Annotated in this window: 54 protein-coding genes, 1 pseudogene and 1 riboswitch (2 of these 56 running past the window's edge); of the genes and pseudogenes, 10 read left to right on the top strand and 45 right to left on the bottom strand. The window is 51.4% G+C overall.

Going from position 1 to position 57,671, the window contains the following annotated elements; translation table 11 throughout:
• The 22 genes from ACZ5N7_RS17875 to ACZ5N7_RS17770 form a co-directional block, all read right to left on the bottom strand.
• A protein-coding gene (locus tag ACZ5N7_RS17875; RefSeq protein WP_464655973.1) for an AzlD domain-containing protein crosses the window boundary here: on the bottom strand, positions 1-180 show its 5' portion. 147 nt of this gene lie to the left of the window's left edge; the window shows 180 of its 327 coding nt (coding positions 1-180); its start codon is at positions 178-180; its stop codon lies off the left edge, out of view.
• Positions 171-908: an AzlC family ABC transporter permease gene (locus tag ACZ5N7_RS17870; RefSeq protein WP_464655972.1), complete on the bottom strand. Its 738-nt coding sequence runs from the start codon at positions 906-908 to the stop codon at positions 171-173. Before ACZ5N7_RS17870 ends, ACZ5N7_RS17875 begins: the two co-directional genes overlap by 10 nt.
• 226 nt (positions 909-1,134) lie before the next feature.
• Entirely contained in the window at positions 1,135-1,509 is a 375-nt protein-coding gene (locus tag ACZ5N7_RS17865; RefSeq protein ID WP_464655971.1) for a hypothetical protein, read from the bottom strand.
• Positions 1,510-1,595: 86 nt separating this feature from the next.
• Entirely contained in the window at positions 1,596-2,621 is a 1,026-nt protein-coding gene (locus tag ACZ5N7_RS17860) for a spore coat protein (RefSeq protein WP_464655970.1), read from the bottom strand.
• Between the two features lie 189 nt (positions 2,622-2,810).
• Positions 2,811-3,959 (bottom strand): glycerate kinase, encoded by a 1,149-nt coding sequence (locus tag ACZ5N7_RS17855; RefSeq protein ID WP_464655969.1) that lies wholly within the window; start codon positions 3,957-3,959, stop codon positions 2,811-2,813.
• Positions 3,960-4,043: 84 nt separating this feature from the next.
• On the bottom strand, positions 4,044-5,228 hold the full coding sequence (locus ACZ5N7_RS17850) for an MGDG synthase family glycosyltransferase (RefSeq protein ID WP_464655968.1): 1,185 nt from the start codon (positions 5,226-5,228) through the stop codon (positions 4,044-4,046).
• 21 nt (positions 5,229-5,249) lie between these two features.
• Positions 5,250-6,611, bottom strand: coding sequence for a polysaccharide deacetylase family protein (locus tag ACZ5N7_RS17845; RefSeq protein ID WP_464655967.1), 1,362 nt, complete (start codon positions 6,609-6,611; stop codon positions 5,250-5,252).
• A 22-nt stretch (positions 6,612-6,633) separates the two neighbouring features.
• Positions 6,634-7,815: an MFS transporter gene (locus ACZ5N7_RS17840; protein ID WP_464655966.1), complete on the bottom strand. Its 1,182-nt coding sequence runs from the start codon at positions 7,813-7,815 to the stop codon at positions 6,634-6,636.
• A 1,135-nt stretch (positions 7,816-8,950) separates the two neighbouring features.
• Positions 8,951-9,820 (bottom strand): PHP domain-containing protein, encoded by an 870-nt coding sequence (locus tag ACZ5N7_RS17835; RefSeq protein WP_464655965.1) that lies wholly within the window; start codon positions 9,818-9,820, stop codon positions 8,951-8,953.
• 2 nt (positions 9,821-9,822) lie between these two features.
• Positions 9,823-10,308, bottom strand: a complete 486-nt coding sequence (locus ACZ5N7_RS17830; RefSeq protein WP_464655964.1) for a GNAT family N-acetyltransferase — start codon at positions 10,306-10,308, stop codon at positions 9,823-9,825.
• Positions 10,305-11,600, bottom strand: a complete 1,296-nt coding sequence (locus tag ACZ5N7_RS17825; RefSeq protein WP_464655963.1) for an alpha-D-ribose 1-methylphosphonate 5-triphosphate diphosphatase — start codon at positions 11,598-11,600, stop codon at positions 10,305-10,307. Before ACZ5N7_RS17825 ends, ACZ5N7_RS17830 begins: the two co-directional genes overlap by 4 nt.
• A complete protein-coding gene (gene phnL / locus ACZ5N7_RS17820; protein ID WP_464655962.1) occupies positions 11,594-12,313 on the bottom strand; it encodes a phosphonate C-P lyase system protein PhnL in 720 nt (239 codons plus the stop codon). Before phnL ends, ACZ5N7_RS17825 begins: the two co-directional genes overlap by 7 nt.
• An 8-nt stretch (positions 12,314-12,321) precedes the next feature.
• The gene (locus tag ACZ5N7_RS17815) at positions 12,322-13,170 is read right to left on the bottom strand and encodes an ATP-binding cassette domain-containing protein (RefSeq protein WP_464655961.1); all 849 of its coding nucleotides are present in this window, start codon (positions 13,168-13,170) and stop codon (positions 12,322-12,324) included.
• Positions 13,163-14,035, bottom strand: a complete 873-nt coding sequence (locus ACZ5N7_RS17810) for an alpha-D-ribose 1-methylphosphonate 5-phosphate C-P-lyase PhnJ (RefSeq protein WP_464655960.1) — start codon at positions 14,033-14,035, stop codon at positions 13,163-13,165. Before ACZ5N7_RS17810 ends, ACZ5N7_RS17815 begins: the two co-directional genes overlap by 8 nt.
• A complete protein-coding gene (locus tag ACZ5N7_RS17805) occupies positions 14,028-15,338 on the bottom strand; it encodes a carbon-phosphorus lyase complex subunit PhnI (RefSeq protein ID WP_464655959.1) in 1,311 nt (436 codons plus the stop codon). Before ACZ5N7_RS17805 ends, ACZ5N7_RS17810 begins: the two co-directional genes overlap by 8 nt.
• Positions 15,339-16,022: a phosphonate C-P lyase system protein PhnH gene (gene phnH / locus ACZ5N7_RS17800; RefSeq protein ID WP_464655958.1), complete on the bottom strand. Its 684-nt coding sequence runs from the start codon at positions 16,020-16,022 to the stop codon at positions 15,339-15,341.
• Positions 16,019-16,474: a phosphonate C-P lyase system protein PhnG gene (gene phnG / locus ACZ5N7_RS17795; protein WP_464655957.1), complete on the bottom strand. Its 456-nt coding sequence runs from the start codon at positions 16,472-16,474 to the stop codon at positions 16,019-16,021. The genes phnH and phnG overlap by 4 nt, the downstream gene beginning before the upstream one ends.
• A 50-nt stretch (positions 16,475-16,524) precedes the next feature.
• Positions 16,525-17,259, bottom strand: coding sequence for a GntR family transcriptional regulator (locus tag ACZ5N7_RS17790; RefSeq protein WP_464655956.1), 735 nt, complete (start codon positions 17,257-17,259; stop codon positions 16,525-16,527).
• A gap of 176 nt (positions 17,260-17,435) precedes the next feature.
• The gene (locus tag ACZ5N7_RS17785; RefSeq protein ID WP_464655955.1) at positions 17,436-18,290 is read right to left on the bottom strand and encodes a PhnE/PtxC family ABC transporter permease; all 855 of its coding nucleotides are present in this window, start codon (positions 18,288-18,290) and stop codon (positions 17,436-17,438) included.
• Complete coding sequence (gene phnE, locus ACZ5N7_RS17780) at positions 18,290-19,090, bottom strand: phosphonate ABC transporter, permease protein PhnE (protein ID WP_464655954.1); 801 nt, start codon at positions 19,088-19,090, stop codon at positions 18,290-18,292. The genes ACZ5N7_RS17785 and phnE overlap by 1 nt, the downstream gene beginning before the upstream one ends.
• Entirely contained in the window at positions 19,083-19,877 is a 795-nt protein-coding gene (gene phnC, locus ACZ5N7_RS17775; RefSeq protein WP_464655953.1) for a phosphonate ABC transporter ATP-binding protein, read from the bottom strand. The genes phnE and phnC overlap by 8 nt, the downstream gene beginning before the upstream one ends.
• A 72-nt stretch (positions 19,878-19,949) precedes the next feature.
• Positions 19,950-20,921: a phosphate/phosphite/phosphonate ABC transporter substrate-binding protein gene (locus ACZ5N7_RS17770; RefSeq protein WP_464655952.1), complete on the bottom strand. Its 972-nt coding sequence runs from the start codon at positions 20,919-20,921 to the stop codon at positions 19,950-19,952.
• 291 nt (positions 20,922-21,212) lie between these two features.
• Between ACZ5N7_RS17770 and ACZ5N7_RS17765 the strand changes: the two genes are divergently transcribed.
• A complete protein-coding gene (locus ACZ5N7_RS17765; protein ID WP_464655951.1) occupies positions 21,213-21,368 on the top strand; it encodes a hypothetical protein in 156 nt (51 codons plus the stop codon).
• A 299-nt stretch (positions 21,369-21,667) separates the two neighbouring features.
• Here the strand turns inward: ACZ5N7_RS17765 and ACZ5N7_RS17760 are convergent, their stop codons facing one another.
• The 3 genes from ACZ5N7_RS17760 to ACZ5N7_RS17750 all read right to left on the bottom strand — a co-directional run bounded on the left by ACZ5N7_RS17760 (position 21,668) and on the right by ACZ5N7_RS17750 (position 24,104).
• Positions 21,668-22,888, bottom strand: coding sequence for an ArnT family glycosyltransferase (locus tag ACZ5N7_RS17760; RefSeq protein ID WP_464655950.1), 1,221 nt, complete (start codon positions 22,886-22,888; stop codon positions 21,668-21,670).
• Positions 22,889-23,023: 135 nt separating this feature from the next.
• Positions 23,024-23,401 (bottom strand): DUF2304 domain-containing protein, encoded by a 378-nt coding sequence (locus ACZ5N7_RS17755; protein ID WP_464655949.1) that lies wholly within the window; start codon positions 23,399-23,401, stop codon positions 23,024-23,026.
• Between the two features lie 4 nt (positions 23,402-23,405).
• Positions 23,406-24,104, bottom strand: a complete 699-nt coding sequence (locus tag ACZ5N7_RS17750; protein ID WP_464655948.1) for a glycosyltransferase family 2 protein — start codon at positions 24,102-24,104, stop codon at positions 23,406-23,408.
• Positions 24,105-24,345: 241 nt separating this feature from the next.
• On the opposite strand from ACZ5N7_RS17750, the gene ACZ5N7_RS17745 reads away from it, so the two are divergent.
• Positions 24,346-25,341: an aldose epimerase family protein gene (locus ACZ5N7_RS17745; protein WP_464655947.1), complete on the top strand. Its 996-nt coding sequence runs from the start codon at positions 24,346-24,348 to the stop codon at positions 25,339-25,341.
• Between the two features lie 192 nt (positions 25,342-25,533).
• On the opposite strand, the gene ACZ5N7_RS17740 is transcribed toward ACZ5N7_RS17745, so the two are convergent.
• A complete protein-coding gene (locus ACZ5N7_RS17740) occupies positions 25,534-26,979 on the bottom strand; it encodes an S-layer homology domain-containing protein (protein WP_464655946.1) in 1,446 nt (481 codons plus the stop codon).
• A 123-nt stretch (positions 26,980-27,102) separates the two neighbouring features.
• Between ACZ5N7_RS17740 and ACZ5N7_RS17735 the strand changes: the two genes are divergently transcribed.
• Positions 27,103-28,017 (top strand): phosphotransferase family protein, encoded by a 915-nt coding sequence (locus ACZ5N7_RS17735; RefSeq protein ID WP_464655945.1) that lies wholly within the window; start codon positions 27,103-27,105, stop codon positions 28,015-28,017.
• 129 nt (positions 28,018-28,146) lie between these two features.
• A riboswitch (cyclic di-AMP (ydaO/yuaA leader) is annotated at positions 28,147-28,306 on the top strand.
• A 5-nt stretch (positions 28,307-28,311) separates the two neighbouring features.
• Positions 28,312-29,100, top strand: a complete 789-nt coding sequence (locus ACZ5N7_RS17730) for a LysM peptidoglycan-binding domain-containing protein (protein ID WP_464655944.1) — start codon at positions 28,312-28,314, stop codon at positions 29,098-29,100.
• Between the two features lie 445 nt (positions 29,101-29,545).
• Here ACZ5N7_RS17730 and ACZ5N7_RS17725 read toward each other — a convergent pair whose 3' ends face one another.
• From ACZ5N7_RS17725 to ACZ5N7_RS17670, 12 genes and pseudogenes are all read right to left on the bottom strand, one after another.
• Positions 29,546-29,905: an MATE family efflux transporter gene (locus ACZ5N7_RS17725; RefSeq protein ID WP_464655943.1), complete on the bottom strand. Its 360-nt coding sequence runs from the start codon at positions 29,903-29,905 to the stop codon at positions 29,546-29,548.
• A gap of 808 nt (positions 29,906-30,713) precedes the next feature.
• Positions 30,714-30,797, bottom strand: a pseudogene (locus tag ACZ5N7_RS17720) (IS200/IS605 family transposase); the annotation flags it as partial.
• A 208-nt stretch (positions 30,798-31,005) separates the two neighbouring features.
• Positions 31,006-31,758 (bottom strand): glycerophosphodiester phosphodiesterase, encoded by a 753-nt coding sequence (locus ACZ5N7_RS17715; RefSeq protein ID WP_464655942.1) that lies wholly within the window; start codon positions 31,756-31,758, stop codon positions 31,006-31,008.
• A gap of 29 nt (positions 31,759-31,787) precedes the next feature.
• Positions 31,788-33,092: a CehA/McbA family metallohydrolase gene (locus ACZ5N7_RS17710; RefSeq protein WP_464655941.1), complete on the bottom strand. Its 1,305-nt coding sequence runs from the start codon at positions 33,090-33,092 to the stop codon at positions 31,788-31,790.
• Positions 33,093-33,128: 36 nt separating this feature from the next.
• Entirely contained in the window at positions 33,129-33,998 is an 870-nt protein-coding gene (locus ACZ5N7_RS17705) for a carbohydrate ABC transporter permease (RefSeq protein ID WP_464655940.1), read from the bottom strand.
• Between the two features lie 10 nt (positions 33,999-34,008).
• Positions 34,009-34,872, bottom strand: coding sequence for an ABC transporter permease subunit (locus ACZ5N7_RS17700; RefSeq protein WP_464655939.1), 864 nt, complete (start codon positions 34,870-34,872; stop codon positions 34,009-34,011).
• A 192-nt stretch (positions 34,873-35,064) separates the two neighbouring features.
• Positions 35,065-36,471 (bottom strand): extracellular solute-binding protein, encoded by a 1,407-nt coding sequence (locus ACZ5N7_RS17695; RefSeq protein WP_464655938.1) that lies wholly within the window; start codon positions 36,469-36,471, stop codon positions 35,065-35,067.
• Positions 36,472-36,502: 31 nt separating this feature from the next.
• Complete coding sequence (locus ACZ5N7_RS17690; protein WP_464655937.1) at positions 36,503-37,510, bottom strand: LacI family DNA-binding transcriptional regulator; 1,008 nt, start codon at positions 37,508-37,510, stop codon at positions 36,503-36,505.
• Between the two features lie 679 nt (positions 37,511-38,189).
• Positions 38,190-38,846, bottom strand: coding sequence for a PspA/IM30 family protein (locus tag ACZ5N7_RS17685; protein WP_464655936.1), 657 nt, complete (start codon positions 38,844-38,846; stop codon positions 38,190-38,192).
• 3 nt (positions 38,847-38,849) lie between these two features.
• A complete protein-coding gene (locus ACZ5N7_RS17680; RefSeq protein WP_464655935.1) occupies positions 38,850-39,428 on the bottom strand; it encodes a hypothetical protein in 579 nt (192 codons plus the stop codon).
• Between the two features lie 189 nt (positions 39,429-39,617).
• Positions 39,618-41,036 carry a sensor histidine kinase gene (locus tag ACZ5N7_RS17675; protein ID WP_464655934.1) on the bottom strand — a complete coding sequence of 473 codons (1,419 nt, stop codon included), beginning with the start codon at positions 41,034-41,036 and terminating at the stop codon, positions 39,618-39,620.
• A complete protein-coding gene (locus ACZ5N7_RS17670) occupies positions 41,026-41,700 on the bottom strand; it encodes a response regulator transcription factor (protein WP_464655933.1) in 675 nt (224 codons plus the stop codon). The genes ACZ5N7_RS17675 and ACZ5N7_RS17670 overlap by 11 nt, the downstream gene beginning before the upstream one ends.
• A gap of 277 nt (positions 41,701-41,977) precedes the next feature.
• Here ACZ5N7_RS17670 and ACZ5N7_RS17665 point away from each other — a divergent pair, with 277 nt between their 5' ends.
• Positions 41,978-42,706 (top strand): hypothetical protein, encoded by a 729-nt coding sequence (locus ACZ5N7_RS17665; protein WP_464655932.1) that lies wholly within the window; start codon positions 41,978-41,980, stop codon positions 42,704-42,706.
• A gap of 95 nt (positions 42,707-42,801) precedes the next feature.
• Here the strand turns inward: ACZ5N7_RS17665 and ACZ5N7_RS17660 are convergent, their stop codons facing one another.
• On the bottom strand, positions 42,802-43,665 hold the full coding sequence (locus tag ACZ5N7_RS17660) for a patatin-like phospholipase family protein (protein WP_464655931.1): 864 nt from the start codon (positions 43,663-43,665) through the stop codon (positions 42,802-42,804).
• A 182-nt stretch (positions 43,666-43,847) separates the two neighbouring features.
• Between ACZ5N7_RS17660 and ACZ5N7_RS17655 the strand changes: the two genes are divergently transcribed.
• The 5 genes from ACZ5N7_RS17655 (at position 43,848) to ACZ5N7_RS17635 (ending at position 50,199) form a co-directional block, all read left to right on the top strand.
• Positions 43,848-44,624 (top strand): GNAT family N-acetyltransferase, encoded by a 777-nt coding sequence (locus ACZ5N7_RS17655; protein ID WP_464655930.1) that lies wholly within the window; start codon positions 43,848-43,850, stop codon positions 44,622-44,624.
• 19 nt (positions 44,625-44,643) lie between these two features.
• Positions 44,644-45,597, top strand: a complete 954-nt coding sequence (locus ACZ5N7_RS17650; protein WP_464655929.1) for a lysophospholipid acyltransferase family protein — start codon at positions 44,644-44,646, stop codon at positions 45,595-45,597.
• A 33-nt stretch (positions 45,598-45,630) separates the two neighbouring features.
• Positions 45,631-46,593, top strand: a complete 963-nt coding sequence (locus ACZ5N7_RS17645; protein ID WP_464655928.1) for a metal-dependent hydrolase — start codon at positions 45,631-45,633, stop codon at positions 46,591-46,593.
• A 327-nt stretch (positions 46,594-46,920) separates the two neighbouring features.
• Positions 46,921-48,678 (top strand): ABC transporter ATP-binding protein, encoded by a 1,758-nt coding sequence (locus tag ACZ5N7_RS17640; RefSeq protein ID WP_464655927.1) that lies wholly within the window; start codon positions 46,921-46,923, stop codon positions 48,676-48,678.
• Between the two features lie 192 nt (positions 48,679-48,870).
• On the top strand, positions 48,871-50,199 hold the full coding sequence (locus tag ACZ5N7_RS17635) for a hemolysin family protein (protein ID WP_464655926.1): 1,329 nt from the start codon (positions 48,871-48,873) through the stop codon (positions 50,197-50,199).
• Positions 50,200-50,301: 102 nt separating this feature from the next.
• Here the strand turns inward: ACZ5N7_RS17635 and ACZ5N7_RS17630 are convergent, their stop codons facing one another.
• The 6 genes from ACZ5N7_RS17630 to hisJ form a co-directional block, all read right to left on the bottom strand.
• On the bottom strand, positions 50,302-50,502 hold the full coding sequence (locus tag ACZ5N7_RS17630; RefSeq protein WP_464655925.1) for a cold-shock protein: 201 nt from the start codon (positions 50,500-50,502) through the stop codon (positions 50,302-50,304).
• Between the two features lie 206 nt (positions 50,503-50,708).
• Entirely contained in the window at positions 50,709-51,647 is a 939-nt protein-coding gene (locus tag ACZ5N7_RS17625; protein WP_464655924.1) for a hypothetical protein, read from the bottom strand.
• Between the two features lie 586 nt (positions 51,648-52,233).
• Positions 52,234-54,324 carry a gamma-glutamyltransferase gene (gene ggt / locus ACZ5N7_RS17620; protein ID WP_464655923.1) on the bottom strand — a complete coding sequence of 697 codons (2,091 nt, stop codon included), beginning with the start codon at positions 54,322-54,324 and terminating at the stop codon, positions 52,234-52,236.
• A 345-nt stretch (positions 54,325-54,669) separates the two neighbouring features.
• The gene (locus ACZ5N7_RS17615; protein WP_464655922.1) at positions 54,670-55,902 is read right to left on the bottom strand and encodes a Gfo/Idh/MocA family protein; all 1,233 of its coding nucleotides are present in this window, start codon (positions 55,900-55,902) and stop codon (positions 54,670-54,672) included.
• 123 nt (positions 55,903-56,025) lie between these two features.
• Positions 56,026-57,084 (bottom strand): Gfo/Idh/MocA family protein, encoded by a 1,059-nt coding sequence (locus ACZ5N7_RS17610; protein WP_464655921.1) that lies wholly within the window; start codon positions 57,082-57,084, stop codon positions 56,026-56,028.
• 51 nt (positions 57,085-57,135) lie between these two features.
• On the bottom strand, positions 57,136-57,671 hold the 3' portion of the coding sequence (gene hisJ / locus ACZ5N7_RS17605) for a histidinol-phosphatase HisJ (protein WP_464655920.1). The gene runs 292 nt beyond the window's last position; 536 of the gene's 828 nt are visible here — the last part of the coding sequence; the start codon falls outside the window, past its right edge — the gene reads right to left on this strand; it ends in the stop codon at positions 57,136-57,138.

The raw sequence follows: 57,671 nt of genomic DNA, 5'->3' as shown, positions 1-57,671 counted from the left end.
AGTTAATAACTCCTGTGCGACCAGCGCTGCCATTACTGCAACCGGCACAAAATTCAGGAAGCGAAGCGCCCAGTTCGGCAGCTGAATACGGCTAAAAACAACCAGCGGAAGAACCCTCGGAATGAACGTGACAAGAGCTGTGCCTATAATAATCCAAAGAACCTGCTGTCTTATTTCCATTTTTCCAACACCATCCCCAGACATGCTGCTAAAACAGTGGCCGCAATAACGGCGATGTATCCTGATAAAACAAAGCTGAAGGCTACAAATAACGCGACCGCTCCCGCGACAACGAGCAAATCCAGAATCACTTTCTTGCGGCTTATGAATTGCAGCACGAGAAGTCCGATGAACATGGCCGGCAAAGCGAAATCGAGACCGTATTTTTCAGGTGAAGGGATCCACGCTCCTAAAAAAGCCCCGGCTATATTCGCAGCAAACCAATTGATATGGGCTGTAATGTTCAGGCCGAGCATCCATTTATCTTTATTGTGCATTTCGTTGGTTAAACGGTAGATCGCCACACCGAAAGTCTCGTCCGTCAGCTGAGAGCCTATCAGCATATTTTTCAGAGGCGAATAATTCCGAAAAAAGGGAGACACCGCCGCACTCAGCAGCAGATGCCGGATATTTACAAAAAAGATAGTAAAAATAATAGAAAAAGCCGGGCTGCTCGCCGCAAACATTCCCGCAAATATAAACTGTGCGGACCCGGCATAAAGCAGCAGCGACAGCAAGGCAATTTCAGGTATGCTGAGCCCTGCCGTTTTCTCGACCACCCCTGCCGCAAATCCGATGCTTAGATATCCCAATAACGTGGGGACGCAGTCTTTTACCCCTGTTAAAAAACTCAATTCATCCCTTGCCTGGACCGCGTTTGTTTTCATGCCAATGTTGCTTTGCGCCATTCATCTCACCTTTGAAGTTAAAATCACACTGTTGTAACCGAACCGGCCATTTTCGTCTCAGGTTATTATATCATTATAAAGGTATTTTTCGAACTCTTAAATCTTTCTCCTCTTTTTATATTTGTCTCTTGACGTGGGCAATCTTGACGCCGATAAAAACAGAAGGACAGACTGCCTGCGGCGATCTGTCCTCGATCTACTTCGTTGAGCGTTAACCTGGTTGTCGTTATTGCCTCATGTTTGGCTGAGTGCCGGCGGACATTTGAGCTTGCTGCAGCTGCTGCACGGCCATGGCTATCTCCTGCTGGATTTGCTGAAACTCGCGAAGCTGTGCTTGCGCTTGGGTTTGTACTTGATTCTGTGCGTAATGGAGACGTTCCATTAAAAATTGAAGCTGCTGAGCGATTTGCTGCAATTGCTGCGCAAAGTTGCCTGCGCCTGCCCGCTCCAGCGCTTGGTGCAGATTATCATCACCCGCCGGATTTTGCGGCATCGCTGCCTGCGAGGAAAAGTCTCCCCAATTTCTGTTTGGCTCTTGAGTGCTTAAAGGCATTTGCTGTAAGCTCATTCCTTGCTGCGGCTTTTGCGAATATGGCTGCATACGAATAACCTCCTGATTACGTTTAAGGCTGCCAGGCGGAGTCCGCCGGCAGCCTGCTGTGAGTTCAATTATTGATGTTTGACTGATTACTGCGGCATCGAGCCTTGTGCGTTCGGGTTGCCATACACCGAAGCGCGGCTTGCCTGGTTCTGGGCGGAGGAACCGCCGCGGCCTGCGGTCGGATATGTAGAAGCTCCATATCCCTGCATTCCTCCGTACTGCGCGGAATCGCCGTACAGGACGCTTTTTCTGGAACCTGCATTCAGACTACTGCTCATCATACTGCCGCTGCCGGCCATGTTCGGGTTGGCATAATTTTCGTTGCCGTAAGCGGATTGGCCTGCGTAGCCCGGCATTTGTTCACCATATCCCATACTTCGTCCGGATTGGCTGGCATACGCCGCACTTTGTCCGCTGAATCCCATGTTTCTTCCGGATTGGTTCAGATATCCCGCCGTTTGTCCGGCATATCCTATGTTACCACTGGATTGGCTCGCAAATCCTGCTGCTTGTCCGCCGTACCCTGCGTTACCCCCGGCTTGTTCCGCGTATTGGGCCTCAAGAGCTTCGTTTGCCGGCTGGTAGCTGTGAAGGAACGTTTCGGCAGTCTGGTTTTTCAATGTCGGAACCTGGTACAATCCCTGCTCATTCATCAACAGGAACACCTCGTACGCCTGATTGGCGCAGGATGCCGAACTGTTCTGCAGCATCCGGCGCAGATTGGGATCGGCGCACTCCAGGGAAGCCCAAGCAGCATTCCGGGCACCGTTTTTATGGCACAACAGCATAGCGATCGCAATCTCTTCGTCGCTCAATGAGGCGTCGGACTGCGGCGCAAACTGCGGCGGTTTGTTCAAGCCGTATTGAATCTGCTGCTCGCTGACCCCTTTGATGTCCGTATTAGGCGGAATCGGGGAAAACCCTTTGTTTTCTCGTATGTATGCCACAATTTCATTATACGACAGGATCTCCTCCTGCTGGTGGCGTGCGATCATGTCCTGCAGCTGCGGGTTTTGCGTTTCTTTCGCGTAAAGGTTGAAATGGGTAATCGCATTGATTTTCTCCATCAAAATCTCATGCACTTCCATCGTTTCGTGCGCGCCGTACGGCATTGGGGTTCACTCCTTGAATTGTTTTTACTGCCAAAGATTACTATTTCCTGGCCCCCAGCCGATTATACGCATAAATTTCGAAGCAACCCAGGTTTGCCGCAGTTTGCCGCGACAATTTAAGCGGGTGAACGTTGCAACAGTATCTCAAGTCGATACTTAACATCGGACCAATCCCCATCTATGACAGCCTCACTCACCGTTCAAACACATCCCGACCTTCAGCATGCGGAACATTCTATCGGAAGCGTCACGGAAGAGCTCGACCGACCTGGCCAAAGCTTCATCTAGACCCATGGTCCTGTTCACCGTCACCATAATGCTGTCAATGCCGTGTTGATATACCGCTTCGGCGCCTTGTCCCATGATGCCCGCCATCGCCACTACGGGGATATTGTGCTTCTTGGCGCGGGCGGCAATACCAATAGGCGCTTTGCCGAAAACGGATTGCCCGTCTATGCACCCTTCCCCCGTGATCACCAGATCGACATCGTGCAGCAAATCGTCAAACCGCACAAAATCCAGGACCGCGTCAATCCCTGGCTTAAGCTGCGCTTTAAAGAAGACGACTAAGGCAGCGCCTAAGCCCCCGGCAGCGCCGGCTCCCGCCATTTCCGTTATATCCACCCCGAACTCACGCTGGATGACATTCGCATAATGCATCATGCCGGACTCGAGCTCTACCTGCATGCCGGGCGTCGCTCCCTTCTGCGGCCCGTAAATATAAGTCGCGCCGTCCGGACCGGTCAGCGGGTTGTTCACATCGCAGATGACGGTGATCTTGCTCTCGAGGATTCGGGGATCCACTCCGTCCCTATCGATTCGGTGAATCTGCTTGATCCTTCTTCCAATCCCCATGCCGATCGATTTGCCATGCCTGTCGAGGAACTTGACGCCCAGCGCCTGGGCGAAGCCCGTTCCTCCTTCGTTCGTCGCACTGCCGCCCAAGGCTATATAAAAGTCGCGTATACCCTCATCCAAAGCGGCCTTCACCAGCTCCCCCGTGCCATAGGAAGTGGTAAGCAGCGGATTGCGTTCCTCGGGAGCAAGCAGCGGGAGGCCGGACGCTTTGGCCATCTCGATAATCGCCTTGTTATCCGGCGTCACCGCGTAGTTAGCCTGAACAGGCCTTCCTAAAGGATCCGTCACCGCAACGGTGCGAATCTGGCCTCCGGTTGCCCACACCAGGCTTTCCACGGTTCCTTCTCCGCCGTCCGCCACTGGAACCTGCAGAAACTGCGCATCGGGAAAATGCTTGATTGCGGATTCTTGCAGCAGCTCTATCGCCTGTTGAGACGTAATCGTACCTTTAAAAGAGTCTGGAGCCAGCAGAAATTTCATATGTACCCTCCTCGTATATCAGCTATTCCTGTCTATTCTATCATAGAAAATTTTACGGTAGGATTAAAGTGTTCTGAGATTTGCCTACACACTATAATCGGGACTGGCTCCCTGCTTCACGCTGTGCTCAGTGACTGTCCCGGACACTCCCTCCTGCAAAGTACCAAGTATATCCCTCACGATGAATTCGGCCCCCTGCCGCTTCGACAGCGGCTCCATCCTGCGTTTGACTTCTTCCGCATAAGAGGGATCCGACAGAAATCTGCCGATTTGAGCCGCCAGCTCGCCTATGCTGCCCGAGAGGAAAGCCATCTCCTTGCGCTGGAAGAACAAAGCGTTCTCTCTTTCCTGCCCGCCGAACGGCCTGAATATAAACAGCGGAATCCGCAAGACCAGCGCCTCCGACAGCGTGAGCCCTCCGGCTTTCGTTACTATACAGGTGGAGACCGCCATTAATTCATGCATATTTTCGACAAATCCGAAGATATGGAGGTCCGGCTGGGCCGGGCAATGCTCTCTCAGCTTCATGCGGAGCTTTTCGTTCCGGCCGCAAACGACCGCCAGCTGGCACCCGCCGAGCGCTAGTATCGCATTCACCGTTTCTATGATCTCTCTATCCACATGAAAGGAGCCGGCCAGTAGGAGAACGGTCTGCCGCTTCATGTCCAACGATTCGCTGAATCCGTTCCCCCGTAAAGGCTCTTCCTCATAAAACGCTTCCCTGATCGGAATGCCGCTCACCTCAATGCAGTTTCGGGGAACTCCCCTGTTCACGATCTGCTCCTTAAGCTCCTCCGTTGCAACATAGTACTTGTCCGTAAAAGGATGAAGCCAGCGAGCATGCAGTGCGTAATCGGTAATCACGGTATAGGTGCGAATCGCCGAATCGCGGCAAACCTGAGGAGCGGCGCCGAACGGAAATGTGCTGACGATAGCATCGAGGCGCTCATTCCGGATTTCTTCCAACAATTTGTTTCTACCAAGAAAATTGAAATATTTATACAGCGGGCCGAGATGCTTCCGTTCCCGAGTGAGATAGTAGCTCCAACCGTAATAATCGAGGCCGAACCTGGACAACAGAGGGCTTTTTTTGTATAACCATGCGGAAAGCCCGTTCAGTAAAGGATGAGCTTCTTCCATCAGATCCATGATCCGGATGTCCTCGATTCCCTGACTATGAAAAGCCTGTTCCAGCGCCCAGGACGCCTGCCAATGCCCATCTCCATAGGAGGCGGTGAGAATAAGAATCCGTGGTGTGCGATTTGTCATCAGAAGGCCTCCTCTCTTAAACTACTGGCACACTCTCTCTTCATAACCGGAGAAAGATGGAACAGTCTGCGCCGGCGCCGTGATTTCCTGCTCCTGCTCCGGCCGATAGATTCTCCTCAGCTCCTTAACCGAAATAGCCACCACCTTGGGAGTCAGAAGGTCGCCTTTGACTTCCAATCTTTTTCTGCCCATAGGGTGGATGATAGAAAGCAAGAGATGCAAGTAAAGCCGGGTAAAGAAATAAAACATCCCTTTGGATAAATCGGCAACGGTAAATCCTAGCTGCCTGGTGCCCCGGTAAACCATTGTAATGCCGTAAACTCCTTTGATCTCCCCATAGTTGGGATTTTTGAAGATCCATTCTTCGATTTTGGGCATCAGCACCTGTACCGCCCTTTTCATCTGGACCGCAAGCTGTACCATCGAACGGGCCTCTCTGGCCATTTTGAACAGCATTTCGTTATTCAGATGAAGCTCGACGACCCGGTCCCCTTTGCGCAGTTGTTCCCCATCCTCCAGCACAATGGTTTTTCCGCGGTATGTACACAGCCTGCTCTGCAAAATCAAGTTTTCCGGATCGATTGGCTTTACTTTAAACAAGATATGAAATAAGTGCTCCCACTTCAGCCAAACCGCTACCAGCAGCCTTTTTTGCCAGCTTAAAGCTTTCTGTCCGTTCCGCACTTCCACTCTGATTTTCTCGTCAATCGTAACAAATGAATATCCCTGCAGAGAGGTTTGCTCCAGGAACTCCTCTAATGCTTCAAGCATATGCCTGGGAGCATCCTGATCGGCGCCGAGGGTTTGCCCGCTGTCATGAAGAAGGATAACTGCCCCATCCCTCAGCTGAGAAAGTAATCTTTGCCCGATTTTATCCTTCCCGCCCCTGCTGTTCCAGTCTCCGACGATAATCGACCAGAGCACCATGCGAAACCTTTTTAACAGAAGGAAATCGAACAAGTTGATCACTCCCCAAGGTGGACGGTAGTAGACCGGCCTTTTCCCGATAATCTGTTCGATAATATGCACCGAGTGGTCTAACTGTTTTCTCACCTTCCAGGGAGACATGATGGCGTTAGACCAATGCATATAATTATGGACTCCGATCAGATGACCTTCGTTATGCATACGTTGGATGATCTCCGGAAGCCGTTCGGCCTTCGACCCGAGGACAAAGAACGTAGCCCTGATTTTATAGCGTGCCAGGAGGTCAAGTAGACGAGGTGTAAATTCAAGGTCCGGGCCGTCGTCGAAAGTTAATGCGATCCCCGGGCTGTTTTTACCCTTTCTAAAGACGCCGAAGCCGAATATACGTATGAGGAGAGTGGGAATAATGGCATAAATAGTCAATAAAATAATGATGACTTTGACAATGTGATTCATGACATTCATGCTCCTTCCCAAGTTAAGTGCCTAGCTTTTTCCATGCACCGTTAGGCGGGAACAGAAGATAATAAAGAGCGATACATCCCAGGATAACGGCGCTTACCCAGATGGAAACACCTTCGTGATAACGGTCGGCCAGCCATCCGCCGATGATGGGGCCGATCACAACGCCAATCCCTTCCACGCTGGAGAAAACCCCCCATCCCGTTCCCTGCTGCTCCTGCGGGACATACTGTGCCAGAAGAGCGTTCCAGGCGGGAAGCACAGCCGAATAAGAAAAACCGAGCACGGCCGCACTCGCTAAAGCCTGCCACAGTGTAGAGACGAAGGTCAGGCTGAAAAGGGAGACGGAAAAACCGGTAAAGCCCAGAATCAGAAACCATTTTCGTCCCCACTTATCAGACAATTTACCCATCGGTATCAAAAAAATAACAGTAAAAACGCCGCCTATGAGTAAAAGGTATGAATATTGGGAATAATGCAGCCCGAGCTTTTTTGAAGCAAAACCGGGCAGGACGGGCACCAGAATCCCTGCGGCCGCCGTTTGCAGAATCATGCCAGGCAGCAATGACCCAAGACCGCTCAGCCGCTCCCAAAGCATGGACAGCTGCTTGCCGAGGGCAATCGTCTCCGGTATCGATTCCGTACGGTTGTTAATCCTTAACGACAAGAGCCACGCAGCCGCCCACAATCCAATCATGAGCCAGTAGGAGAGGTTGTAGCTTTTATCAATCACAAAGTTCATGATTACAGGGCCGGAGCCCAATCCGACCAGCCAGAAGGTATATAATATGCCCATCTGCGCGGCGCGGTGCTGCGAGGTCACTTTGCTTAGACAGATGAGCCAAATCGGAGATATGCCGATAGCGAACAAAGCGGCCGCCGCGATTAACAGCCATAATTGGAAAGCGTTCTTCATAGCGTACAATCCGATTAATGATATTAACAAACCTGTATTTATTATAAGCCTAATCGAAAGCCGATCCAACAGGTAACCTGCAACGGATTTCACGAAAGTGTCAAACAAATAATGGACCGATACGGCGATCCCGACGGCTGCCACGGTAAACCCCAATTGATCGACAGCGTATGTAGGCAAAAACGAGACCAGGAAGGCCCCCCTGACAAACTCCACAAGAAATAATACCGATATAAAAGGAAGCAATTCCAAGACAAAGGATTTTTTTGGCATATGTATCATTGGTCCATCACCCATCCTGTCTTCTAATGTCATATGAATTTTATGCTCTTATTCCAATATACTGTCCCGCGCGAAAAAACGCTACTCCACTGCAGCGTGCAGAAAGAAGAGGCTGAGCTGAGCTTCAGGAAAGCACATAAAATTCCGTAACCGTTCATTCCGCACCCTGGCGACCGGCGGAAAATTAGTCGTTGGCGGCTCAGTCCGAGCATGATAAAATTAAACGTAGAGGTGGTATAATTGGATGATGAGCAAACCGCTCAAATGCTGGATTTGCTTCAGGAAATTAACCTCAAGTTGGGTAAGCTTGATACACTGGAACCGCGGTTCGCATGGACGGCTCAATAATGAGTCGTCTTTTTTTTTAGAGGCAAAGTGGTACTTTTCGTGCCAGTGATAAACAGTCCCATTGTGCAGTCATCTTGGATTTGAGATCGATCATAGGACAGCGGTCAAGATGTTAAGAAATTTATGTGCAAAAGGCTGGCTTCTCCCTTCTTTATGCGGCAGTGGTGAAAGGGTCGTCCGGTATGTGCTGGCCCGCGGCATACTGGATTGCTTAGATTAACGGGAAAATATGCTGATATTTGCTTTGTTTGAATGCTTTCCTATACAAATACCTGGAAAACCACCCGTTAATTCAATCCTTCTCAGTCAATTATTAAAATAACAGTTGATATTGATAGAGGTTTTCCAGGTAAATGCAGCTCTATTGATATCGAATTCAAATTATATGGATGATTTCCATTAATTTTTTCAACTTGCGGTTCTCCGGCGCGTGGCGGCTCTGCACCGCGGGCGGTCAAACCGCTAAAGAAGGGAAATATCGCTGAAACTGGATCGATTCTACACGATATAACGCCGGGGGGGTGCAAAGGCGATCTACTGCATAGGAAACGGGGGGGTTTGCGCAAAAACATCTGTCAGTGGACGAATGTATTTAAACGCACACTTATCCATGCAACTGCCCAGGTAATCGAAGGTAACTCAGCAGTTACAAATTATCGACACTTTATCCACAGCAACCGAAAATGATAATTTCCTATAAAACAAAAAAAGAGCTGCGTCCAAGTGGACATAACCACTTGCGGGACAGCCCCTGCGGCGCAGCACCTGCGGCTGCGGATAAAAGCGGTCAGCTGCCGCCTCCCGCTATGGCCGCTTTACGCGCCTGTAGAGCTAAAACAGCAGCTTCGCCGGTGGTATAGCTGCCGATGGAAAGGTCCGGATTCTCTCCGTAGAATCCGTGGAAATCGCTGCCCGCAGTCTCTATAAGATTATAGCGGGCAGCGATTTCGCGCGCGAACCGTTCATCGGCCGCACTGTGCAGCGGATGCCTTACTTCGATGCCCGCCAGTCCCGCATCGACCCAAGCCGGAACGGCGTCAAAATTGCGGAATTGGCCGGGATGGGCGAGGACCGGCACCCCGCCGGCCTCGAGCACCGCGCGGATGGCGTCCACCGCGTCGACATATTCCATCGGCAGATAGGCTGCACCGGCTGTACGGCCGTTCTCCGGCCGGGCAAAAATTCTCTTATAGACCGGCCCGTAGATGGCGTCGGTATACCCTGCGTCGAGCAGAGCATGCATGATGTGCTGCTTATATACGCCAGTTCCTCCTTCAGCATACCGCTGCACCTGTGCCCAGGAAATGTCATAGCCTGCCGCCTGCAGTTTGGCCACCATCCGCTTCGACAGCTCATGGCGGCGCGACACGATCGGATCGCAGAGAGACGCAAGCGCCGGATGTCCCGGTTCGATGTACAGTCCGAGAATATGAGCTCGCGACCCCCGCTCCTTATCATAGGCGGATATCTCTATGCCCGGCACAATATGCACTTCGTACGAAGAACCGAGCCCTATCGCCTCCTGCAGCCCTTTTGTCGTGTCGTGGTCGGTAATCGCCAGCCAAGCTATCCCGCTCGCCTGCGCCTGTTCGATCACCTCCCGGATTGTAAATGAATTGTCTGAAATGCGCGTATGACAATGGAGATCCGCTTTCATCTTCATTCCCTCCCTTTCAGGTCAGGCTGCAATTCAATGAGAAAACTGTGCCCATGCCGGGCAAAGCCCAGCTCTTCATAAAACCGGTGCGCCCTCTCGCGCTTCAAACTGCTTGACAGCATCAGCTTATAACAGCCCTGCTTCTTGGCGAGTTCCATCGCCTGCTCCATCATCCACCGCCCGATACCCTGACCGTGACGGTCCTGCGTCACTACAACGTTATCGACAACGGCAAAACCGGCGCCACCATGTCCCAGATTATCAATCACAATGAGGGTAAAGGTGCCGATAATTTCTCCGGATTCCGGAAGTGCGGCCAGGAAGATCTTGTAATAGGGGTACCGGGCAATACGCTCCAGTATGCTTGCGGCGTCTCCGGAGGATATCTCGCCGTCATGCAGAACGCGTAGAAGTTCGGCGTAGTCAGGCCAATCGCTCTCAGGCTCCAGTTCACGGATTGCCTTTCCCGCTGTGATCAGCTCCGTCATTGCAGGGCGACCCCCTCACGTCCCGGCGGCATAGGTGCCTGGTGGTCTTCAGACGCCATTGCAGCCTTTCCGGATTGAGCATCAGCGTGCCGATCAGCTATCGCATCCACCGCATCTTCCCGATACTCCGAGCGGTAGACGGTACGACCTCCCACTATCGTTTGCCGGATCAGCGGATAGCCGCCGAACATTTCGACCAGCAGTACGTCCGCCTGCTTGCCTGCCTCCAGCGAACCGGCTTCGCCCGCTATGCCCAGGGCTGCTGCAGGATTGATCGTAACCATCCGTACCGCGTCAGGCAGAGCGATTCCCTCTTCCGCAATACGGAAGACGGCGGGCAGCATGGAAGGCGGATGGTAATCCGAGCACAGCATATCCGCCGCTCCCGCCTTCACCGCGTCCATAGCGCGCATGTTGCTGCTGTGCGAGCTTCCGCGTACGATATTCGGCGCTCCGACGACGGTGTGCAAGCCCATCTGCCTGGCGTATATCGCCGTTTCCAGGTTCACAGGAAATTCACTGATCGTCAGCGGGCACTGCATCATGAAATCGACCTTGGCCGGCGAATCATCGTCATGGGAAGCCAGCGCGATCCCTTTGTCCCGCGCCCTCTCAGCCAGCACGCGCAACGCGGCCCAGTCCACCTTCAGCTGCCATTCCTTCAGCTTGCCGATCAGCTCTGACGCTTCCTCCCCGTTCGTGCCGTACGTTTTCTCCACATAAGCCTCGTATGTTCCCGGCCGCGCGAATTGGCCCTGCCCAGGCGTATGGTCCATGTAAGACAACAGATTGATTAACCCGTCCTCGATCATCTGCTCCACCTTGGGCAGCCCGGTCAAATTCGTTACTTCGTAGCGCAGGTGAATCCTGTGGCGTATCATGGACCGGCGGCCTTTTCCCTGAAACCGGGAGACGATGTTCAGGCACTGCTTATCGTCGCGTACGCCGACCCCATCAGCCAGGGAAACAGAATGGTACATGGTCGTTATGCCGGTTACCGCCAGCTTTTTATCCAGTTCATAGAAAGCCTGGTCCAGTGGAAAGCTCGTATTCGGACGGGGCTGGACTTCCTTCTCCACCGCGTCGCAGTGCATGTCGATCATGCCCGGCAGCACGTACATGCCTTCGGCATCAATCGCGGCGTCCGCCCGCTCAAGCCATTCTTGCGGCACCCCGCCGGGGATAACTTCCAGGATCCGCCCTCCGTCCAGCACCAACCCCCCCTTCACCACCGCTTGGGGAAGAATCATCCGTCCCCCATGTATAACCGTTACACCACGCTGCTTCAGCATACGCCAGCCTCCCCGTGGATAAGCCGTCCCTGCTCCATCCGCAGCTGTCTGTCGACGACGCTCTCCATAAAATCCAGATCGTGAAAAATGCCGACCATGCTCGTTCCAGCCTCTTTCAAAGTCAGGATGATCTCCTTTACGGCCTGCTTCGAGCCGGCGTCCAATGAGGCCGTAGGTTCGTCCAGCAACAGAAGCCGGGGACGTTTTACCATCGCGCGGGCCAGATTCAACCGAAGCTTCTCCCCTCCGCTGAACGTATTCGGATAGGCGTCCCACAGCGTCTCCGACAGTTGAAAATGCTCCAGCATCTTGCGGGCCTGGCTGTCCGCATCGGCAGGGTCGCAGCCGGTCTCGACCAGCGCGTGCGCAACGACGTCAAGCGCCGTGATGCGGGGCAGCACGTTAAGAAATTGAGACACATAGCCCAACTCCCGCTTCCTGAGCGCGATGATCGTCTGCTCCGACGCCGAAGCAATGTCCACCGTTCCGAACTGCTCCGACTCGAACAAGATACGTCCCTCAGTAGGCAGGTAGGTGCGGTAGAGGCATTTCAGAATCGTGGATTTTCCCGCTCCGCTGCGGCCTGTGATGCCGAGGAAATCCCCTTTTTCCAGTTCAAAATCAATATCAGTGCAGCCGACAAGCTGCCTGGCGCCGAATTGGTGCATTGTAAACACCTTTTTCACATGCTCCGCTTTCAAAAGTATACTCATCTCGCACCTCAAATCATCGAATTGATCAGCAGTTGGGAATAAGGGTGCTGCGGGTCTTCCATCACTTGGTCGGTCAGCCCCTGTTCGACGATCCGGCCGTTCTTCATGACAATGGTCCGGTCCGTCAGCATCCTGATCACGGAAAAATCATGGGAGACGACGATCATCGTAATGCCGAGCTCCCGTTGGATCTGGCGGATCAGGTCGAGAATTTGGGCCTGCACGGAAACATCCAATCCCGTCGTTACCTCGTCGAGCAGCAGAAGCGGGGGATCGTTCGCCAGCGCTTTGGCGATTTGCACGCGCTGCTGCATACCACCGCTGAAGTACTTCGGCTTGTCGTCCATCCGCTGCAGCGGAATTTCCGTCTTCTCCAGCAGGAATTTCGCCCTGTCCCTAATCTTCGACACGTTGTACCAATCCGCTGCTATCAGCTTCTCCGCAATGTTGCCCCCGCTCGAAAAATCCAGCTTGAGGCCCATATGAGGGTTTTGGTACACGATCCCGAGCAGATGGTTGCGGATCCACCTTTTTTTCTGCGAGCTCAGAGAAAGGATATTCGTCTTCCCGTCCTCGTAGCACGAAAGCTGCACTTCGCCGCCCGATGCCTCCTCGTCAAAATAGAGCGCCTTGATCAGCGTGGATTTGCCCGATCCGCTTTCGCCGACAATGCCGATGATTTCCCCGGGGTATACATCGAAGCTGACGCCGGAGCAGGCCACGATGGTACCGCAGGCGGGGCAAATATTGCGTTCGTACGCGGGTCCGGTCATCTCGGTGCAGAGGGGACAGCCCCGGCCGTATATTTTGCTGAAATCACGTACCTTCACAAGCGGCTCAATACCCGGTTCAGCCATTCCATCTTCCTCCGATTTCCACCGGGACGCCGGCTTGTTGGTTGCGCCTTTTCATGCAGTAGCTTGTATCCGAGCAGGTATAACTGCGTTCGCCCGTGGTTTTATCAAAAATTTCATCCAGGTAAGAATCCGTGCTTCCGCAGTGGGAACAGCAGTTGCCTTTGAAGTCCTCCACGGAAAAATAGTAATCCTCAAACTGCAGTGGAGTGACATTGGTAAAAGGCGGTATGGCGTAAATCCGCTTCTCGCGGCCGGCCCCGAACAGAAACAGCGTCTCCGCCTCGTTCAGCTTGGGCACATCCCAACGGGGAATCGGCGAAGGGTCCATGATGTAGCGTTCGTTCACTTGAACCGGATAGCGGTGTGAAAGTGTGATTTCCCCCCACTTGACGATATCCTCGTAGAGGAACACCCACATTTTGCTGTAATCCCGCTCCGCGTGCATCCGCCGGGTTTCCTGTTCGCTTGGTTCGACCCAGCGGAGCGTCTCCGGATAAGGCACCTGGAATACAAGGATCTGCTCCCCGGTCATTCTCTCCTCCGGAATGCGGTGTCTCGTCTGCACGATGCTTGCTTTCAGCGTGTCCGTAGTCGTGGCAACCCCTGTAACCCCGCTGATAAAATCCCTCAGGGAGCAGGCATTCACTGAATCGTCGCAGCCTTGGTCAATCACCTTGACGGTGTCACCCTGTCCCACAATCGATAGCGTGAGCTGCAGGCCCCCCGTTCCCCAGCCGCGGGCGATGGGCAGTTCGCGCGAACCGAACGGCACCTGGTATCCGGGTATGGCCACCGCCTTCAGCGTCTTGCGGCGGATCTCCTTTTTGCTGTTCTCGTCGATGAAGCCGTAGTTGTAGTCACCCATTCGCGTCACCTTCCCTTTCCTGGATCGACCGGACTCGGAGCAGCTCCGCCTGGAAATCGACATAATGCGGCAGCTTCCAATGGGAAACGAATCCGGATGCCTCAATGCCGTCGATGTGGTACAACACAAACTCTTCATCTTCGGCCGGCGCCTGCGGGTTCTCAGGCACCATCGCCCGGTCGAGCGTACCCATCGCGATCGCTTTGATCTCGTTGTGGCCGAAGCACAAACCGTATCCGAGCGAAAATTTCGGTTTCGGGTCGTCAGTGCGTTCCTCCATGCGGGCGATAATCTCCGCTTCCGTCACCAGCACGCTTCCGATGGTGATGGCGCTGCCTTCCTTAAGTGGATGCGGAATACGCACCGGTACATAACCGACGCGCAGCTCTCCGAGTGTCGGATGGACATGACCGTACCCGCGGTTGCTCGAATAAGCGAGCGCCATCATGGCTCCGGTCTCGCCTCTCGCGAGTGCCTGCAGCTTGGCCGCCCTGGAGGCGGGGAACTTCAGCGAAGCGCGGGTGATATCTTCCACAGCTTCGTGAGCAGGCGTGTTCAACGCACTGTTTACCACACTCCCCGCTTGCTGTGGTGTGCCAGCTTGAACCGCTCCCTCCGCTTGCTCTCTTCTACCGCCGTTGACCGCTCCCACCGCTTGCTCTCGTCTGCCACCGTGGACCGCACTCTCAAGAATATCTTGGACCACGCTCTCAGCCTGCAGCCTTTTGTCACTGCCGCGATCCTCCAGCAGCCCTTCCCTGCGCAGCAAATCCACCATTCTCGGAAAAGACCGGCCCTCCCCCCATGCTTCGGCCGCTCCCTGGGAAGCGTATTCCGGCAGGGTATCACGGCCTTTCAAGTAGGTCTCTATGAATCGCCGGACATGAGCCTCATCCTCTTCCATCAATTCAAAATTGAGCAGCCGTTTCGTATAGTCACGCGTAGGGCCCAAATACTGCCCGCCCGGCACATCCTTGAAAGCGGCGGAAATCCGGCGGATGACCTGCATTTCCGAAGTATCGATCGGCAGAGTATAAAGGTTGCGGGGCAGCGTGGAACGATAAGCCCTGAGCAGGAACGAGGCCTCAAGCGTGTCCCCTTCCGCCTGCTTCAACGCCAGGGCCGCGAGATCGGGGGCGTACAGCGATCCTTCGCCCATGACCCGGTCGACCGCCGCACGCATTTGTTCCCGGATTTGCCTGACTTCGATTGGACTGCTGCCGCCTTTTAACCGGAAGTATTCCACCAGTCTGGCGGCTTCGTCAATGGCGGTTTTTCCGCCCCGTACAGCTGCGTATGCCATCTATTTGCCCTCCAGCCGAATTTGTGTCGTACGCGGAATGCAGCAGAGACGGCCGTCCCCGTCATAGAGAATCAGGTCGATCCCCAAGGGGAATTCCATGTTGCACACCTGCAGCTGAGTGATAAATTGTTCCTTGATTCCGTACAAATACAGCGTGCGGCTGTCTTTAATCCCTGGTCCGGCCAGATTCAGCTTGAGCAGGGATTGGTTTATCGAACCGCCCGCTCCCGGCTGATCGGCTTGGCCCTGTGCAAAGTCAGCCCCGCCTTGCGCTGTCAAAGAGCGAGCCCCTTCCAGGCGGTCCGAAACAGCTCCGGCCCTGCAGATAACGGTTGCGCTCTCGTCGGGAAACGTAAACGTTCCGCGTTTCAAAAGAGTGAGGTCTACCGGAGACGCGCCGTCTATCACAGCGAAATCACACGACTCCCATCCGGCTCTGCGCGCCAAAGTATACAATTGGACAAATTGGGATGTTTCCGTTCCAGCCGCATCCATGGCTAAAGTCACTTCCTGATCCAACAGCGTAAGCAGGATGCCGATCAAAAATCGGTCATTCGCGTAAGGAGAAGGAATTGTCGGCGCTTCCATGCTCTGCACCTTGCCAGGCCTGGCCATGCCATCGAGCAGTGCGCGGAACAAAGTTTGAGTATACATGGATTCATCGTAAGAGGCAGTGCGGCTCATTTTTTCTCCTCCTCCTTCTCGTCGTCCATCATTTCAAACTGCACCAGCGAACGGCGAATCAAAGCGAACTGCTCCGCCCGTTCCCGCTTGCGGTTTTCTTCCTCCCTCTCAAGCAGCTCATCCAGCTGGCGCAGCAGCGGCTTCCAGCTCTCGTCCGGGTCAGTGGACACCGCATCTACAATGGCGGACAGCAGAGCGCGGTCTTCCTCGCCGCCGAGCACCGCCCCATATCCCAGCACTCCATCCACGGACACCGTGCATTCCATTACCAGCAGCTCCCCTACATGGAACACTTCCTGTTCCGCCGATTCCACGGCCCGCATCATAGCCAGGCCCGCCTGCGGCGGCTTGAGCATCTCGACGCTCCCGGCGGCCTGGAACGATTCCAGCAAAGGCGCCAGCGCTTCAAGCGGCAACCCGCTTAACAATTCAGTACGTTTGTCTGCGTCCATGGCCCTCTCCCTCTCGATTGACTCTATAACTTTTTACATATCCCAGTAATTCAGCTATTTGAAAATTCAAGCATAATTTTACCGAAACCGCTCGCCATGCGTCCGACAGCAAACTCCAGCGGTATGCCTTCGGCCGTCCTGCAGAGCCTTTCGGTCAGCAGAACCGGGGAATCATCGGACATGTTGAGAAGCAACGCGTCCTCCGGCCTCACGAGTGAAGCTTCGACCAGCTCCCAGACACGGATGGATTCGATATTGTAAACTTCACTCAAGATTTTGGTCAATGATGTAAAATCCTCCAAATGCGCTTCCAACCCCGGCATCAGCTTTTCCGGCAGATTGGAGGTATCGACCGTCAGCGGGATCCCGTCAATGCTCCGCAGAATTTCCAGCTCGTACACTTTTTCTTCCGGCCCCAAATCCAGCACGAGGCGGATTTCTGAGCTGGGCACGATTTTCTGCCAACGTATCAGCCGGCCTGTATGTTTTCTGCCGATCCCCTGCATATTTTGCGTAAAACTGGTGCGGGCCGACAGCTTATATAAGATCGTCTCCGGCCGCTGTACCACATAAGAGCCTTTTCCTTTATGGGTGGAAATCCAGCCCAAATTCGTTACCCGCGCCATCGCCTGCCGTACGGTGTACCTGTTAATGTTGAACTGGCGGCTGAGCTCCGTTTCCGAAGGCAGCTTCTCTCCAGCGGCAAACTCGCCGGACTTGATTTTCTCGATCAGATAATCGGCGAGCTGCAAGTAATAAGACCTTCCATTGGGCTTTTCGATCAAACCTGATTCCCTCCTTCCCGAACACCTTCACCGGCAATGGGCTGCCTTCTGCTTACGAACACAGTGTAACTTGTCGCCAAGTTGGAAAGGTTAACGCAGTGTAAGACGAATATTAATAAATTAATAAGACGAAAAAAAGTGACGAAGGACGGATTCATCCTGCATCACTTTTAAAATCAAATCTTCATCCTTCGTTTTATCGCAGTAAATGTGAGCTCAAGCGAGTAAGCAAACACGAACACCATGAGGATCGCAAGGCCGGCGCGGCCGAAGTGGTACCCGGTCATACTGGCGGCGATGGAATAACCTATTCCCCCTCCGCCTACCATTCCAAGTATTGCGGATTCGGCAAAATTAATCTCAAACCTCATCGCTCCCCATGCGATCAAGGCTGTGATCGACGCAGGCAGGACCGCGCTGAAGAAAATCTGGATGCGACCCGCTCCTGTAGCCTGCAGCGCTTCGATAATATCCTGCGGGACCTCTTCAAAAGACTGCGCGAACGCTCGCGCAAAGAATGCTGCCGCATGGAAAGACAGTCCGATAATGCCGGGCGCAGGGCCAAATCCGATGCAGGCAAGCGCGAGCAGAACCCACACCGGAGTAGGCACGGCGCGTATAAATGAATTATAAGCTGAAAGTGCCGCGGCCAGCTTCCGGCTGGGAGTGATATTCCTGGCCATGAAAGCGCCCATTACAAGGCCGGTGACCAGGCTGTACAAAGTGGAAAGAATGGTGACCGCCACCGATTCGGCAAACGCCGTGAGCACAAGCCCGATATTGCTGAAATCGAATTTCGACAAATCCGCAAACACTCCCGCAAGCTTGCCCATACGGGACAGAAGCTTCATCCATTCAATATTCAGACTTAAAATCGAGGCGACCGAAATGACTGCTATTATGGCCATGAACAAATTTAACGGACGGTCGTATTCGGGATTGTTTATGATGATCTTTCCAGAACTGCTTGCCTTTCCGGGCGAAAACTTATCATTATTATCCCGGACATCAGGTGCATATGAATCATTCATCAGACGAGCACCTTCTTTCTGAGCCAGTTAGTCGTCAAGTCCACAAGAATAACTACGACAGCGATAGAAAGTATAATGGCGCCGGCCACATGATATTTAAAAGACTTGATATAGGTCATCAGCACAAGCCCGATTCCTCCTCCGCCGACCATTCCTACTATTGTGGACGCCCTGATGTTAATCTCAACGGAGTAAAGAAACCAGGAAATATAGCCCGGGATTACAGCCGGAATTACTCCCTGGGCCAGCTTTTGAAAGAAATTGGCCCCTGTCGCGTCCATCGCCTCTAATGTTTCCGTTCCTGCTTCATCTATCGTTTCGATATACGTCCGGAGAAGAAAACCGAAGGTTTCAATCATAAGCGCGATCAAACCTACCGAAGTACCGATCCCGAAAGCCCCGACAAGAATAAAAGACCAGACGAGTACAGGAATGTTCCGCATAAACGAACCTATCGCGCGTACCGCTTTCGCAAGCCACGGGGAAGGCGATGTAAGACTCGAGCCAAGAAACGCAAAAACAAAAGCGAAGCAGGACGCTATAAAAGTGGCCGCCAGCGCCATTTCTATGGTCTGCAGCATCGCCTCCCAGAGCCCGTGCACTCTCATAATATCCGGAGGCCAAAAGTCCTGGGAGATAAAGTTCCAGAAAACCCTGCGTTCTTTTATAATTTCAAAAGGATTGTACTGCGTAAAAGCAGTAGCTGCCGTAAAAAGAACAACGATGAGAATCAACGCGAGGGTGTAGTACTTTTTTTCACTGCGGCCAACTAAAGGCAGGCGTTTCGGCTTTTCAGACAATGGCCTGTACCTCCTCGTTGATCATCAGATTATCCATGGAAGTATTATAAATTTCTTCAATCATTTGATTGGTAAGCTTGGAAGGCGGTCCGTCAAAAACGAGCCTCCCCTGGCGTATGCCGATAATCCTGGTTGCATATTCTTTGGCCACGTGAACCTGGTGAAGGTTGACAATGCAGGAGATATCCCATTCCTGTGTCAGATTGCGGATCAAATCCATAATCACCTTCGAGCTGTTAGGGTCCAGGGAAGCAATCGGCTCGTCGCACAGAAGCAGGGACGGCTCTTGCATAAGCGCGCGGACTATGCCGACCCTTTGCTTTTGGCCTCCGGACAACTCGCTGGCCCTCCTGTACATATACTCCAGCAAGCCTACTTTTTCCAGCAGCTTCAGAGCTTTCTGCTTATCTTCTTCCTTATAGCGGCTCAGCACGCCTTCCATTGTCGACATGTAGCCGAGCCGTCCGTGCATAACATTCTGCATTACGGTCAGGCGATAAACCAGGTTGTAGTGCTGAAAAATCATTCCGATGCGCCTTCTGGCTTCCCGGATCTTTCGGCCCCGGATGTGGCTGATGTCTTGTCCCTCGAACAGGATCCTGCCCTCCGTGGGCTCAACCATACGGTTAATGCATCTTAGAATCGTCGACTTTCCGGCACCCGAGGGCCCGATAATAGCCACAAATTCACCTTGTCCCAGTTGAAAGCTGACATCCTGCACGGCCGCCGCACCCGGACCGTAGGATTTGGTCAAATGCTCTATTATTAAAGGTTTGTTCAATTTCATCGCCTCCTGCACAAAGGGCAAAGGGGATGTCCCTTTGCCCTGTTGCCCTATATTCGTTTGTCACATGACATATTACAGACCGAACTTTTTCCTCAATTCGTAGATATCTTTGTATGCAGCATCGTCGATCGAAGCATAACGGATCTTTTGTCCGGGCTTCTGGCCTACGAAATTCGTAAAATATTTTTCGTTATCGTATTTCAGGAGAAAATCTTTGACTGATTTTTTCACATCGTCAGGCAGGTCGCTGCGGATCGCTATCGGAGAACCTGGAATCATGGAGGACTTGGCAATGATTTTCACGGCTTCCGCGTCCACTCTTTTGGCTTGAATCTCGCGCTCATAGATATCGGAAGCGACCGGAGCGGCGTCAAGATCTCCTTTGGCTACGGCTTGCAGTCCGTTTTGGTGCGCTCCGGAGAAGGTGACGGATTCAAAGAACTTTCCATTGGTATGCAGGTCCTCGAAGGTCAGTTTGCTGTCGTTCAGAGCCTTGAGGATTTCAAAAGAAGGCACCAGGTTGCCTGAGGTGGAATTTGCGTCGACGAAAGCGAACTTCTTGCCTTTCAAATCGGTGATCGCATTGATTTTGTCGTTCTTTTTATTGGCAACAATGTAGGAATAGTAGCCGCTGTTTTCTATTTTACCGTCAAGGGCCGGCGCCACCAGAGCCTCTGCCTTTGCGCGCTCGTGAGCCTGCGAGTAGGAAAGGGGTCCGAAGTTCGCAATATCCGCTTTGCCTGTTCTCATAGCCTCGATTGCTGCGTTGTAGTCGCTTGCGAGAAATTCTTTTACTTTTACATGGAGAGCAGCTTCCAGGTCCTTTGCTAAGCCTTGGCGGGATTCAGCCAGTTCCTCTTTTGCCTCATTCGGAAGATAAGCTATCACCAGTGTATCCACCTTGGATTGCTTGTTGTCGGAGGCAGCCGTACCGCTTCCTTGTGCTGGACTTGGGCTGGATGCCTGATTTTGAGTGGTGCCGCATGCTGCCAATGAAAAAGCCGTGAAGATGGAAATAACCGACAACGCCGCTTTCTTGAACATTCTATCTCTCCCCTAAATAATAGTTTTTCAATCTACAGTCATAGTAACTTTAATTTATTAAATCTATGTATGTGCACTGTAAAAAGGAAATGAATTTTTTGTTAACATAGAATTTCATCAGTATCAATTTGCGGAGGGTGAAAAATAGCAGGTAGGCGCTCCCGATGTGCTGTTGACTTAAAGTTGACTTTAACCTATATACTCTATTCATCCAATCAGCTCGCAAGGATAAAGCGGCAGTGAGTTGCATAATTTTAATGAAATCCGCGCATACTTTCCCAAAAAAGGAGAATGATGATGACGGAGAATAACTACGAAACGTTGGGCAACCAAGCAGAATTAACGGAGGAAGCGAGCTACCACCCCGGCCTCGAGCCGGGAGTAGACTTTATTTACGGCGGCGACCAGGATCAATATACGGAGAAAGAGCAGGAGAACAACGAGTAGCATTGTAAAAGGCTGTCCCTATCGGTTAATTTGACGGAGGGATAGCCTGATCTCTGCCTGGGTTCTTACTCGTTCAAGCGCTTTGTTTATAGTTTGTATGAGACGTGAAAAAAACCGTCAGGGCAAAAATCGCCTGGCGGTCCTTCTGATATGTTCCATAATACTGCGTATAGCAGGGGAATTGGGGCAATGCCGAATGTTCTAGGAAAATTGATGCGCTGGCGTCTTTTAGGGAACTTGGTGCGGTACCGCCATGCTTAATTAACCATAGGCTGCGGCCAAGTCTGAGTGTGCGGCAGCTAAACAACTCCTGCGGCGTTCTTTTTCCTGCTGACGATGAACCGCAGCGAACCTGCCACAGCTTGGGCTAAGCCCAGCATCAGGAACGGCATCATACCGTACGAATAACGGTCAACGGCGACAAAACAGCTGTGGATGGCCAGTAATAACAGCCCGGTCACGAATAAATAAGCGGCGGAGCGGTTAAAAAAGCTCATGACCGCAAGACTCACCCAACCTGCGCAAGCGAGCAAATAGTGCAGCTTTAGTTCCAGCATGTCAAGCCATTTGGGTATATATAACGGATAGGGCCCAACCCATCTGTGAAAAAAAAACACCTTGAACTTGCCGACCGTATACCAGCGTATCCACAGCCACGGATCCTCGCGCAGCCCCTGCTTCAGCCGTCTTACTCCTTCGGCGAACTGATCTTCGGGGTTGATATTCGACCAATCGATTGTACCCCTATCGTACGGGTCGGTCCCCCCCAGAAAGGGATTGCCGGACTCCCCCTTCGCGATCGGGATGAATTCATGGAAAGTGATGAAGTTGCGGATCCACCACGGCATCATCACAACGGCAAAAGCGGCCACCGCTCTGACAATCATCGGGAGAAAGAGCTTCCGGTGGCGGATCCAGAGAAACACATACGGAATGACCGCCAAAGGCAGAATGTTCGGACGGATCAGTACCGTGACCGCGAGCAGGACGCCCATCAGGATGTGGTCCCCCGGACGGTTCTCCTGGATCACTTTTACCTGCAGATAGAGAAAAGCTGTGAAACAGGTAAGAAAAAGAACTTCTGTTAAAATGAGCGTCGCCGACATGACATACTGGGAATACACGGCGGCGAAAAAAGCGGCCAGCACACCTGTTGCAGGGTGGAACAAGCGCGCGCCCAGCTTATACATAAACCAGACCGCCCCCACACCGATAAAGCATTGCGAAAGCCTTACAGCCATCAGGCCGTGTTCCAGCGGATGGTAGCCGAACAGACTGAACACAGCGGCAAGAAACACCGGCAAACCCGGCGTGACCAGCGTATTGGGCATCGTATCCCTGTAAGCGTAAATGCCTGATTCCAACCAACGTAAAGTCAAATTCACGTATTCCAGCTGGTCAAAAACAAGAGGCTGATAGTCCATGCTGAGCACAATGTGGAACCGTAAAGCAAGAGCAATCAGCATGATTATCCAAACTGCATAATTATACAGAGGGCTGTATGACCGGCTTCTGTTCATTTCGACACTCCTTGCGATATACTCTTCTGACAGTCCGTTTTCCCCAAAGCGCGGTTTACCAAAAGCACGATGCTCCCTGCGAGCGCCGCGGCACAACGGGCGGCCAGACTTCTCCTCACGCAAAAACGCCTCTCGTCATTCGGCGCGAGAAGCATCCGGGCCATCGGAACCGGCAGATTCTTCGTCTCCGAGCTTGGCCTTAAGCAGCGCTACTTCCTGGACGAGGCGCGTCATTTTGCGGTGAAGCTTGGAAATTACGATCGTCAAATGCATGATAAAAATCAGAGAAAACAAGAGTCCCACAAAAAAAAGGAACGAAGGCGCATAATAAATATGAAGAAGGCCCGATGCGAACTCCAGAATGGGCGGGAACAAGCTGAACAAAAGCATGATCAAGCCCAGGACGAGCCAGAGCAGAGCATAACGTTCAGCCAATTTTTGCCTGCGGATCAATTCCACGGTAAACAGCACGAAGGCTGCGCAAAAAAAGACGGACACCAAATAAATGTTCATTATGTTAAGTCACATTCCTTATACGAGTAATCAGGACCGCAAGAGATACCTTGAGCATGTAATAAAACGACTTCAGCGGGGTGATCGACGAACGCCCTGCCGCCCGGTTGTGCATTTGCACGGAGGTCTCTTTTACACGGAAGCCCATACGTTCAAGCAGCACAACAGCCTCCACCTCCGGGTAGTCATCCGGGTAATAACCCGCAAAGACGGCGATCACCGGTTTATTGACTGCGCGAAAACCCGAAGTCGGATCGGTGATCCGCTTGCCTACCGTCCACTTGATCATCCAGGAGAAGTAACGGATCCCTGTACGGCGGGACAGGCTCGAACGGTACTCCGTCTTTTCGACGAAACGCGACCCGACGCAGCAGTCTGCTTGACCTTCGGCCACAGTGCGCACCACCTTCTCCAGATCGGCCGGGTCATGCTGCCCGTCGGCATCGATTTGAGTGGCGATATCGTATCCATTTCTATATGCGAACAAATATCCTGTCTGCACCGCTCCGCCGATCCCCACGTTCACAGGAAGGTCCACCACAAAAGCAAGACCCGTCTCCCGGGCCGTCTGGCTTGTACGGTCTGAAGACCCGTCGTTGATGACGACGATATCCATGTCGGGATGGTGCTTTTTGATTGAGCGGATCACGGAACCGATCGATTTTTCCTCGTTGTATGCAGGTATGATGACCAGCTTTTTCATTTCGTTCCCCCTTTGAGAGACACACTTCCGAACGCGCCATTTAATGGACGCACGACCGTCTACAATTGTTGCGCAAAACAAAAAAAAAGTGAACAGGTAAAATATAGTGACCATTAACGCCAAAAAAAGCGATTGAAACAGTCAAGTGAACCTGGGTTTACGCTTTCACCAATCAGGCCATAGAGGAATAACTCCTCCTTTTATGATACTATTAATCTATTACTACCATAGGGAGGAAAATATGTCCACTAAACCAAGAGCATTCGAGGAGTCTTATCAGGGGGAGAGCGCGGTATGGCTGCAGGCCGGACCTTACGAGGCTGCGGTTCTGCCCGACACCGGCGCTAATCTGATCGCCTTCCGGGATATCGAGAAGCAGTATACCTTTTTGAAGGAGCCTTTGGCGGACGAAATGGAAGCGTTTAAGAACAACCCGATCATCAACGGCATTCCGGTGCTGTTTCCGCCCAACCGTTATGAAGACGGCAAATTCCCCTGGAACGGCAAAACCTACGAATTCCCGGTGAACGAAAAGAGCACGGGAAACCATCTGCACGGATTTTTGCACAACATTCCCTGGGAGGTCGAATCCTTCGGGGCCGATGAGACGGAAAGCCGGGTCACGCTGGTGCTGCATATACGTGAAGGCCATCCGGTGTACAGCTATTTCCCGCACACTTTCACGGTAAGGCTTCGCTATACGTTGAGCGGGCAAGGACTGTTTCAGCATGTGACCGTGCGCAATAAAGGCAAAGACCGCATGCCCTGCCTGCTCGCGTTCCACACCTCCATTAACGCGCCTTTCGTTTCCGGCGGATCCGCTTCGGATTACCGTTTCCGTATGACGATCGGCGAACGCTGGGAGCTTGACGAACGGATGCTGCCCACGGGAAAATATCAACCGCTCAAACAGGAAGAAGAGCTCATGCGCGGACAGGGCGTCTCGCCTTTCTTCGAGCCGATGGACAACCATTATACTTCCCGGCCGCAGGACGGCCGCAACCGGATGGAATTGACCGACTCGCGCAACGGGGTTACTCTCGTTTACGATGTCGGCACGGCTTACAAGCAATGGATGATCTGGAACAATAACGCGACGGAAGGATTCTTTTGCCCGGAGCCGCAAGTGAACCTGGTGAATGCTCCTAATATGGACCTCCCAGCCGAACAGATCGGCCTGATTGGCCTGGAGCCCGGGGAAATTTGGGAAGAAACCAGCCGGCTCTACATCAAATAATTCATCCGGCTGGTCACTGGTGCCTGGCTGATTGGCATGATGGCCCGGCCAGCCAGCCCTGAGAATGCTTGCATGGATTGGGCCGGTTCGCACTCATGGCCCTCGGGATTGCCGGCAGGCAGCGCCGGGGGCTTTATGCTGCGGAATGGCGGCAAAGTTCTCCAATTAGGGGGCTTAAGAGATACCGCCCTTCTAATCCTTAAGGCTATACCAGCTTTCGTAGTCGTGGACTGCATATCCCTTGAAAGAGGCGCGGCCATGGATCGTACCGATGACTTTATCCATCTCCCGCAGCATCAAAGCCTGTCCATAGGGATAAAAGGTGATGGGCCCTTCGCTGCTCGGCCGTGTTTCGACGGCGATGATAATGCTTCCGCCTTGTTTCTCCGCTGCGTTCAGTTCATTCTCCACGATGCTGATAATATCGGCTGCATTGTCACGGTAAGCCATCAGGGTGACCTGGTCCAGCCTGCGGATCATCCAGTCGGACAAAGGGATTTGTGCGCCGTTCCCGTCGGATACTTTCAACATTTCCAGCCAGAACGGCAGCTGAGCACCAGCAGTCAAGCCGGGGGCGCCTGTTTTCACTTCTTTGACGAAAGTGTCTACCGTATCTCTCCATAAGCCCAGCATCCTGTCTGTGTCCTGCTGCCACACAGGCAAAATGTACGGCTCTACGTCCAGACAGATTCCTTTAAGCTGCCGGTTGACCGCAGCGCCTGCATTATAGGTTTTAACCCAGTCGACAAGCTTGTCCATTTTATTCCGGTTCTCCGGCAAAATCCAGTCGGGCGCTCCGCCCAAAGCGTGGACTTCCATGCCAAGCGTGCCGGCTTCCTCGATAAAGCTGCCGTAATCCTGCGGGGCAACATCCGGATCCATCTGCAGGTAAACGAGATTGACGCCGTTTTTATGAAGAAACTGAAACACTTCGGCTTTATTATTCAGAAGCTGGCCGGTATTCCATAAATAAGTGGCTTTATACATCGGTTTCTCTTGAGTGAGGTATGTCTTCACATACCCTGGCATCTCCTTCATCGCCAAATCAAGCAGCGCAGCCATTTCTTGACGGCTCATCGGTTCCTTGGGACGGTAGGACCATACGCCGGAAGCCATCTTAACGTCCGCTCCGTACCATTTATGGGAAATCACGCTGCTGACCGCTTCCAGCGCCCAGGTGTCGGGCTTTTCCTTAAAGCTCGAGCTTGTGTCGGGATACAGCCCTTGTTTACGGGCATATCTCCAGACCATGGCGGCGGCCTCCTGCCTGGTGACGGGTTGATCCGGCAAAAATGCCGTTTCCGTTGCACCGTCCACGATACCCGCTTCATAAGCGGCACGTATATACACAGAGCCCCAATGGCCCCCGATATCCGTAAACGGAACCCGGCCCCCATTGTCGTTCAACCGAAAAGCACCCGCCGCAAATTTGGCAAACTGCGCCCGGCTCATGGCCTGTTCGGGACCGAATAACCCGTCAGCAATGCCGTCCGCGATCCCCAGCTTCTTTAACTCTTCAATATAGGGAAGATAAGGACTTGTTCCCGGTATGTCCGTAAAATCCGCAGCAGACGCAATTACATTTGACCAGATGAACGCATTAATGACGACACACAAAATGATGGAGATTTTTTTCATTCCAGTTCCTTTCCCTGCCACATTTTTAACCGATACCAATTATAATCCATAATTAACGAATAAACCCATGGTAATATCGACCAAAAAAACGTCCTTAGGACAAGAGCGGGAGGCTGATGGAGGATGAGTACGTTTAAACCGGAAATGAATATCAGCACGGCGGAAGCTTTTTTGCAAAAGCTTTTGAACGGGCCGGTTTCCCGTCTCCATCCGATCGAAGGAGGGGAATTGAGCAAAGTTTTCAGCTACAGCCATCAAGACAAGGAATTCGTCATCCATTTTAACGGCAGCGGGGAAGGCTTTGAGAAAGAGCGGTATATACATGAAACGTTCTCATCACAGGGCATACCGGTTCCGAAGGTGCTGGAGGTCGGCAGGGCGGGCGAATTATACTTTTCCATTGCGGAAAAAGCTCCTGGACGGTCGATCGTCAGCTGCCCGCAAAATGAAGTGAAGGAGATTCTGCCCGACCTGGTAAAACAATTCTCTGCAATCAACCGGGTCTCCCTGGGCAAGTCCAAAGGTTACGGGTGGATCCAGCCCTCGGGAGACGGAGTTTATGGCAGCTGGCTGGAATTTCTCGAGTCTTTTTTTCTGAAAGAGCAATCCGGTTTTTGGGAAGGTTGGTATTCGCTGTTTGAGCATAGTTTCCTGGAGCGGGATGTATTCGAGCACTTGTATGCCATCATGATGGACCTCGCCAAATGTTCGCCCGGAGAACGCTATCTCGTGCACGGAGATTTCCACTTGGGGAACATGCTGACGGACGGGCGCACCGTGACCGGCATCGTCGACTGGGAAATGGCCATGTACGGAGACTTTGTGTTCGATTTGGCCACACAGCATCTATGGACCCCTCAGCTGCAAATTCCTCAAATGGTGCGCGATGTTTGGACGAGCGAGGGGCGCGAGATTCCCAAATTCGAAGAAAGGCTGCGATGTGCCCTGCTCTTCAAAGGATTGGACGGCCTCAGGTTCTACGCCAAGAAAGGCGACCGCAATGCCTACGGCATGGTAAAAAGCGAGCTGCTGCGCTGACGGACTGAATACCTGCGGCAATGCAAGCTGATGGCTGAAACAACCCCCTTATTACCCAATAAAACGCAGGCTTAAACATTTTACCAATAATTACATATTCATCAAAAAAGAAAGGTATGGTACGATAAATCTCGAAAAATGCCAAAACTTTGGAAGGATTTCCATGTTTCCAAAGTGCGGGGGAGAGCTTCATGACGCAGCCGCGTCTTTGGGGTGAATCGCTTTAGCGAAGGGATGTATCCTCATCCCAAACCCGACAACTAACCTCGCAGGCCCATTAAAAGGAGGAGCAACATGAAACGGTTCACCAGGAAAACTTTTTTTACTCTGGCATTAGGTCTATCGATCGCAAGCATTGCGACACCCGCATTCGCAGCAACTTACCAGGTTCAGCCCGACGATACTATGTGGAAAATTGCAACAGCCAAAAATATTCCGCTGGAGTCGATACAAAAGGCTAATCCGGGAGTAGATCCATTGAACCTGCAGACAGGGCAAACCCTGAACCTTCCCGATGTCCGCTACACGATTCAGGAGGGAGATACGTACTGGATTATTGCGAACAAGCTGAAGCTTCCTTTAAAAGAGCTGATGGCCGCCAATCCGAAACTCGATCCTCTGAATTTATACCCCGGCTTAGTGTTGACCCTGCCTTCCGCAGCCCCCGTTAAGGCGAACACTGTTCAGGCCAGTCAAGCATCAACGTCCGCAAATATCATTTCGGCATCTGCGAATACCGTGAATGTTTCCGGACAAGCCCTGCCTTATAAGAAGATTATGTCGATGACGGCCTCCGCTTATTCGGATTCCCCTGAAGAGAACGGATGGGGAGCTGTCGATTATTATGGCAACCCGCTGAAGCTGGGAACCATTGCTGTCGATCCTGCCGTCATCCCGATGGGATCCAAAGTTTTTATTACCGGCTATAACTTCAAAAACTTGCCTGACGGCGGGCTGGTTGCCTACGCTACGGATCAGGGAAGCGCGATTAAAGGAAACCGCATTGATATTTTCATTCCCGGTCATAGAGATATGGTAGCCAATTTTGGTTTCCAGGACGTGCAGCTGTATGTGCTGCAGTAAATAACAAAAGAGTGTTCCGGCTTTGTGGCCGGCGCGCTCTTTTTTTCTTCGATGGAAAGGATTTAGACAAATACCGAGATTGGATAGCTATTAGGAAATCCGTATTTTCTCTTGCAATAAGGAAAATTATAGTTTATTTTTCAAGTAGTTCCAATTATAAACGATTTAAAAGAGCGATTGCAATTGGAATGGGAGGCATGCAGATAAATTAGACAAATTTAGAATTTCAACTCACTTTGGAACAGGCTCAGCTGGAGTTGGATTATTCTTACACCGTTTAGCTAATGCCGAACAAAAGATAGGTAACTTTAATTTCACATTGGATAGTATCTTATTAAAGTCCCCATGGAATCCTAGACAAAACTGACTCATTTAAGGGCTTACAGCAGCCACTACATTTCTACTAGTGTACTTTTCGCATGAAATTCATCAGGGGAGATTATCACTATCCTTTGATCGATAATCCAGATTCCATATTATTAACCAGTATTTTCTTTTCCCACACACGGCTCTTCCAACGGATGGCCAGGAGAATCGCCCTGCACCATTCATCGATTGCCATTGTCCACCACAATCCAGTGAGTCCCATATGGAATCGTAGGCAAAGCAGGTATGCCAGAGGTATACCTAATAAGAACGGGAAGATGATTGCCATCAATGCTGAAAATCGGACATCGCCCGATGCTTTTAACGACTGTGTAATGATCAGATTAAAGGTACGTCCTGGTTCGAGAATGATACAAATGAACAAAAGGGTAGTACCCATATTAATTATCTCGGTATTATCTGTAAAAATTCCAAACAAAAACTGTCCCGAAACTGCTGTTTTGTATTAAAACTATGTTCCTGTTCACCCCCAATTAAGAAAAAGGGTATCTCTCGGATACCGCTTCTGGTGTAGTGACTGTGCATACTCGCTGTGCGACAGCCTTCCGACGCATCTTCACCGTCGCTGCTCGCCAGCCCTCCAACAGATCATTACGCTAGTTGCACGCAAGCCCTTAGACGCATCAGTGTCGCTGGCTGGGCGCCAGCCCTCCGACACATCATCATCACCGCTCGCTGCACGCCAGCCTTCTGACACGTCTAACCGCTCGCTGCGCCTGGACTGTAATAGCAGCTATGCCGGCATAGCTATCCACCTGTTTCTTCCAATGCGCTTAAGAATACGCCTCCAAGTCTTTCCTATCATTAGCCTTTCCCCCTTCCCTAACTAAGTTTGACACCTTCGATACGTACAATGATAGTCAGATTATGTAAAATAAACTGTAGGATCAAATAAAGTTATTGTAAAAATGGCAGTCGCCCAATGAGAAAACTCTAGTCTGGTACTAACAGCTGCAATTTGCAATATGATACTGATTATCCTCGCGATCCTCGGTGTGTTTCCATATTGCTCTTGACTGTGGCGTGGATCAAGGTCACATAGATCCTCATTGGTATTGTGTTTCTGCTGTATATGGGCGCAGTCACTTGGGGGATCCCTGCTCCCGCCACCTCTTCCGAACGGAAGCCTTGATTATGTGGACCAGCGGGGTCTATGAAACAATAATAAAAGTGGTAATAGCACTTGACTTACACATTGGATTTCTACATCAATCTTCCACTGGTTTGACCCATACTTTTCTTCGATATCGTGGACAATAGGAGTTGATTAGGGATACGGTTGTTGCAGTTCTTCTATAGTCTAGTCCCATAGTCTGATGGTATCGGTATGAATATATAATCGCAACACAAAACTTGCAGAAATGTAGGATTAAATAAGCTGTCTAATGACAGCCCTTATCCTAAGCCGATTCATCCCATGCCTAAAGGCAAGAGCTTTCTCGGCTAGATTATGTAAATTTGCATTAATCACTTGCTGAGTAACACAATCGTTTACCATCTCATAACACGCAAAGAAGTTTATACCACTGTCTCCCGCTTCAACCGCACCAAAGCCTCCACGTTCCGTGTCGTAATAGAGTGCACGCCGGCGGCAAGAAAGCGCCTCATCTCCGTTTCCTCGTGTACCGTCCATACGTATACCGGAAGGCGATGCCCGGCAGCAGACTGCAGAAGCTCCGGTGCGACTGCGCTGTAATGAATGTTGATGCCAATGCATGCTGCGCTCAAGGCGTCTTCGCAGTTCAGCTTGACCGCTTCACTGTAAGGCAGGGTTTGAAAGTAGAGGTGTTCGGCATTCAGCAGCTTGCGCAGGCGCGGGTTGAGCTGTTGCACGATATGCGCCCGGCCGGCCTCGCAGCCGGACAGAAACACCTGATCAAGCAGTCCGTTCTTTTCCACCAATCTGGAAACAGGCTCGACGCAATCGTCGGATTTCAGGTCGAGATTCATTAGTTTGCCGGACGGCTGAATGAGGGACAGAGCCGATTCCAGCTTGATGATGCGCATCGTTTCTCCCGGCGCGCCGTTGTGGGCCTCTATATCCAGTTCGCTTAATTCGGCGTAAGTCATCTGTGAGATGCTGTACCTGGTTCCATCAGGCAGGCTCACAGCATCATCGTGCGCAAGTACAAGCACACCGTCCCGGGTGATTCGGATATCGTCCTCCACCACATCGGCTCCGTGCTTCAACGCGCTTTCGACTGAACGCAAAGTATTGTCCGGCGTTCCCATACAGCCGGTGTGCGCGGTAATGAGCGGAAATGTTTTCATAGGTCATTCACCTCGTCGGAAGAATAGTGTCAAATAGATTCCCCGAAATAGATCGGGTTCGTCATTGCGGCAAGCAGCAGCGCTCCTCCCGCTTCCTCAAAGCATCGCCAGACTTCGGCCCGGACATACTTCCGGCCTGTGGCCGTAAACTTCTCCTCAAGCGGGACCTCGCTGAGGTCCTGCGCCGCCGTTACCCATTCCCGCTCCAGTCCCCGATCGCTGATCAGGCGCACCCGGTCGCCGGCGCGAACGCCTTTGGCCCGCATGCTCACCGCATGGCCGGCAGGAATCACAGGCACAACGTCGCCTGTCATGTACTCACCGCAGCCGAGCTCCACAAAGGGCCCCTGCGGCCCATAAGCCATACACACCCGGCCTTTTGCTATGCCGGCAAGTATGCCTTGCACCGTCCGGGATTCCGCATAAACGAACGTCGTCGGCGAACCATGCCTCACAAACGGGTCGGGCCGGTGGGTATCGCTTCCTCCCACGGCCACCAACCGGCGGCCTTTCCGCAGCTGCCCGTCCCACCACTGCAGCGCGCGGTTGTTCGACTCCCGCCAAGGGCCGTTCCATACCTCTACCCAATCATGGTCCACAGTAAAGTCCCAAAGCCAAGGACAATAATCGCAGTGCGGATGGTTCAGCACGATACTCGCGCCTCGCTCTCGCGCCGTCCGCAGTCTGCGGTTAACGTCTTCTTGACCGGCCACACGGAAATCGTCCAACGGATCCGCTACTCCCAGCAGATTGGCATGGCCGAAATTCGTCGTGACCTCCATGCCCGGAATCATTACTAGCCCCGTACCACGGGGATAGGCAAAATTTTGACTGCACGTATTATGATCCGTCATCGCAAGAAAATCGCAGCCCAGCCGCTCCATCTCCGCCGCATTCTCCTCCAGCGTGAAGCTCCCGTCACTGTGCACGCTGTGCATATGCAGGTCACCCTTCAGCCAGCGGGGCGATTCCGTCACAAGCTCAACCGTGACCGTCACGGTGCAGCCTTCCTCGGGCACCTGGTACGCGTTGTGCAGCACCGCCCAGCCCCCCGGCTCGAGCCCGCCCGGCAGATACCCGGGAGTCGCCTGCTCCCGGCCGATCCGGAATCCGCTTCGCGCCCCGCCGCTCCAGCCTCTTACCCTGTGCACGTCCCTGACGCCGAGGTCGATCACCGCCTTTGCCTCCCCGTGGGATTGCACTTCATACGAAACATGAAGCTCCTCCACTCCGGCCGGCATTTCAAACGGAATCTCCACATACGATGACTGCTCCTGCCGCTCGATGCGGCGCGTGTACACTGCGGCGGCACCCTTTTTCCCGGAATTATTCATACGCTCTCCTCCCTCTCTGTGCACAAAGCCTGGTGTCTACTCCTTATTCGCTCCCACCATAATGCCTTTGACGAAATATCTTTGCACAAAAGGATAAATGGCGATCAGCGGAAGCAGGGCAATGACAATCCCCGCCATCCGGACATTATTTGTAATTATAAAATTGCTCGACGTGGCGTCGGTATCGATAATCAGCGACTTCAAAGCGATCTGCAGCGTGTATTTGGCATGGTTGTTGATATACAGCAGCGCAGGAGTGAACTGGTTCCAACGGCTGACGAACTCGAACAGCGAGACCGTAGCGAGGCCGGATTTGGCAAGCGGCATATAGATCCGGAAAAAGATCCTGAAATCCCCCGCACCGTCCATTCTCGCAGACTCCGCCATTTCTCCGGGCACCGATTGAAAGAAGTTGCGCATCAGCAGCACGCTGAATCCCGAAATGAGCCCAGAAATAATCAGTGCGTTGAGCGTATTCAGCAGCCCCAATTCCTTGTTGATCACATAAAGAGGAATCATAATCGCCTCGCCCGGCACCATCATGGTCACCAGGATTAGGGAAAGCATCAGCTTTTTGCCCGGCAGCCCCTTCTGCACCAACACGTACCCCGCCAGCGAGCAAAGCAGTACGTGTAGGACCGTGCCGACCGCCGTGACAATCACATTATTCATAAAAGGCACATACAGCTGCATCCGGCTCCACACCGTCGTAAACCCCTGTACCCCGAACTGCTTCGGCCAAAGGACGATCCCCGGCTGCATCGAAGCGAAATTGGTGGAAAAAGCGAGCGCCAGCGTATTGAGAAAAGGAATGATCATCGTCATAATAAGCAGCAGCAGAAAAAGCAGATTGACTGTGTCGAACACCCGGCTCCGCCAACCGGTATAAAGCCCGTATCGCATCATGGAAACCTCATCACTCCTCGTCGTAACGAATCAGCAACCGCACGGCAAACGTCAGAAGGAAAGTGGCCAGAATCACCAAAAATCCTGCAGCCGTCGCAGTCCCGACCTTAAACTCTAACATGCCTTTTTGATACGTATACATCATGACCACATCTACTTTCTTTGCAATAGCGCCATTGCGCATAACCATAATCTGGTCGAACATTCTGAGGATGCCAAGCACATTGAGAATGATCACTACTTTCATCGTCGAAACAAGCTGCGGGAGGGTCACAAAACGGACCAGCTGCCAGCGGTCGGCTCCGTCGATTCTGGCCGCTTCGTACAAAGAGGGATTGATCCCAATAATTGCCGCGAGATACAGGATACAAGTGAAACCCATCTCCTTCCAGACGGAGGTCAGCACCATCACCCATCTTCCGTACGTCTCCACGGACAGGAAGCTGATTGGCTTCGCCGCCCCGAATGCCTTCATAATCTGATTGACGATGCCCGTATCCGGAGAAAGCATCAGAATCCACATGCCCCCGACTACGACCCAGGAAAAAAGATGCGGCAAATAGACGACCATCTGCGTTATTTTTTTGAACCACTTGGCAAACACTTCGTTTAAAGACAGCGCGAGCAAGATAGGCATGACAAAACCGATAACCAGCGTCCCTCCACCGATAACCAGCGTATTCTCAAGCGCGTCCCAGAACGCTTTGTCCTTGAGTACTGACATATAATTATCGAAGCCGACAAAAGGGCGGTTCCCGATCAGCCGGAAATTCTGGAACGAAATGATGAAGCCGCGCACCAAAGGATAATAGGAAAAAACAAGGAAATACGCCATAACGGGCAACATCATCAGGTACAGCATTTTGTATTTCAATACCGCTTTCAGAAGGAGTCACCGCCTTTATTAGAAAATAAGTTTATTGTTTCGGATCCCCGCAAAGTAATAGCGAAAATCCCTCCTCAAGGCATTCCCACTGCAAAAACATGAGACGGGAGCATGTCCGCATTGTCCCCCTTCCCGGCGAGACTTCGCAAACATACTCCCTCCCTTGTGAAAGATCACTTCTTAATCGATCAGTTTATTTGCTTTCAGCTCTTCACGCATTTTTTTCACCGCTTCGGCAGCCGGCATCTGGCCTTGAATCGCCTTGAATGAGTAGTCGTTGATAATCTTTTCGGCGTCTTTCCATTTCGGAGGAGTGAGCTCCAGTGAACCGTATTTGGTGACCAGATCCTGCGCTTCCTGCACACCAGGAAGCTTGCCGAACGGAGGTTGGACGTTTTTGTTGTACCAGAAAGGAACCCCGTGGTCCATGCCGTGATCTTTGCCGGTTTTGGTCAGCTCGTACTTGCCGTCTTTTTCCGTGTAGTCGTTATCCTTGATCCCCAAGCTTCCCAGCATAATGCCGTCCTTCGAGTGCCACCACTCGATAAACTCGAACGCAGTCTTCGGATGTTCCGCATTGTACGGTATCACCCAAACGTCAGGATCTCCGCGCCGCAGCATATTTTTCCCGTCCGGACCGACAGCACCCGGCAGCCCTTTGGCCTCAAAGGCCGTATTAGGATCCTGCTCCTTGCGGGTGTTGTTGAACATGCCGACCCAAGCGTCCCAGTAAGTGATCATGCCCACACGATCCGTGAGAAAGAGGTTGCGCATTTTGCCGGAGTCGTTAGTTGCGAAATTCGGATCGAGGATGCCTTCTTTATACAGCTTTGCAAGCCACTCGTAGACCGGAATGGCGGCGTCCGTGGAGTACGGCACATCCAGCTTTCCGTCCTTTTCCACATAACGCTGCTTCAAGCCTGCGGCGCTGAAAAAGCCCTGCAGCTCATACATTCCCGCGGTCGACAACCCATAAGTGTCCTTTTTGCCGTTGCCGTCCGGATCCTGTTCCGTGAAAGCTTTCAGCACTTTATAATAGTCGTCCAGAGTTTTCGGTTCTTCAAGGTTCAGCTTCTTCAGCCAGTCCTTGCGCACGATCGGCATGGTGCCGCCCTGGAACTTGGTGAATACGCCGTAAATTTTGCCGTCCTTGGTGCGGACCTGGTCCCACTCCTGGGTAGGGATCACGTTCGGATCCTGCAGTGTCTTCGAGTTCTTCACCTGATCCGTCAAAGGCGTCAGAATGCCCTGCTCGATGAATGTGTTCATTCTTTCCTTGCTCGTCTGGATGAGGTCGAACTTCTCGCCGCTTGATATAGCCGTAAGCAGCTTCTGGTCGAAGTCGGAGGCAGGATGGTCCAGCTTTGTTTTAATGCCGGTGAGGCGCTCGATCTCTTTCTCGAAAAGCGTATTCTCGTCAGGCGTCTTGCCCCCGACAACTCCGGCAATGATGTGCAGGGAGCGGTCCTCTTTTTTGGTTGTGTCGGACTGCTGCGCTCCATTAGTCGAATTGCCGCAGCCTGTGAGTACTCCGCCGAACATAACTGAAGCCATTAGGGCGCCCAGCACTTTACGGTTTGTGTTCATGGATAATCCTCCTGTATGTAGTGAACTAAAATCAATTACGGCTTGAATCCCGCACGATAAGCCTCGCGTCAAGGATGCGGCGCTCTACGGCGCCGGTTCCCTTCATCAGCTGCACTAAAAGACCGGCCGCTTCCATACCCAATGCTTCCCCAAACAAATCCACCGTCGTCAGCTTGGGCGCCATTTCCTGCGCCAGACGGGCGTCATTGCTCAGCGCAATAACGGACAGCCGCTCCGGAATCGAAAGGCCAAGCTGCCGGGCCGCATGGTAGACACCAAGCGCCACACGGTCCGTATCCGCAATTACCGCTGTAAAATCCAGACCGCTGTAAGCCTCGTGCAGTGCCATACGGCCATAATCGGTGCTGTTGCTGTGGACGGCCCGTGAATAATGGAGCACAAGCTCCCGGTTAAACGGCACTCCCCGTTCGGCAAAAGCACGCATCAATCCGCTTTCCCGATCCGCCGCAACCGTCATGCCTTGAGAAGCGTTTAAGAACAGTACCTTCGTATGCCCTTGTTCCAGCAGATGCAGACCGACCTCGTAAGCCAACCTTTCGTTATCGTTGTCGACATATGAGATCGTGGAGTCCAAAGGATCGGGCCTGCCGACAAGGACAAGCGGGATCCCCATCTGAGTCAAACGGGCAATTCTCCGGTCTTCCTTGGTCGGATTCATCAGTATGACTCCGTCCACGGGATCGATGGAGAAAGAGACCGGATCGTCATCTTCGGGCAGCGTATCGAGCAGCACCCGATAGCCCTCCTTGGACAGTTCCTTAGTAACCCCGTTGATCATCTGGATCTCAAATCCGGACAGCGCGCCGTCCTTGGACAGCGGCATCTTCAAGCCGGCGATCATTGTTTTGCGAATGGCCAAGCTGCGCGCCAAATGGTTGGGGTAATATCCCAGCTCCCGCGCCACCTCAAGAACCCGTTCCGTCACCTCCCGGCTGATCGGTCTCTTCCTGCTGAACACACTGGAAACCGTCCCTTTGGACACGCCGGCCGCTTTCGCGACATCATCTATTCTGGCCATCGTGTCCCTCCTGCCGCTTGCTTTTTCAATTCATTAAACCGGTTTAACGATCTTTCTGTTACCCATTATAAAACTCGCCCAATCGACCTATCGACCGCTTTTCGTTAACTGCACGTAAAGGTTTTATTAAGATGAAAACACAAAGTAACCCCGCTGACCTCCATCAAAGGCGGAAAAGGATGGGGATGGAAAGAAATCGTTCTCCACGAAGATAGCAAAGAAGAATGATTTAAGGGAGCTTGTTGCAGTTGTCCTTGAATTAACCATGCTTAAAGGAGTGAAAACCCAGGTCATTATGACGACACATAGCCCCTATTTCCTAGATGAATATATCCATAACCCAGAATCGGTATATGTGATGGAGAAGGGTGGGTAATGTGAAGGGAGCAAGTGTAATCCGATTAGAAGAGAGGAAAGATCTTGAACTAGCCAAGGAACTGTACTCCCAATCGCTAGGCGTGCTGAGGTATACTGGCTTAATTTCTAGGAAAAAAAGATCAAGGAAGCGTACAACTTTAAACTTAATACTTCTCTTAAAAAAACAAAAATACACCAGCGCGGACTTGGTAAAATTGGAAGTAGCCTGCAACCAAAAATACCAAGACGCTAGGTGCATTTTCATGGTCTTGCATTTAGAAATCCTACTGTACCATTCGGTAACTAATTAACCTCTTTTACCCTACCGAGCCTTCGCCTCTTTCAACTCCCGCAAAGCCGACTGCACTTCAACCTTAACCTTCTCATCGTCATACGCGCCGTTCAGCGTGCGGTGCGCCCGCTCGCTGGCTTCGGCTCCGGCTTCCATCCGCCATACTCTCGCTTCCAGCCTCGAGCATTCTTTCAGCAGCCTGTCGGCTGAGAAAGATCGCAGCGACGCGTTGGTCTCTTGTATCGTACGGGCCGCGTTCAGTCTGGAAGTAAGGACGAGCTCCTTATACTGCAGTTCGGCGTGAGCCTCTTTGAGCTTTTTGAACTGCTCGGTCAATGTAGTGACCTGGCTTTGAAGCGCTTCACGTTGGCTTTGATAAGCAACCAGCCTTTTTTCATGGCTGATCCGGTCCTGCAGTGCCATCTCGGCAATGTTGTCTTCCTCGCGGTCGACCGCAAGCTCTGCTTGACGGGTACGCTTCGCGATAGTTTTCTCGGTCTCGCCGATCAGCGCGTCCAGCTTTCTTTCCGCAAACAGCTGATTGGCCAGCGCTTCCTGCGCCTTTGCCATCTGCTCCTCGAGCTCCCGTGTGTAAAGCTTCAGCATGCTGACGGGATCTTCCGCCTTATCCAGCAGATTGTGTATATCCGCGGTGACAATATTTTGCATACGTTTAAAAATTCCCATTTTCTATTCCCCCTTATGGTTTGACTCATTCTTCTCAGATTCGTTGCCTGCCTTGTTGGCCTTCTGTTCCCACTCGTCAAGAAAATCCGGATATGTTTTCGCCTCGTAAAAATAAGGCGCATCCACCGCTGCCGACTCACCGCTGTTACGGGTCAATTTATAAATGAAATAAGCCATCAAAGCGAGCACCGGAAGAGCGATCACGATCGGAAGCAGTGTAACCACGCCTGCGGCAGTAAGCAGTATGCCGGTCCATTTGCGGAATTCCGACCGGCCGGATATTCTCCAGAGGAACAGTCCCAGCAGCAGAAGGCCTATTTGCGCAGCGACCGCTATGATTCCGGCACCTTCTTCATGTTGTCCATAGTGTCCCATCTCCGCGTGAACATTTTCTCTGTATCCCTGGTGACCGTGTCTAAACATCTCTGCGGTGCTGTGGCCCTCGTCCAAGGCTCCGTATTGCCGGGCCATTTCCCCTGTATGCGAATGCACTTCAGCCATATTCATAACCACTAACAGCACTGCACCGCAGATTAAAAAAAGCAGCCCGGCCAGCATCCATCTTTTATACCTTCCATTCATCTCTTTCACCTCCTTGCCGTGTAAATGGCTTGTCCTTACAAAACCAAATGTACGGCAGAATGGTGAAATGACGGTGAAAAGGCAACTGTGTTTTTCGACGCGCAATACTTCTTTTTTTCCCCACAGCAATGCCGCGGCTACAATACTTATGACGGATCCCTGTTTGTCAATTTGTGTCCTTCTTGTCCTTCACTGCAATGCCGCAGATTCAGCTGCTTGCTGCAGAGGCACGGTGACGGTAAAAAGGCTGCCCCGCGCCGGAGCTCCGGTGACTGAGATCCTGCCCCTGTGCGCCTCTACAATCCATTTCGCGATCGCCAGCCCCAGACCGTGCCCTCCCTGGTCGCGGGAACGGGATTTGTCCGCCCGATAAAACCGGTCGAAAATTCTCTCACGGTCCTCCGGAGCAATCCCCGGCCCCGAATCCTCCACCGACATGTGCAGGACGGGACGTTTTTCGGCGTTTACAACGGCAAGCCCAATCTTCACTTCCCCGTTTTCCGGCGTGTACTTGATCGCATTATCCAGCAAAATGTACAGCACTTGGTTCAGCTTCCCGAAATCGGCACGCACCATAACCTTCTTGGGAGCGCGCAGCTGCATAGAGATTTCTTTGGATGCGGCAAGAGCTGCCATGGACTGCAGGGTCTTTTCGGCGTGAGGCCGGAAGTCGCCCGTTTCCATTGCAAGCTCCAGCTTGCCGGAATCGGATCGGGCCAGCAGCAGAAGGTCTCCGACCAGCTTGGCCATACGCTTCACCTCATCCTTCATGTTGGAGAGCAGCCCTCGGGAGAACTCGTCCCGCCCCTCTTCTTCCATTTCAAGCGTATTGATCGAGGACAGCAGTACGCTGAGCGGCGTCCGAAGTTCATGCGACGCGTCTGCGACGAATTCACGCTGCCGTGTATAGGACCGGACAATCGGGATCATGGCCTTGCGCGACATAAAACGGCCGACCCACAACGCAGCCACCGAGAAAATCACAGCCAATCCCACCAGAATGATCAGCAGCCACTGAAACAATCTGGAAGTGGAAGAAATATTATTGCCGACATAGAGAGTGCCTGCCAACTGTTCGCCGATCATGATCGGACGGGCGGTCATAATGAATTGGATATCCTGCTTGTCCGGCGGCCCCAATCTTCTGCCGTCCTCCTCATTCCCGCGGCCGCCTAACTTCAGAGTCCCGAATTGAAACTCACTGCGGTCAGGCTCCCACTGCTGAACAAGGTGCAGAAGCTCCGGACGCTGCCTGCCGAAGATTTCCGCGCCTCCGATCAATTGGCCGTCAGGGCCCAGCACATAATAAAACAGCTGATTGTTTCCCGTGATCACAAGATTCGGATCGTCCACTTCGAAGTGGTTCCTTCCCTTGGTATGTGTCCAATAATCACGGATAACGTTAGCTTCCTGATCGGCCAGCATGCGTATATCGTCCTTCTGCTGGTTCGAGACGACCGTGTGAAGCAGCAAATACACAATTATGATGAACAGGAACAAAAAAACCGTCAGCAGCCCGGTGTACAGAAGCGTCAGCCGGTTTTGCGTACGTATGAATAAATCTTTGGCGAGCCCTCGCCGAATACGGGAAACCATATTAAATTTCAAGTTTATATCCCACCCCGCGAATGCTTTTGATCAAATCTTGTTTGCCGTAGCCGATCAGCTTTTTGCGCAGCAGTTTGACCGTGGCGTCGACGATTTTGGCCGATACTTCCGAATCCAGCCCCCATACCCGGTCGAGAATAAGCTCACGCGGCAAAGCATGTCCTTTATTCTGCACTAGCAGGTCAAGAAGATGAAACTCCCGCGGGCTTAATTCCGTTTTGTGCCCTTGGCGGCTGATCGTATGGCTGCTTCGATGCAGCACTAGATCTTCGATATGTACCTCTTCTTCTATAATGGGGGCATAATTCCGGCGGCTCAAAGCCCTCAGTCTGGCCCACAGCTCCTCAAATTCAAAAGGCTTCACCAAATAATCGTCCGCCCCGGATTCGAGCCCCACCACCCGCTCGTCCAGAGCGTCTTTCGCCGTCAGCAGCAGAGTGGCCCCCGAGTAACCTTCTTTGCGCAAACGGCGGCACACGCCGACCCCTTCGCATCCGGGCATCATCCAGTCCAGAATGACCACGTCATAATGGGCCGCGACCGTATAATCATAGGCGTCTTCGCCGTCGGTGACCCAATCCACCGTGTTTACGCCCTTTTTCTTCAGCATGTGCACCATCAATTCTCCCAACCGCTTATCATCTTCCGCGAGCAGTATATTCATGCAACATCAGTCTCCTTTTATATGGGGCTCCCCGCAAACTATCCCGGCATCAGCTTCGCAGTTATACGTAATTTTCTGGGCTTAGTTGGCAAGTTTGTTGCACCATTATACCGGCCCCGGATGAAAAGAACATAAAGACAACCTTTAAATAGAATTAATTTTCCCTTGGCAAAATTGTTCTGCATTCCCGTGCGCTTTTCACCGTATTTTCACCAAACCGGGCTATATTGATGGTGCAGCCGTGAAACAAACCAAATTATTAGAGGAGTGATGTAAAATGAACAAAAAATTGCTGCCTATCGCATTAGGTCTGACACTCGCTATGTCCGGTTCCGTTTTTGCCCAATCGAACACGAATACTGCCCCACCTGCTGCCGGAACACAGTCCGCTTCAAATGCAGCCCAGGACCAGGGCCCAAAAGGCCGCCATCACGGCGAAGGCTTCAAACACGACGAACAGCAAAATGCACAGCTGCTTTCACTGCTGAAAATTGACTCTGTGAAGCTGAAGGAACAGCTGAAGGCCGGAAAATCTCTCGCAGATCTCGCGGCTGACGCAGGAATTGACAAGCAGCAGGTGATTGATCTGCTCGTGAGCCAGGAAACGACTGAAACAGATGATGCGATGAAAGCCGGTAAAATCACTCAAGCGCAGGCCGATCAAAAGAAAGCCAACCTTGTGGACCATATCACCAAGGAAGTGGATCAAAAGGGATTCGCCGGACGGGGTGAATTTGGACGAGAAGGCCGCGAAGGGAAAGGTAATTTAAATGAAGCAGCCTCCATCCTAGGAATGACTCAGCAGGATCTGCTTATGCAGCTGAAGGCTGGTAAAACCTTGTCCCAAATCGGACAGGATAAAGGAGTCAGTGAAGATCAATTGGTAAACTCACTGCTGGATAAAGAAAAAGCGCGGATCCAGAAGCAGGTAACCACCGTTTGGAAAGACAAGCAGGCGAACGATCCGAAAGCGGCGGATGGAGAAACCGTGGACGGCGCTCAATAACCTATACTTAAAAAAGAAGGCTGTTGCTCAAGAAGATGAATTTTCTTGAGCAACAGCCTTCTTATATTTTTACTGGAACAATGGCCCGCTAAACATCACAATACCCCCACCGGGTCCTTTTCCAGCGCCTCTTTGATCTGATTGATCCGGCCCCGGGTATATTCATACCCTTTTTCGACACAGTTGCCCAGCTTGGAAAAATCGAACACTCCCACCGAGCCGACCTCCGGCTTCAGGACGATATTCGCCTGCATTGTATTGTGTTTGGCTTTAATCGCCAGGTTGATGGTCACCGTCCGGGCTATAATCGACCTTAAAGAGTCGAACGGCATATCAACCGGATCGGGGCACACAAGATCCACCGCAATCACCTGCTCCGCGCCCAAAGCGCGCACCGCGGCAACCGGGCAATTGTCCATAAGTCCTCCGTCAATAAGCACCCTGTCCCCGAACACAAACGGTTTGAACAGAACCGGTATCGACAAGCTGGCCCTTACGGCATCGGCCACTCCGATCTCTGGTATGATATCCACATCTTCGCAATCATATTTTAAAGGCCTTGAGACGAATAATACCTGCTTTGCGTGCCTTAAATCCGTAGCGGTGATACAGACCGGAAGTTTCAAATCGGTCATCTGAGCATGTCCGGTTTTGCCCGCGATGAAAGCCCGGATTCGTTCCCCTTTGATAAACCCTTTGATTTTACTGCCGAAATTAACAAATCTCGAGATAAAATTGATATAGTCGTAATCGAGGTATTTATTGCTGAAGGCCGGAATAAACTCCATTAACTCGGATGAGGTGTAGCCGTACGAATACAACGCGGCGACCATCGCACCGGAGCTTGCGCCCGCAATGTAATCGATCCGGATCCCGGCCTCCTCGAGTGCGGATAATACTCCAATGTGGGCGGTTCCCGCCACTCCGCCTCCCCCTAATGCTATACCTATTGTACCCATCCCAACAAACCTTTCTGTACCGTTATCTGATTAAGATGCTCAAAAACGATCCCGGCCATTCCCGAATATACAAAAAATTAACATTCCAATAACACCGTGTTAAACCTAGAAAGCTACAATGAATTTGCAATAACTTAATTTTAGTATACCTGTATATCTGTTATGGAAAGGTGAGTGACCCGATGAGCAAACCTGCCGAAATTTTGAAGCAGCAGCAGAACCCCCTTGTGGTGAGGCTTGCAGAGCGCACGGATGAAATAGAGCAGGCGTTTCGGCTGCGCTATGAGGTGTTTGTGGAAGAGGAAGGAAATACGAACTTGATCACGGACACCGGATTGGAGCGCGACGCTTACGATGAATACTGCGACCATCTTATCGTTGAAGATTTAAACGCGGGCAGGGTCGTTGGAACATATCGATTGCTTCCGGGGCGCAGAGCTCTGCAAAACGGAGGCTTTTATTCGGAGACCGAATTTGATCTGACGTCTTTTTCCGGCAGCAAATGGAACAGCCTGGAGCTCGGCCGAAGCTGTGTTGCAAGCGATTACCGGAACGGCAGGGCCATCCAGATGCTGTGGGAAGGGATTGCGGATTATATACGCAAAGAAGGATACCGCTATTTGATCGGCTGCGCGAGCCTCCATTCCAGCGGCACACAGGAGACGAACGAGGTTTACAGCATGCTGGCAAAGAGCGGAATGATCACGGACCGCTTCGGCATCCGGCCGCTTGACACTCACCGGGTGCAAGGCTTAAGCCTGCTCCCTATGGACTTGAACGAGAAAGAAATGTACCGCAGGCTTCCTCCCCTGTTAAAAGGATACTGCTGGCTGGGAGCGGAAATCGGCGGGGAGCCGGCATATGACCCTGCGTTCGATACGACCGACTTTTTTATCGTGTTGGAAGCCGACAAAATAGCCGGTAAATATAAGCGGCGTTTTCTTGGAAAAGAAGCATGACCGAGGACGGGGGATAAGGTTGTACGACTGGATCGGAAAAATGACGGAAAGCGAACGTCTGTTAAAATGGGTGCGTCTGCTGATTCCACGGCCCGTTGTGCTCATGGCCTGTTTTATTATAAGCCGGGTGATGCTTCTATGCGCCGGTAAACTTAAGGCACGGGTGATGGATAACATGCAGGAGACGCTGAAGAGCCTGGACCATGACGACGTTCGCCGCGGCACCAGGAATTACTTTTTCAACCTTTGTGCGACCATGTATGAACTTCTTATCGATTCTCCCGCCGCGCAGCCTAATAAATCGAAGCCAAGGTTCACATCGGAAGGGGAAGCCTTTCTGAAACAAGCGTTAAGCCAAGGAAAAGGCGCGATCATCTTCACGCCGCATACCGGCAACTTCTTCTATTACTACTGGCATTTATCGCAAAAATTTCGCTGCATGACGGTTGCAACCGCGCAAAGCCAGGAGCTCCGGCCCATCTACTTGAGGTTTGAGCAGATGGGCTGTAAAGGACTCGATTACGATATCACGCCTCCACTGCAGATGATGCGCAAACTGCGCGGGCACCTGCAGGAAAATGGAGTCGTCTTACTGCTTGGCGATTTCTATCGCCCCAATTTCCCGCCGTCCACGTTATTCGGCAAGCCCACACGGAGTCCCATGGGAGCCGCAGTGTTGGCTTTGGAGCAGCAGGCGCCTGTCATTCCATTTTACGGCTGCCGAAGCGACGGCTTTAATCACAAGCTGGTATTCGGCAAACCGCTGCATCTGCACGAAGAGTTCGAACGCCATCAAAGATCCGAGGCGACAAACAGGCTGAACAAAACCTTGGAAGATGCGATAGCTCTGGTGCCGGATCAATGGTTTTACTGGTTCAACGCGGAGGAACGGTGGCAGCCCGAGGGCGGCGGGAAAGAACTGGCAGAGGATCAGGACACTGTGTGGCTTAAAAAAGATACGGTTCAGTTTTGATACTCGCTCATGAACAATAAGGAGGAGATCGTGATGGACACAGCGAGTCATTTGGTGCTCGGCGCGACGCTGGCTGGACTGGCGTATGTCGACCCTGCCCTGGTACAAGATCCGAATTTGGCGAATGCCGTGCTTACGGGGACTTTAATCGGATCGCATGCCCCGGATTTTGACACTGTGTTGAGGGTAAAAGGTTTTGCGGCCTATATCCAATATCATCGGGGGATTACTCATTCCATCCCCGCCTTGTTTATATGGCCCGCCCTCATTGCCCTGCCGCTTGGTTTCGGATTTGGCGTGCTGCAGCATTGGTTTGTTTTATATTTATGGATCTTCCTCTCGGTTGTTCTGCATGTGCTGCTCGATACGCTCAACTCTTACGGAGTGCAAAGCACCCGTCCGTTTTCAGCGCAATGGGTCCATCTGGATATCCTCGCGATTTTTGAGCCCTTCTTGTTTGTGCTGCATTGTGCAGGATTAGTGCTCTGGTTCTTATACGGATATAATCCGGCTGTTATATTTCCTTGGATCTACGGGATCAGCTTTTGTTATATCCTGCTCAGGTCATGGCAGCATTATGTTCTGGTCAACCGGGTGGCAAAGGAGCTTCAGATATCGGGCATTTGTCATGTCCTCCCAAGCTTCCATTGGTTCCATTGGCAGTTCGTGATCGAATCGGAGGATTGCTTTTATACGGGCAAAATCATTCATAGGCAGATCCAGCTGGAAGCCTCGTACCCTAAGGAAGAGAAGAATACAATTATCCTCGCTACGATGGGAATTGACGGGGTCCGGGCTTTCCTCAGATTCGCGCAGCGCATCCATGTCACCTGCAAGGAAGTAGCGGACGGCTATGAAGTGAGCTGGAGCGACGTCCGTTTCAGCTATGGGCGCAAGCTTCCCTTCGGTGTCGACGTGCGGCTTGACCGGGAGATGAATGTCATTTCCGAGCGAATCGGATGGCGCAAGAAATCGTGGGAACCGCCGTTTGTGTGAGGGAGAAGAAGCGTCCCCATTCCCCTGTTCTCTTTCACTTGTGCTCTTCTCGCTATATCTCTGAAGGAGCTTATTCTTGGAAAATTGCACATCGATCTTTCATTGTGAGGCTATGGGCGTTATACTTGACGGAGAGCAGATACAACGAGAATTCACGAGTAAGCCCTGCGAGATAAGACAACACAATGGTCGGACTGTCATCTCGAGAGTTCACGAAAGAAGTCTTGCGGGATCAGCGAAAGCAATTAACGCCTTGTCGGGGCGTTATTCTTGTTTTTCTTGCTGCTTTTCCAACTACCGGCCATTTTTAAAGGAGTAACCTACCCTATGTCCAGCTTTAAAACCTACCTTACGTTTGTAAAGCCCTACTGGAGGCTTGTGCTGATAACCGTCATCATCGGAATGATCAAATTCGGGATCCCGCTTACATTGCCAGTGATTATGAAATATGTGGTCGATGATTTACTGCTCGGTCCAATGCCCGCCGCAGTCAAGACGCAAAAGCTGGCTTACGTGATGCTGGGTGCCTTTGCGCTGTTTGTAGTGGTGAGGGCCCCTATCGAGTACATGAGGCAATATTTTGCCCAGCTGACGACGAGCAGAATTCTTTATGATCTGCGCAACCGGCTGTACGAGCATATCCAAAAGCTGTCTCTGAGGTACTATCACAATCATAAAACGGGTGAAATCATCTCCCGGATGATCAACGATGCGGAGCAAACGAAAAGCATAGTCGAAACCGGCATGATGAATGTCTGGCTTGATTTATTTACCTTGTCGATTGCCGTCGGCTTTATGTTCCATATGGATTTTGGATTAACGCTGGCGGCCCTGGCTGTTTTCCCCTTTTATGCTTTCTCCGTCAAGAAGCTGTACAGGAATTTGAAGAAACTGTCCAAGTCAAGGTCTCAGGCACTAGCGGAAATGCAGGGATATCTTTATGAACGGGTGAACGGAATTCCGGTGATCAAGAGCTTTACGCTGGAAAAAGTGGAAAGAGAAAGGTTCGGCGAGAAAAACGGCAATTTCCTGAAAAAAGCGCTGGCTTTGACCAAATGGAATGCCCGGACCAATGCGGTTATCAACACGCTGACAGATGTAGCTCCTTTATTGGTTTTGTCCTATGGCGGTTACCAGGTGATCCAGGGGCACCTCACTTTAGGTGCATTTGTCGCCTTTTTCGCTTATTTGGACCGTCTGTACAGTCCGCTTCGCCGCATCGTCAACTCTTCCAACGAGCTGACGCAAGCCGGGGCCTCGCTGGAGCGTGTCATTGAGTTTTTGAACGAGCCTTACGATATTTCGGATGCCCCGCACGCCAAGCGCGTGAACGAAGTAAAAGGCGAAATTGAGTTTGATCGTGTCTATTTTAAATATCAAGGTTCGGAAGACTGGGTATTAAGAGATATACGGCTAAACATCCAGGCGGGAGAGACGGTGGCTTTTGTGGGAATGAGCGGCGGGGGGAAATCCTCCCTGATCAGCCTGATCCCGCGCTTTTACGATATCCAGCAGGGAAGGATTCTATTGGATGGGACAGATATAAAGGACATAACAATCAAAAGCTTGAGAAACCAGATCGGCATGGTGCTCCAGGATAATATTTTATTTAGCGGCAGCGTGCGTGAGAATATCCTGTTTGGAAAGCCCGGCGCTTCGGAGGAAGAGATCATTCGCGCGGCGATAGCGGCTAATGCGCACGATTTTATCGAGAGCCTGCCGAATGGGTACGATACCGAGATCGGTGAACGGGGCGTCAAGCTGTCCGGCGGACAGAAACAGAGGATGGCTATAGCGAGAGTATTCCTTAAAGATCCCAGGATCCTTGTACTCGACGAGGCCACTTCTGCCCTGGATCTGGAGTCTGAGCACTTGATCCAGGAATCTCTGGAAAAGCTGGCTAAAGACAGAACCACTCTCATTGTCGCACACAGGCTTTCCACCGTTACCCATGCCGACCGGATCGTACTCATCGAGAACGGGGAGATCAAAGAAACAGGCACCCATGAACAATTGATGAGGCTGGATGGGGCTTACGCCCGGTTATTCAATGTGCAGAATTTGAAAGAAATTGCAGAGTATTAAATATCTTCTTTTGAATACTAATCGAATAACCTGTATAATAAAGATATTTTATACTGCAAAAATGTTGTGGGGTGAGTCCATTGGGAAATTGACGGTGAAATGGTCCAAACTTAAACTGGGAGCGCCGTAATCCGGATTTTACATTTAAAGGAGGTGTACCTGTCCAGCCGCGTGGCTCGGATAGGGATATTATTGAGTAACGACCCGTTACCCATTTGGTTAAATCTTGTTATTGTTCTGGTTCTTGTACTGCTGAACGCTTTCTTCGTCGCCGCGGAATTCGCTTTGGTTAAGGTAAGGAGCAGCCGCATCGATTCGCTCGCAGAGGAAGGACACCGCAACGCGAAATACACCAAGAAAATATTAAACAATCTGGACGCCTATTTATCCGCCTGCCAGCTCGGCATCACGCTCGCTTCCCTTGGTTTGGGATGGATCGGCGAGCCCACTGTCTCCAAAATGCTGGAGCCTCTTTTTATCAAGATGGGATTGAGTGATGTATGGCTTCATTCGGTTTCCTTTTTAGTCGGCTTCATTCTTATTACTATATTCCATATCACCTTAGGGGAACAATTTCCCAAAACGTACGCGATTCGAAAAGCGGAGAATGTATCGATGTTGTCGGCGGCTCCGATGGTGCTTCTGTATAGAATCATGTATCCGTTTATCTGGATGCTGAACGGTTTGTCCCACTGGATGCTGCGCTTATCCGGAATCGAGCCGGCGGCAGAGCATGATCAAGCCCATACGGAGGAAGAAATCCGGATTTTAATGAAGGAAAGCAACAGGAGCGGTTTCATTGACAATAATGAATTGAAGCTTGTTGATAATATATTTAACTTTGCGGATACTACGGCTAGAGAAGTTATGATTCCGCGGACAGAAATGGTTTGTTTATACGCGAACAGCAGCTATGAAGAACAGCGCCAGGCCGCTTTAGATGAAATGCATACGAGATTTCCGATTTGTGAAACGGATAAAGACAGCATCATCGGTTTTGTCCATATCAAAGACCTTTTGAAATACACCGATCTTGAGGATATTAGAACCATTATAAGACCGATACTGAATGTACCGGAATCTATGCAGATCAGCGAACTGCTGAAGGTTATGCAGAAGAAGAAGTCACAGATGGCTATTTTGATCGATGAGTACGGAGGCACTTCAGGCCTGGTCACGGTCGAGGATATTATCGAGGAAATTGTGGGGGAAATACAGGACGAATTTGACGAAGAACGCGCAAGCATTGAAAAATTGCCTGATGATACTTATTCCATTGACGGCTTGCTGCTGATTGATACTGTAAACGAACATTTTGGACTTGAGATAGATACGGAAGATTACGACACGATTGGCGGTTGGATGTATTCGAAAGTAGAGATTCCTCCAAGCAAAGGACAGCAAGTGAAGTGCAGCGAGGATTTTGAATTGGTTGTCGAGGAAACGGACAATTTGCGGATATCCAGGGTAAGGCTTCGTAAATTGCAGAAAAAACAGACGTTGGAACCGGTTGAACAATAAACGAGAGGAGCTTGGGAAGGCAGCTTTCCGGGCTCTTTTTTTTTGTGCACACGAAAAAGCCTGCTCTTGACACATCGGCAAGAACAGGCCAATTGGGTTGGTTTAAAGTTTCACAACGTTCTCCGCTTGCGGACCGCGTTGGCCTTGTACGACATCAAATTGTACACGTTGGCCTTCATCCAACGATTTGAAGCCTTCACCCTGGATGGCAGAGAAGTGGACAAACACATCCTCGCCGCCCTCTCTTTCGATAAAGCCAAACCCTTTTTCCGCGTTAAACCATTTCACTGTTCCTGTTTCCATTAATAAACAACCTCCAGAATTTAAATATACCTATGCCAGATTGTAGTTTAGCACACCTATTATTTATACCCATATATAAGGAAAGTTAAACAGCCGCAAATCATATTGTGCAAAAATGTTGATAGGACTCCCGTTTTTTTGTCCGGTGTGCACATGCAAAAAGATCTGCCCTGGAGCAGATCAAATTTATAATGGTTTGTTCATTTTTACTCCTTTAAACCGGACCATCCGGCAAAATCATGAACCGCATATCCTGTATAGGGGGCCCGGCTTTTTAAGGTATCGTTTACTATGCCCAGTTCCTTCATCATTGCAGCTCTTCCTTTATTGTAAAAGGTAATGGGACCTTCGCTGCTTGGCAAAGTTTCCACCGCAACAATAAGGGGCTTGCCGCTCTTCTCTGCTTCATTCATTTCAACGGATACACTGTTTATGATATCGGCTGCATTGTCGCGATAAGCCATCAGTGTCGTTTGGTCCAGAGTGCGGATCATCCAATTGGATAAGGTGGTGCGGACTCCCAGTTCGTCGTAGACATACAAGTTTTCCAGCCAAGACGGCATATCCGCTCCGGCGGTCAAACCAGGCGTATCCATTTTCATTTCTTCCACAAAGCCGCTAATCGTATCTCTCCATAATCCTATCATCTTGTCGGGATCATTTGCCCACTCTTTTGTGACGTAAGGCTCTACATCGAGATGGATTCCCTTAAACCTGGACTGGACCGGCGCGCTGTCGTTGTAAACCCGTACCCACTCGATAAATTTGTACAGGTTAATTTGCTGGTCCGGAAGTACCCAGTTGGCAGCTCCGCCTAAAGCATGAACCTCAATGCCCCGGCCTGCGGCCTCCCGGATAAAAGAGCGGTAACCGGCCTTGGAAACACTCGGATCAATTTGCAAAAACAGAAGATTAACACCGTTTTGCTCAAGAAATTGAAATGTGCTCACCCGGTTGTCCAGCAGTTCTTTCGTCTTCCAAAGATAAGTGGATTTATATATTGGACGGTCAGCTGAGGCAGCATAAGAATGATTTGTGAGGGAATCATGTGTATGAAGGATGACAGGGATTTGGAGCAAAGTCAGACAGAGGATCATTACCTTTGCCAGGAAGCCTGGCCGGAACAATAAAGTTTTCCTTTTCACCGGATCACTCCTTCATTTAGTGAAAACGCATTCATATTATATGTTTGTTTTTCATTTAGACCATCCCCATGGTATAACTTATGCAGAAAGATGCGTCTTAGGAACCTTAAAAGTCAAATATGAAAACCCCCTCCGGTAGACAAAAGTTAATCCATACTACTATGGACTTCTTTTTCACTGTCTAACGAAAGGGGACAATCCCGCGTAAGAATTTTTGCAAGCTTCCTTTTGGGTGAACTTTCAAAGGATTATTAAATTTCTTCCCCCTGAACGAATGTAATAGCACCAGCCTTTTCTTCCATTTGTTCAAGGGCTTCTTCTCCAGGCGCCATTGCGACTTGGAGTTTCTTATTATCCAGCTTAACGTGAAGGAACTGAGCACTACAGAATGGAAATTAACGCATTAGGCAGCAACGGTGAAATCCGAGCTGCTTTTTTATTTTCATATTGAAGCTTCCAAAAGGATTAAGAATGTCGAACAAAAACCCGATCTTCTCTAAAATAGAGGAGGTCGGGTTTTTGTTTAGGGAATCCGCTAGACGTGGCAATCCGTCATATACAGACCTTATCAATTACACACTTGCTTCTATCTCGTAATTTTATACTTATCTTCCTTATAGGCTTTTTCCACCTCGTCTGACCCTTTATCCGTTTCCTTCTGTAAAAGCACTGTGCGGCTATCATTATCCCAGGATACGTTGTAACCCAACGATTCGGCGGTTGCTCTCACAGGCAGATAAAGAGTGCCATTAATTTCAAGCTTGTTTACTTTCAGCTTGATTTCGTCGTTTCCGAGGCCAAGGATCAGTTTATCCGCGGCGATATAACTGCTGCCATCCTTGATCATCACCTGGGAGGCGGTGTAAGGGTAGGCGAGCCCGTTAATCTTCAGTGTGAACGTGGCTTGCTCCTGCGGCTGTGCCGGGCTCGGCCTGTTCGCCGTAAAGGTTACGCCATCAACGCCAAGCACTGTGCCTTCCCGCGTGTTGTCCGCTCCCCCGTACATCCTGCCGCTATCGGCATCGAAAATAACCGCCTGGACGTTCCCGATATTATCCGGTTTTTCCGCCATTCGATGCCCTTTGCCCAGCAGCGCGAGTACGACATCCTGATCGATCCCAGGTTCCCAATCGACATTCGGATAAGAGCTTGAATAAATACGCGGAGTGACAATCGCCTGTTGAATCGGAAGCTTGTGGTCGATCACATTCATGATCGTCTGCGCAACGGAAGCGATGATGGTCGGCCCGCCGGGTGATCCGACGGCCATGAACGGTTTCCCGTCCTTCAAAACCAGTGTAGGCGACATACTGCTCCGGGGCCGCTTGCCCGGTTCCACCTGATTCACTCCGCCGGGCACCGCATCGAAATCGGTCATCTCGTTGTTCAGCATGAATCCGTAGCCGGGCACCATAATACCGGAACCGAACTCCATTTCAATCGTGGTCGTATAAGACACCATATTGCCCCATTGATCCATAACGGAGAAATGCGTCGTTTGGCCAATCGGTTTCTCCTCTTGGACCTTTGGTTTTGGCGCCGCTGTTTTGTTTTCATATTTCCAAGGGTCGCCCGCTTTAATCGAAGCGGTTGCCCGGGTCGGATCAATCAGCTCTCTTCTCTTGCTGATGTATTGGTCGTCCAGCAGTCCTTGTTTTGGCACGGGATAAAAATCCTCATCCGCCATATATGCAGCACGGTCTGCGTAGGCCAAATGCATGGACTCGATCAAATGATGCAAATAATCGGCCGAATTGACCCCCATCTTTTGGACATCGTAGCCCTCCATCAGCTTTAGGATTTGCAGAACGGTGAGACCGCCAGAGCTTGGCGGAGACATGGAAGCCACTTCAAAACCGCGATAGGTGCCTCTTACGGGCTCCCGCTGCTTTGCCGTATATTTTCTGACATCATCCATCGTCATGGAACCGCCGCTCTTGTTGACTTCGGCAACCAGGGCTTCGCCCACTTCGCCGTTGTACAACACATTGGAGCCTTTCTCCTTAATCAGCTTTAACGTTTTGGCCAGATCCCGCTGTACAAGCAAATCTCCTTCCTTTAGAGGTGAACCGTTGGGTACGAAAACGCTGGCTGCCGTCCCGAATTTTTCCAGCTTCGCTTTATTGCTTTGTATGTATTTGGCGGTAGCCCAATTGACCGGGACGCCTTGTTCGGCATAGCCGATAGCCGGGTCGATGACCTGGGAAAGCGTCTTAGTCCCGTATTTCGCCAGCGCCGTCTCGACTCCTTTTAACGTTCCTGGCACCCCTACCGCTTTGCCGTTCGTGTGGCGCTCTTCAAAAGGAACCGGCTCTCCTTTCGCATCCAGAAACAGCTGGGGGGTGACATGCTCGGGAGCAACTTCGCGGCTGTCGATGATCGAGATTTCATTGGTGTCCTTCTTATAGATCATCATAAAACCGCCACCGCCGATGCCTGACATCATCGGTTCCACGACATTCAGAGCCATTTGGATGGCAGCAGCGGCGTCGACCGCATTCCCTCCTCGTTCCAGAATCATTCGCCCTGCTTGGGCAGCCAAGGGATGGGACACAGCTACAATGCCTTTTGAAGCTCCTTCTGCCGACGGATCGATACCTGGCACAGCTGACAGAGCAGGTGTTGCGACAGAGAAAGAAATAACAACCGACACAAGCAATAAATTAAGCGCTTTCAATAATAGCCCTCCTATCAATTCCTAATAGAAACCTTTGGTTATTACCCGTTATCAAAGGCGTTGAAACATTTGTTCAAGCTGGTGTGTTTTTTATGCTTTGCCGTGTATAAATTTGTACAAATTCTGATACTATGCACCGGTCAAGCTCTAACTAAACGTTCTCTCGCTTTTAAAAAGGAATCTCCCTCATGTCTGGGTTATATATGCGGACGGTATATTTTCAATAACCCGATGGCCAATGCTCACGCACGACGCAGTGCGATGATCCGGACATTCTCGTATCCTCTTGGTCAAGGGCTGTACATTTTCATGGATCTTGCGTGCTGATGAGGGGCTCGGCTACCCTTACGATTCGGGCAGAACATCTGACATTGGCAACCGAAGCTTCCTGTAACCGGACATCTCGACTTTGGCACCGGGTACGCTCCACGGAATGGAGAGCTCAGAAAAGAGCTTGCCTCTCTCGGAAGCCTCAGAGAACAGTTCTCGAATGCCTGGTATGGTGGTGGCAATCGTATCCTCCTCAGGTCGGATATCCAGAGCCTCTTTAGGTATCGGGTGGATACGGCCTGTCGAAGTAAATGCGCCGTTGGCCGTCAACAGAAAGCTGCGGCTTTCGGCAAGCGAACAAAATAATTCGTCCTCCTCCCCCCGTGTATTTTGAATCATATTGATGTACATGTTGCGGAGCAAACTTTCGTCTCCAAACGAGTAATTCTCAGTTTTCCCCTGCTCATCGGTGTAGGTCAGCTTATTCTCGTATGTCCAGTGCAGCTGTCCGGCGGTACCTTCCACTTTGATATAAGGAGTTTCGTTCGCGGCATTGCATAAAGTGGTGTATATATGGACCAGTACGTCGTTTTTGGTCATTACTCTTACACAGGCGGTGTCCTCCGACTCAATATCATGCCCTTTGTACAGCTCCGCCTGAACCCATTTCGGCTCGGCTTGTGCGGCATGGCCGGCGCCTGCAGCCAGCAATGCGTTATGCACCAAATGGGCAAAAGGGTTGCAAAGCGTGCCGTCCAGCACGTATTCCCCGTTATATACAATGGCGCCTGCCCAGTAAGTCCGGTCGTAGTACTGCTGCGTTCTTTTCCACATGCCGACAGCTGTGACCGTTTTCAATTCGCCGATCAGACCTTCCCGTAATTGCTGCAGCATGAGCCGGAACGCTTTTCCCGAGGTATTCTGGAACTGCACCGCCGCCAGTCGGCCTGTCCGCCGCTGCACCTCGATCATTGCATCCAGGTCCTCAATGGCCACAGCCGGGGGCTTCTCGAGCAGTACGGGAATTCCGGTTTCCAGGGCATCGATGCACATTTGTTTATGTAAGGGGATCGGCGTGGCAATGACGACAAAATCCAGGCCGGGATGCTTCAGCATTTCTCGATAATCGGCATAATGCCGAGCTCCGATCGCTTCCAATTGCTCCTTCTGCTCTGGCGATTTATCCGCATTGGGTTCGCAAAATGCTGGGCACGACAATACGCCCTCCCGAGTTAAACGGGAGATGATTTCAGTATGGGCCTTCCCAAATCCGCCTATCCCAATTAATGCCGCTTTAATCGGATTCATGTTCTCCTCCTTCAATGTCAGGCTGTTTTTGTAAGCGCTTCTACCAGAAAAACCAATTAATGTATAACTCTTCAAATCAGCTTGCAAAAAAGGACCCGCCTCAGCAGAGCCCTTTTGTGCTTGTCAGAAATGAATTTCAATGCCTTTTTCCCCGGATTCATAGATGCCGCATAAAATTTTCATCATTTCCACGCCGTCCTGCACCGGACTCAGCGTCTTTTTGCGGCCGAGGATGCTGTCCACGTAGTGGTTGATTTCGTTCTGGAAGGCATACGCAAAATCGAACGACAGGTGATCCACCTGCGGCGTCAGATTCAGCACGGTGTCGTATTTCTCGCCGACAATGGCCAATTCCGGCTCCAATTCCGCCCCGCCTTTGTCCCCGTACAATTTTACCGCCAGTTCATCCTTCTTGGCATGGAGGGTAAAGCTGACGTCCACAGCCAAAGAAGCGCCGTTATCAAACCGGATTAAGGCATTCGCCATATCTTCAACCGTGTTCTTGCTCGCATCGTAATCCGCCGCTTTGTAGAAAGAAAGATTCTTGACATTGGAGCGGTTGCCTAATCTGTTGTACACGTTGGCGCTGATCGATTTGACCTTCGGCTTGCCCATCAGGTACCAGCATATATCGATGACGTGGACGCCTAGGTCGATGAGAGGGCCGCCGCCGGATCTTTCCTTATCCGAAAACCATCCTCCCGGATTGCCTAACCGACGCAAGCAGGACGCTTTGGCGTAGTAGATTTCGCCCAACTCCCCGGCATCGATAAACTGCTTTAGAATTTGCGTATTGGAGGCGTACCGGCGGACAAAACCGACCTGCAGCAGCTTCCCGCTCTCCTGTACCGCCTTCTCCACTTGCAAAGCTTCTTCCACTGTTTTGCACAGCGGCTTTTCAACAAGCACGTGCTTCCCAGCCTGCAGGGCGTCGATGCTGATCTTGGCGTGGGTGTTGTTCCAGGTGCAGATACTGACCGCATCGATGTCCTTGTCGGCGAGCAATTGGCTATAATCCGTGTATACCTTGGAAGCGCCATACTGTTCGGCCTTATCCTTCGCCCGCTGCTCATTCAAATCACAGACGGCATAGAGCTCGACATCCTGATTTTTTTGATAAGCGTTAAAATGAACCTCCGAAATGGAACCTGCTCCGATCACGCCGATTTTTAATTTGGACATCGTTATCTCCCCTTATATTGTAGTGTACTGTAACGACTTGCTGACTCGACACTAAACGGCATTCGCCTTTACAGTCCGCTCAAACCATTCCCAATCCTGTCCCACATGACTGGGACGATGGGCATCGGAGCCGAATACGCACGGGACGCCCTCTTCTATACATTTGCCGATGAACCAGGCCGGCACGTACGGCTTGCCGCAGGTGGATACCCGGAGCCCCGCCGTATTGACGTCGACGCCTACACCCGATTGAACAAGCTTCGGAAGCAGCCGCTTCAAATGATGCTCGATCGAGGACGGATCGACAGGAGGCAGTTCCTTCGCAAACTTCTCGATCAGATTGATGTGTCCGATACGTTTGCGTCCCGGCAGTCCGGCCGCAAATTCGATGGCCAGCTCCACGTGCCGGTAGTACTCTTCGACTACCCGCTCCATCGAACCATAGTGCTCAATCAAGCCTTTTCGGAAATCTGCCGTCGTATAATCGATGCATCGCATGCCCCCCGTACCAGGCAAATAGTGCACCGACACCACCAAATCGTCCAGCAGATGCGACCAAGGCTCAATCAGCTTGAGCGAAAACGATT

This window comes from Paenibacillus sp. JCM 18996 (assembly GCF_055392555.1).
Note: the sequence above shows the minus strand (reverse complement) of the source record. Positions and strands in the feature narration are given on the sequence as shown.

What these genes read in the sequence shown, in the direction of transcription:
- ACZ5N7_RS17870 (WP_464655972.1), bottom strand. Translation starts at nt 908, where the DNA reads ATGGCGCAAAGCAACATTGGCATGAAAACAAACGCGGTCCAGGCAAGG.
- ACZ5N7_RS17865 (WP_464655971.1), bottom strand. Translation starts at nt 1,509, where the DNA reads ATGCAGCCATATTCGCAAAAGCCGCAGCAAGGAATGAGCTTACAGCAA.
- ACZ5N7_RS17860 (WP_464655970.1), bottom strand. Translation starts at nt 2,621, where the DNA reads ATGCCGTACGGCGCGCACGAAACGATGGAAGTGCATGAGATTTTGATG.
- ACZ5N7_RS17855 (WP_464655969.1), bottom strand. Translation starts at nt 3,959, where the DNA reads ATGAAATTTCTGCTGGCTCCAGACTCTTTTAAAGGTACGATTACGTCT.
- ACZ5N7_RS17850 (WP_464655968.1), bottom strand. Translation starts at nt 5,228, where the DNA reads ATGACAAATCGCACACCACGGATTCTTATTCTCACCGCCTCCTATGGA.
- ACZ5N7_RS17845 (WP_464655967.1), bottom strand. Translation starts at nt 6,611, where the DNA reads ATGAATCACATTGTCAAAGTCATCATTATTTTATTGACTATTTATGCC.
- ACZ5N7_RS17840 (WP_464655966.1), bottom strand. Translation starts at nt 7,815, where the DNA reads ATGATACATATGCCAAAAAAATCCTTTGTCTTGGAATTGCTTCCTTTT.
- ACZ5N7_RS17835 (WP_464655965.1), bottom strand. Translation starts at nt 9,820, where the DNA reads ATGAAAGCGGATCTCCATTGTCATACGCGCATTTCAGACAATTCATTT.
- ACZ5N7_RS17830 (WP_464655964.1), bottom strand. Translation starts at nt 10,308, where the DNA reads ATGACGGAGCTGATCACAGCGGGAAAGGCAATCCGTGAACTGGAGCCT.
- ACZ5N7_RS17825 (WP_464655963.1), bottom strand. Translation starts at nt 11,600, where the DNA reads ATGCTGAAGCAGCGTGGTGTAACGGTTATACATGGGGGACGGATGATT.
- phnL (WP_464655962.1), bottom strand. Translation starts at nt 12,313, where the DNA reads ATGAGTATACTTTTGAAAGCGGAGCATGTGAAAAAGGTGTTTACAATG.
- ACZ5N7_RS17815 (WP_464655961.1), bottom strand. Translation starts at nt 13,170, where the DNA reads ATGGCTGAACCGGGTATTGAGCCGCTTGTGAAGGTACGTGATTTCAGC.
- ACZ5N7_RS17810 (WP_464655960.1), bottom strand. Translation starts at nt 14,035, where the DNA reads ATGGGTGACTACAACTACGGCTTCATCGACGAGAACAGCAAAAAGGAG.
- ACZ5N7_RS17805 (WP_464655959.1), bottom strand. Translation starts at nt 15,338, where the DNA reads ATGGCATACGCAGCTGTACGGGGCGGAAAAACCGCCATTGACGAAGCC.
- phnH (WP_464655958.1), bottom strand. Translation starts at nt 16,022, where the DNA reads ATGAGCCGCACTGCCTCTTACGATGAATCCATGTATACTCAAACTTTG.
- phnG (WP_464655957.1), bottom strand. Translation starts at nt 16,474, where the DNA reads ATGGACGCAGACAAACGTACTGAATTGTTAAGCGGGTTGCCGCTTGAA.
- ACZ5N7_RS17785 (WP_464655955.1), bottom strand. Translation starts at nt 18,290, where the DNA reads ATGAATGATTCATATGCACCTGATGTCCGGGATAATAATGATAAGTTT.
- phnC (WP_464655953.1), bottom strand. Translation starts at nt 19,877, where the DNA reads ATGAAATTGAACAAACCTTTAATAATAGAGCATTTGACCAAATCCTAC.
- ACZ5N7_RS17770 (WP_464655952.1), bottom strand. Translation starts at nt 20,921, where the DNA reads ATGTTCAAGAAAGCGGCGTTGTCGGTTATTTCCATCTTCACGGCTTTT.
- ACZ5N7_RS17765 (WP_464655951.1), top strand. Translation starts at nt 21,213, where the DNA reads ATGATGATGACGGAGAATAACTACGAAACGTTGGGCAACCAAGCAGAA.
- ACZ5N7_RS17760 (WP_464655950.1), bottom strand. Translation starts at nt 22,888, where the DNA reads ATGAACAGAAGCCGGTCATACAGCCCTCTGTATAATTATGCAGTTTGG.
- ACZ5N7_RS17755 (WP_464655949.1), bottom strand. Translation starts at nt 23,401, where the DNA reads ATGAACATTTATTTGGTGTCCGTCTTTTTTTGCGCAGCCTTCGTGCTG.
- ACZ5N7_RS17750 (WP_464655948.1), bottom strand. Translation starts at nt 24,104, where the DNA reads ATGAAAAAGCTGGTCATCATACCTGCATACAACGAGGAAAAATCGATC.
- ACZ5N7_RS17745 (WP_464655947.1), top strand. Translation starts at nt 24,346, where the DNA reads ATGTCCACTAAACCAAGAGCATTCGAGGAGTCTTATCAGGGGGAGAGC.
- ACZ5N7_RS17740 (WP_464655946.1), bottom strand. Translation starts at nt 26,979, where the DNA reads ATGAAAAAAATCTCCATCATTTTGTGTGTCGTCATTAATGCGTTCATC.
- ACZ5N7_RS17735 (WP_464655945.1), top strand. Translation starts at nt 27,103, where the DNA reads ATGAGTACGTTTAAACCGGAAATGAATATCAGCACGGCGGAAGCTTTT.
- ACZ5N7_RS17730 (WP_464655944.1), top strand. Translation starts at nt 28,312, where the DNA reads ATGAAACGGTTCACCAGGAAAACTTTTTTTACTCTGGCATTAGGTCTA.
- ACZ5N7_RS17715 (WP_464655942.1), bottom strand. Translation starts at nt 31,758, where the DNA reads ATGAAAACATTTCCGCTCATTACCGCGCACACCGGCTGTATGGGAACG.
- ACZ5N7_RS17710 (WP_464655941.1), bottom strand. Translation starts at nt 33,092, where the DNA reads ATGAATAATTCCGGGAAAAAGGGTGCCGCCGCAGTGTACACGCGCCGC.
- ACZ5N7_RS17705 (WP_464655940.1), bottom strand. Translation starts at nt 33,998, where the DNA reads ATGATGCGATACGGGCTTTATACCGGTTGGCGGAGCCGGGTGTTCGAC.
- ACZ5N7_RS17695 (WP_464655938.1), bottom strand. Translation starts at nt 36,471, where the DNA reads ATGAACACAAACCGTAAAGTGCTGGGCGCCCTAATGGCTTCAGTTATG.
- ACZ5N7_RS17690 (WP_464655937.1), bottom strand. Translation starts at nt 37,510, where the DNA reads ATGGCCAGAATAGATGATGTCGCGAAAGCGGCCGGCGTGTCCAAAGGG.
- ACZ5N7_RS17685 (WP_464655936.1), bottom strand. Translation starts at nt 38,846, where the DNA reads ATGGGAATTTTTAAACGTATGCAAAATATTGTCACCGCGGATATACAC.
- ACZ5N7_RS17680 (WP_464655935.1), bottom strand. Translation starts at nt 39,428, where the DNA reads ATGAATGGAAGGTATAAAAGATGGATGCTGGCCGGGCTGCTTTTTTTA.
- ACZ5N7_RS17670 (WP_464655933.1), bottom strand. Translation starts at nt 41,700, where the DNA reads ATGAATATACTGCTCGCGGAAGATGATAAGCGGTTGGGAGAATTGATG.
- ACZ5N7_RS17665 (WP_464655932.1), top strand. Translation starts at nt 41,978, where the DNA reads ATGAACAAAAAATTGCTGCCTATCGCATTAGGTCTGACACTCGCTATG.
- ACZ5N7_RS17660 (WP_464655931.1), bottom strand. Translation starts at nt 43,665, where the DNA reads ATGGGTACAATAGGTATAGCATTAGGGGGAGGCGGAGTGGCGGGAACC.
- ACZ5N7_RS17655 (WP_464655930.1), top strand. Translation starts at nt 43,848, where the DNA reads ATGAGCAAACCTGCCGAAATTTTGAAGCAGCAGCAGAACCCCCTTGTG.
- ACZ5N7_RS17645 (WP_464655928.1), top strand. Translation starts at nt 45,631, where the DNA reads ATGGACACAGCGAGTCATTTGGTGCTCGGCGCGACGCTGGCTGGACTG.
- ACZ5N7_RS17640 (WP_464655927.1), top strand. Translation starts at nt 46,921, where the DNA reads ATGTCCAGCTTTAAAACCTACCTTACGTTTGTAAAGCCCTACTGGAGG.
- ACZ5N7_RS17630 (WP_464655925.1), bottom strand. Translation starts at nt 50,502, where the DNA reads ATGGAAACAGGAACAGTGAAATGGTTTAACGCGGAAAAAGGGTTTGGC.
- ACZ5N7_RS17615 (WP_464655922.1), bottom strand. Translation starts at nt 55,902, where the DNA reads ATGAATCCGATTAAAGCGGCATTAATTGGGATAGGCGGATTTGGGAAG.
- ACZ5N7_RS17610 (WP_464655921.1), bottom strand. Translation starts at nt 57,084, where the DNA reads ATGTCCAAATTAAAAATCGGCGTGATCGGAGCAGGTTCCATTTCGGAG.